Here is a 55,263-nt window from a genome sequence, read left to right on the forward strand (position 1 = left end):
GAGCCAAAAATACCGTTGCACGCGCAACGGAATCGCCAGTGGGCGGTGAGGGCCCGGAGAAAACCTCACAGGACGGCTATGGAAAACATTCTTCCTTTGTTACGATCGACCTCTCTTTTCACCGGCATCGAAGACGACGCGCTCCGCGTTCTGCTGAGCGAGCTGGGTGCAGTGATTCGCAGCTACGGCAAGGGCGAAACCCTGGTGCAGGCGGGGATGCCCAACCGCCGGGTGGGCATCGTGCTCACCGGCAGCATCGAAGCCTACCGCCCTGCGCCGGGCGGGGCCCGTGTACCCATCACCCGGATGGGGCCGGGCGGCGTCTTCGGTGATGTGCTGGGCGGCTCCAGTCTGGACAGCCCCGTCACCGTGGTGGCAGCTTCCAGCTGCGAGGTGCTGCTCTTCCCCTATGAGCGGCTGCTCCTCTCGGACGGCAGCGCCGCCCACCAGCAGGCGCTGCAGAACCTTGTGCGCACCATCAGCGACAAGTATTTCCTGCTCTCCCGCCGGGTGGACCTGCTGGTGCTGAAAAGCCTGCGGGCCAAGGTCTGCGCCTACCTGCTCAGTGAGGCTGAGCAGCAGGGCAGCCTGACCTTTTCCATCCCCTTCTCCCGCATCCAGCTGGCCGACTACCTCAACTGCGACCGCAGCGCCCTCTCGCGGGAGCTGAGCCTGATGCAGCGCGACGGCCTGCTGGACACCTACCGTTCCAGCTTCAAGCTGCTGCAGCCGGATGCGCTGCGGCAGATGGTGCTCTGACGGCCCGTTCCTGCGTACAATCCATAAAACGAGGTAACATTTCATGTCCAAACCCATTCTCTGGATCGTCATCCCCTGTTACAACGAGGAAAAGGTCCTGCCCATCACGGCCCCGATGTTTTTGCAGAAGCTCCAGTCGCTGGCCGAAAAGGGCCTTGTCAGCGACAAGAGCCGGGTGCTCTTCGTCAACGACGGCTCCCGCGATTCCACCTGGGAGCTCATCTGCCGGTTCGCAAAGGAAGATGAGCACTTCATTGGCATCTCCCAGAGCCGGAACCGCGGCCACCAGAACGCCGTGCTGGCCGGGCTGATGGAGGCCAAGGCCAGCGACTGCGACGTCACCATCTCCATCGACTGCGACGGGCAGGATGACATCAACGCCATGGACGAGATGGTGCAGAAGTATCTGGACGGTGCCGAGGTGGTCTACGGTGTGCGCAGCCGCCGCGACACCGACACCTTCTTCAAGCGGTTCACCGCCGAGGGGTTCTACCACCTGATGAACGCTCTGGGGGCCGACATCGTCTTCAACCATGCCGACTACCGGCTCATCAGCGCCCGCGTGCTGGAGAGCTTTGCGGACTATAAAGAGGTCAACATCTTCCTGCGCGGCATGGTGCCGCTGGTGGGCTTTCCCAGTGCGACCGTAAGCTACGAGCGCCACGAGCGTCTGGCCGGCGAGAGCCACTACCCCCTGCGCAAGATGCTGGCACTGGCCTTTGACGGCATCACCAGCCTGTCCAACAAGCCCATCCGGCTCATCACCGGCGCAGGCATCGTCGTCAGCCTCATCAGCTTCATCGGCGTCATCTGGGCCATCGTGCAGGCGGCGCTGGGCAGCGTGGTGGCAGGCTGGGCCTCCACCATCTGCATCGTCTGCTTCGTGGGCGGCGTCCAACTCATCTGCCTGGGCGTCATCGGCGAATACATCGGCAAGATCTACATGGAGACCAAGGCACGCCCCCGCTACATCATCAGCGAGCGCACCTGGGCCCCGTATGAAAGGAAGTATCACGGATGAGCAAACAGAGCTGGAAAGGCAGCACCCTGCTGAACCCGGAACCGCCGGTGCTGGTCTCCTGCGGCGGGCTGGAGACCCCCAACCTTATCACCATCGGCTGGACGGGCACCATCTGCACCCAGCCCAGCATGGTATCCATCAGCGTCCGACCGGAGCGGTTCAGTCACCACCTCATCCGGGAGAGTGGGCAGTTCGCCATCAACCTGCCCACGGAGGCACTGGTCCGCTCGGTGGACTGGTGCGGCGTCAAAAGCGGCCGGGATGTGGACAAATTCGCCGCCTGCGGGCTCCATGCAGCCCCCGGCACGGTCCTGACCGACTGCCCCATCCTCGAAGAAAGCCCGGTCAACCTCGAATGTCGGATCACGCAGATCATCCCGCTGGGCAGCCATGATCTCTTTCTGGCGGAGGTCGTGGCCTGCGATGTGGACGAGAGCCTGCTGGACGAGAACGGCAAGCTCTGCCTCGACAAGGCCCGGCTCATCGTCTACAGCCACGGCGAGTACCTGAGCCTCGGCAAAAAGCTGGGCACCTTCGGCTACAGTGTGCGGAAAAAGAAAACGCGGCGGAAATGACTCCCGCCGCACTTGACAAAAACGATAAAACGCACTATACTAAAACCAAAGAAGGCACTGCGACAAGCGGTTGACCTCTTGCTATCAGGTTAGTTCAAAAATTGAACCGTCGCCTTTGCCGAGGTGGCGGTTCAGCGTTTTTTCACGATAATGGTGATCGTAAATTCACCAATATGGAATGTAATACGCATTGCCTCACCCCCTTTCGGGAAGTGTAGGCCAACCGCCTGCCGTATGTGCAGTGCCTTGCTACCTAAGCAGCAGATTCAGTATAGCATAGATTTCGACAAGATGCAACAAAAGCGGGAAACACAGAAGCGTTTCCCGCTTTTGTTTATTGTTCCAGCAATTCCGTCAGGCAGCGCACCGTCCGGCCATGATTTCCGGTCACGGTCTCGGCGTGGAGCAGGCTGCTCAGAACGCTTTCCTCCACGCACTCCGCCACCGCACGGAAGAGCGGGTTGATGGCGTCATCGTGGAGGATGGCCATGGGCAGGATGGCCGTGTCGGCGTAATGCGGCATCCGGTTGGCCGTGGTAAAGGCGATCACGATCTCGCCGCTGCCGTTGCCGCAGTAGGAGCCGGTGCGGGACAGGCCCACCAGCGCCCGGTGGCAGAGCCGCCGCAGCTGGCGCTCGCTGAGCGGGATGTCCGTAGCCAGCACCGTGATGATGGAGCCTTTGTCCTCATGGGGCGGGATCTTCGCATCCAGCAGCGTCTGGATGGGCGTCCCCGCCACGACGAGGTCGTCGAAAACGGCATGGTTCGAGAGGACGAGCGCACCGATGGTGTAGGTCTTCCCGTCCAGCTCCACCTGCCGGGATGCCGACCCGATGCCGCCTTTCAGGCCGTGGCAGCGCATCCCGCGCCCGGCTCCGACGGCACCCTCGGCAAAATCGGCCCGGCAGTCGGCCAACGCGGCAAAGACATGCTCTTCGGTCACATGCAGGCCCCGGATGTCGTTCAGGCCGCTGTCGTTGCACTCGCAGACGACCGGGTTCACGCTGCCGGTAGTCTCGCAAATATCCGGATTACGCTGCAGCATATACTTCACCAGTGCCGTCTCCACGGTGCCCACACTGAGGGTATTGGTGAACAGGATCGGCGTTTCCAGCGTCCCCAGCTCGTCGATCTGGACCAGGCCGGTCGTCTTGCCGAAGCCGTTGATGACATGGCTGGCCGCCAGCACCTTATCGTGGAACACATCGCCCGGATGCGGCAGCAGAGCCGTCACGCCGGTCTGGACATTGCCGTCCGCCAGTGTGCAGTGCCCCACCGTCACGCCCGGCACATCGCTGATCTTGTTCCGGGGGCCGTGCGGCAGTCTGCCGACCCGGAAGCCCCATTTGTTCGTTTCGATTCCCATTGCAGCATCCTCCTTTGGACCAGTGCTCTTATTTTTCGTGTTTCACCCGCTCCATGGCCCCCAGGTCATACGGCGTGTTCTGGTAGACATAATAGTTCAGCCAGTTCTCATACAGCAGGTGCGCATGGGCGCGCCAGCGGAAGAGGGGCGGCTGCTCCGGATCATCGCCGGGGTAGTAGTTCTTCGGGATGGCGATGGGCAGGCCCTTTGCCACATCCCGCTTGTACTCCGCATCCAGCGTGTACTTATCATACTCCGGGTGGCCGGTCACGAAGATCTGCCGCCCGTTTTCGGTGCTCATGAGGAACGGCCCGGCCTCGTCGCTCTCGGCAAGGATGCGCAGTGCTTCGCAGCGGTCCACATCCGCACGGGAGATACCGGTGTGGCGGCTGTGGGGGGCGTAGAACACCTCATCAAAGCCGCGGACCAGCGGGTTCGACGGGCGGGTGACCCGGTGCTCGAACACGCCGAACATCTTCTGGGGCAGGATCTCCTTCCGGACGCCGTAGTGATAGTACAGGCCCGCCTGTGCGCCCCAGCAGACATGCAAAGTGGAGTAGACATTCGTCTCGCTGAAGTCCATGATCTCGCACAGCTCCGGCCAGTAATCCACCTGTTCAAACGCCATCGTCTCCACCGGTGCGCCGGTGATGATCATACCATCGTAGCGGTTGTTCTTCACTTCATCGAAGGTCTTGTAAAAGGCCTCCAGATGCGCCGTGGAGACATGGGTGGCCGCGTGGCTGGCCGTCTGGAGCAGCGTCATGTGGACCTGCAGCGGCGTGTTGGCCAGCAGCCGGGCGATCTGGGTCTCGGTGGCGATCTTGGTCGGCATCAGGTTCAGGATCAGGATCTCCAGCGGGCGGATGTGCTGGGAGGCCGCCCGCTCCCGGTGCATGACGAAGACATTCTCCTCATAGAGGGCGTCGTAGGCGGGGAGCGTTTTGGGGATGATCAGGGGCATGACGATTTCTCCTTCGGGATCAGATTTTGTCGAGTGCCTGTGCGATATCCGCGATCAGGTCCTCGCTGCTTTCCAGACCGCAGCTCATCCGGACCAGCTCGGCCGGCACACCGGCAGCCTTCAGCTGCTCGTCGGTCATCTGGCGATGGGTGCTGGAAGCCGGGTTCAGGCAGCAGGTGCGGGCGTCGGCCACATGGGTCTCGATGGCGGCCAAACGCAGGGACTTCATAAAGATGCTGGCGGCTTCGCGTCCGCCGGCCAGGCCGAAGGACACCACGCCGCAGCTGCCGTTGGGCAGGTACTTTTCGGCCAGCGCATGGTAGGGGCTGGACTCCAGACCGCAGTAGTTCACATACGCCACCTTGGGGTGTGCTTCCAGGAACTTTGCCACGGCCATGCCGTTGTCGCAGTGGCGCTGCATCCGGACATGCAGGCTTTCCAGACCGAGGTTCAGCATGTAGGCGTTCATGGGCGACTGCATGGAGCCGAAGTCGCGCATCAGCTGGGCCGTGGCCTTGGTGATGAAGGCCCCCTCTTTGCCGAAGCGCTCGGCGTAGGTGATGCCATGATAGCTGTCGTCCGGGGTGCACAGACCGGGGAACTTTTCGGCGTGGGCCATCCAGTCGAATCTGCCGCTGTCCACGATGGCACCGCCCAGAACCGCTCCGTGGCCGTCCATGTACTTGGTAGTGGAATGGGTCACGATGTCCGCGCCCCACTCGAACGGGCGGCAGTTGACCGGGGTCGGGAAGGTGTTGTCCACGATGAGCGGCACCCCATGCGCGTGTGCGGCGTTTGCAAACTTTTCAATGTCCAGCACGGTCAGGGCAGGGTTGGCGATGGTCTCGCCAAAGACGACTTTGGTGTTGGGCTGGAAAGCGGCGTCCAGCTCTTCCTCGCTGCACAGCGGGTCTACGAAGGTCGCGGTGATGCCCATCTTCTTCATGGTGACGGAGATGAGGTTGAAGGTGCCGCCGTAGATGGTGCTGGACGCCACGATGTGGTCGCCCGCCTCACAGAGATTGAACAGGGCGAAGAAGTTGGCGGCCTGACCGCTGCTGGTCAGCATCGCGGCCGTGCCGCCCTCCAGCTCGCAGATCTTCTTGGCCACCAGGTCGCAGGTGGGGTTCTGCAAACGGGAATAGAAATAGCCGTCGGCCTCCAGGTCGAACAGCTTGCCCATATCCTCGCTGGTGGCGTATTTGAAGGTGGTGGACTGGATGATGGGGATCTGGCGGGGCTCGCCGTTGCCGGGCGTATAACCGCCCTGCACACAGATGGTATCACGGTTCATTGTTACATACTCCTTTACTGGGTTGGTCGGAATAGCACAATTCCCCGCCGGAAGACAGACCTCCGGCGGGGAATTGAAACGTTAAATTTTTCCCTGCCGAAGGGCAGCTTTTTTTACTTGCGCAGCCGCTTATCGCTCCGGGTGGCCCACAGGGTGCCGACGGTCTGGAAGACCTGCACCAGCAGCACCAGCAGGATGACGCAGACGATCATGATGTTCGTCTGGTAGCGGTAGTAGCCGTAGGACAGTGCGATCTTGCCCAGACCGCCGCCGCCGATGACACCGGACATGGCCGAGTAGCCCAGAATGGTGGTCAGGGCCGTGGTCATGCTGGAAATGAGGCCCGGCAGACACTCCGGGATCATGACCTTGGTGATGATCTGGAACGGCGTTGCGCCCATGCTCTGGGCCGCTTCCACCACGCCCTCGTCCAGCTCGCGCAGACTGGTCTCCACCAGACGCGCCACGAACGGGAAGGCCGCGACCACCAGCGGCACGATGGTGGCTTTGGTGCCGACCGTCGTGCCCACGATGAGGCGGGTCAGCGGGAAGACGCAGATCATCAAAATCAGGAACGGGACGCTGCGCAGGATGTTGATGATGATATTCAGCAGGTGCATCAGCCAGCCGGGCAGGGGCAGAACGCCGTCCTTATCCCCGGCCACGAGCAGGACGCCCAGCGGCAGACCGATGACCAGCGAAAAGGCCGTGGAGAGCACCGTCACATAGAACGTCTCCCAGATGGCAAACCCATAATCTGCAATGCTCATTCGCCGGTCACCTCCTCCACCGTCACACCGGGCTGGCTGCGCATGTAGGCAGCCGCCTGTTTTGCTTCTTCTGTGTCTTTGGGCAGCTTGAGCAGCATGCTGCCGTAGCACTGGCCGCTCAGGTCGCGGGTATCGGCGCTGAGCACACTGACCAGAATGCCCTTTTCTGCCGCGAGGCTCGCCACCAGCGGCTTTGCGGCGGACGAGCCGTTGAAGGTCACGCGGACCACATGGTCGTCCGGCGCAAAGCTCGACAAGTCACGGGCCGCACTGCCGCCGTTGGGTGCCACCAGACGCCGGGCCGCAGCGGTCCTGGGGTTGGCGAAGATCTCCTTCACCTCGCCCAGCTCGACCACCACGCCGCCGTCCAGAATGGCAACGTGATCGCAGATCTCTTCCACAACGCTCATCTGGTGGGTAATGACCACCACCGTGATGCCCAGCTTCCGGTTGATGTCCTTGATAAGGGTCAGGATGGAGTGGGTGGTGTTGGGGTCCAGCGCACTGGTGGCCTCGTCGCAGAGCAGGACTTTGGGATTCGTCGCCAGTGCACGGGCAATGGCGATGCGCTGCTTCTGGCCGCCGGACAGCTGGGCCGGGTAGGCGTTGGCCTTGTCGGGCAGGCCCACCATCTCCAGAAGTTCATGGGCGCGCTTTTCGGCGTCGGCCTTCTTCACCCCGGCCAGCTCCATGGGGAAGCAGATGTTCTTCAGGCAGCTGCGCTGCATCAGCAGGTTGAACTGCTGGAAGATCATCGTGATCTCCCGGCGGCGGGCGCGCAGCTCGGCGGGCGAAAGCGTTTCCATCTCCACGCCGTCAATGACGACGCTGCCCTCGGTGGGGCGTTCCAGCAGGTTGATGCAGCGCACCAGCGTGGATTTGCCCGCACCGGACATGCCGATGATGCCGTAGATGGAACCATCCGGAATGGTCAGGTTGATATCGCTCAGCGCGTTGACCGCGCCGTCCTTCATCTGGAAGGTCTTGGAAAGATGTTTGATCTCGATCACGGAAATGCTCCTTTGAATCAGATGGAGAGCTTAGCCCTCGATGGGAGACAGGTCGCTCTGCTTGCCGCCGTAGATGCCCATGGGCTCGACGTGGATGCCGGCCACGGTGACCAGATGGGTGCCGTGCTCCTGGTTGAAGTCGTCCAGGTAAGGCTGATGCTGGAAGTAGTTGGTGTCGATCTGGCCGTCCTCGACGACATTGTTGGGCTGGATGTAGTCATCGAACTCCTGAACATCCAGGGTGATGCCCTTCTGGGCCAGGATGTCCTTGCAGATCTCCAGGATCTCGCAGTGGGGAGCCGGCGTTGCGGCGCAGCTGACGGTCTCGCCGTTCAGTGCATCGTAGTCCACGGTGGAGTCGTAGCCGTCGGTGGGGTTCTCCACGACGAAGACGACGGAGCCTGCATACTTCTCATCGATGAAGTCCTTGACCTGCTGGCTCTCCAGAGCAGCGGCCAGAGCCTTGATCTTGGGGGACTCCTGATTGCCGTCCTTGCAGACCAGAACGTTGACGTAAGCAGAAGAGCCGTCCTCGATGGCCAGTGCATCCTCCACGGGGTTCAGACCGGCAGAGATGGCGTAGTTGGAGTTGATGACGGCGTAGTCCTCATCCTGCAGAACGCTGGGCACCTGTGCAGCCTCGACCTCGTCGATGTTGACGTTGAACGGGTTCTCCTCGATGTCGTTCTTGGTGGCGGTCAGGCCGGCATCCGCCTTGACCTTGAAGAAGCCGTTCTTCTCCAGCAGAGCCAGAGCGCGGGCCTCGTTGGTGGTGTCGTTGGGCACGGCCACGCTGATCTTATCCAGCTTCTTGACCACCTCGGAAGAGGCGGCAGCGGAGCTTGCGGTGGAAGAAGAACCGCCGCAGGCGGTCAGGGCAGCTGCAGCGGCAGCGATGCCGGTCACTTTCAGAAAATCACGACGCGAAATCTTAGACATAATGTTTTCCCTCTCTTGTTGTTCCATAATTTTTTTGCACTGCGCAGCACATTTTTCTGCGCCTTGTGCAGCCGGAAGTACGAAAAAAGCGCCTCCGTCCTCAGCGGGCAACTGCCCACAAGGACGAAAGCGCATAAAACTTCCGTGGTACCACCTTGGTTCACCGCGCCCTCACGGGCCCGGCCTCGATGCTGCGGCAGCGGCTTTCTCCTCCCACTGCTTACAGCCGGACGCTGTAACGGGCGCTCCCGTCGCGGGCTTAGCACTCTTGCGCTTCGCCCCCGCAGCTCCGAGACCATTTTCGGTTCCCTGTTTCCTGCCCTTTTCCACCGACCGGGCTCTCTGGAAGGATCAATGCGAAAACCTACTCTTCTCTTCACAGCCATTTTTGTGATATTGGTTTTATTCTAATCCCCTTTTCGGCATTTGTCAACCCTTTCAACGAAGTTTTTTGGTAGGGAATACCCTCTCAGGCCGCTTTGCGGCCAGCTCTCCCAAAGGGAGAGCCCTTGGCAGGCCGGGCAGACCTGCGCACTGCCGCCTGCGGCTCCTGAACGGCCGGGACCTGTCCTCATTGCCAGCAGCCGTTTGCCTGAGCAGCAAGGCCCATCGCCTTCCGGCAGCATGGACCTGTGCAGTCAGCACGGCCAAGACCGGTTCGCCAGTGGCTCGCCCTGCGGGAGAGCTGGCAACGCCAAAGGCGTTGACTGAGAGGGCAAGACATGCTATCTTATAAATCAAGAACGTATGCCCTTTGCGGCACAGTAAGGAGAGACGCAATGAACGGCAGGGAATTGTATCCCGACGCAGAAGAGCGCCGCCGCATCATGGATTTCATTATGGCGGCCGGGCAGACGCTGCTGGAAAACGGCGCGGAGGTCTTCCGCGTGGAGCAGACCATGGAGATCATGGCGCGCAGCTTCCATCTGCGGGAATTTCATGTATATGTATTGACCAACGGCATTTTTGCCAGTGCCGGCACGGCCGAGATCAGCGAGGTGCGCAACGTACCCACCCGCACGACCCATCTGGGCCGGGTGGCTGCGGTGAACCAGCTGTCCCGTCAGATCGCAGAGGGCAGCGTGACCACCATCGACGAAGCCGAGAGCCGCCTGGTGCAGGCGCGGAACATTCCCTTCCCGAAGGGCCGGGTGCAGCTTCTGGCCGGGCTTTCGGGCGCGTTCTGCTTCGCGCTCATCTTCGGCGGCACCCTTCAGGCCGCGCTGGTCGCTGCGGTGGCGGGCTGTGCGGCCAACGCCTATCTGCTGTTCTGCGGGCGGCACCCCATAGGCGGCGGGTTCCGCACCATCTCCACCGCTTCGCTCATCACCATCCTCTGCATTCTGGGCTGCCACCTGCTCCACACCGAGGCCAGCCATGCCATCATCGGCACCCTGATGATCCTCACGCCCGGCATCGCGTTCACCATGGGCATCCGGGATTTTGTGCAGGGCGATTATCTTTCCGGCACCATCCGGATGATCGACGCGCTGCTCATCGCAGCCAGCATCGCCATCGGCACCGGTCTGGTGCTGGGGGCCTATGCCGCATGGACGGGGGTGGTGGCCGCATGACGGAACTTCTGTTGACGAGTGAGCAGATCGGCCAGCTGGTGGCCCAGTTCTTCATCGCCGGGGCGGGCACCCTGAGCTTTGCCGTTCTCTTCGCTTCCCCTAAGCGCACCCTGCCCTACTGCGGCCTTGTCGGCGCGATGGGCTGGTTCATTTACGAGCTGGCCGTCCTCTTCGGGCTGGAAAGTTTTGCCGCCTCGCTGCTGGCCGTCATCCCTTTGACGCTGCTGGCCCGCATCTTCGCCATCGTGCTCAAAACGCCGGTCACCATCTTCCTGCTGGCCGGCATCTTCCCGCTGGTGCCCGGTGCCGGCATCTACTACACCGCCTACTACTTCATCCAGGGCAACAACGCTCTGGCTCTGGCCAACGGCATCTCGACGTTCAAGATCGCCGTGGCCCTTGCCATCGGCATCGCGCTGGTGCTGGGGCTTCCGCTGCCCCGCCTCAAGACCCGCCCCAGGAAATGAACAAAAACGCTCCGGCTCAATGCCGGAGCGTTTTGTTCATCAGGAGAGCAGCAGCAGCTGTGCGCCGCCTGCCATGTTCAGCTGGAAGAACGCCTTCTGACCGTTCTCACTGTAACTGACCTGCACGGGGGTCTTGCTTCCATCGGCATGGACCTGCTGCAGGGTGTACCCCTGCACCGCAGAAGCCGGAAGCTCGATGTTCGCCGTGACGTCCGAGTCCATCACACGGGCATCGGTGACGACCGTGTTGCTCTTGACCTTGCCGCACTTGGTGCAGACGACCTTGTTCATGCAGGTCTGGTAATAGAAGGCCACCGTCATGACCTTCGGGCCGTCCTGCAGGCTGCCCTCATAGATTTCGAGGTTGGAGAAGTTCGAGAAGGTGTTCTTCACCTTGGTCAGGCGCTGTACGGGGTCTTTTCTGCCCTCCTTGCCGCAGTGCGGGCAGAGGGTGAAGGTCTTTCCCTCCAGCGTGAAGTCGGTAGGCACACAGTCCTCACGATACTCCACGAAGGTCTTCCACTTGTGCTCGTTCTCCTTGCACTCCTTCCGGGCCGGTTCCTCTGCAACGCCGGATACGGCCCCGCCCACCAGGATGCAGACAGAAAGCCCCAGCATTGCGAGCGTTTTCATGATTCGTTTTCTCATAGCAGTTCCTTTCTCCCTGCCGGTCTGGCAGAGCTGCACGGTGAAATGCGGTCTGTTTTTCGCTTTCACGCTGTTTTTCGTGCCTTCATTATACCATTTGGTGGAAAACACTGTCAATTGTTCCTTTTTAACCGGTGCTTGCGCAGGCAGGCCGTTCGCGCTATACTGTTCTCAGAACGATCGAAAGGAGACGCTCTCATGTCTGTTATGGAAAAACTTCTCACCCGCCGCACCTACCGCCGCTTTGCACAGAAAGCCATCCCACAGGATGTGGTGGAGGACATCATCGAAGCCGTCCGCCTCTCCTCCTGCGGAGCCAACCGTCAGGCCGTGCGTCTGGTGGTCGTGAACAAACCCGAAGATGTAGCCGAAGTCCAGCCGCTGGTCAAGTGGGCCGCCTATCTGCCCCCGGAGCAGGGCACCCCAAAAGCTGACGAGATGCCCACTTTATATATAGCCGTCGTGCAGGACACTGCCATCCCCGGCGACCTGAACACCGACACCGGGATCGCGCTGGCCAACATGACGCTGGCCGCGTGGGACAAGGGCGTGGGCAGCTGCATCATGGGTGCCATCAACAAGCTCGCCCTCACCGAGCTGCTCCACATCAAGGAGCCGGAAAAGCTGGCCTTTATGGTGGCGTTCGGCTACCCCACCCACGAAGCCCACATCGTCCCCCTGACCGGGGAGACCGGCATGAAGTATTATCTGGACGGCCAGAAGGACTACTGTGTGCCGAAGCGGAGTGCTGAGGAGATCGCACGGTATTTGTAAGGTCTCTCTTCGTACAACCTCTCCGTTGAGCCTGCCGGCTCGGAGCCATGACAGAGAGGTTTTTGCATATATTCATTCATTTTCCCGGTATGATTGCATAAGTGTTCTCAAAACGGTTTCATTTTTATCGAATTTTTGCACAACACTTGACTTTTTTATTTGTGCAATCTATACTAGACCCGTTCTCTGATGTTTCGATGAATCGCATCGCCGCAGAGAGATGAAAGATTATACAATCGATCGAGGAGTGTTTGAATATGAAAAAGATTACCCGTCGCAGCTTCCTGGCTGCCGCTGGTCTGACCGCTGCCGCTCTGGCTCTGACCGCCTGCGGTGGTTCCTCTTCCAGCACCGCTTCTTCCACTGCAAGCTCTGCCGCTGCTTCCTCCGAGGCAGCTTCTTCCAGCGCTGCTGCTGAGCTGACCACCGTTGAGGCCGGCAAGCTGACCATGGCCACCAACGCTGCCTTCCCTCCGTATGAGATGACCACCGACACCGGTGCGTTCGAGGGCATCGACGTGGACACCGCACAGGCCATTGCTGAGAAGCTGGGTCTGGAGCTTCAGATCGACGACATGGACTTCGACGCTGCGCTGCTGAGCGTCCAGCAGGGCAAGGCCGACATCGTCATGGCTGGCGTCACCGTCACCGACGAGCGCAAGGCCGTCATGGACTTCTCCGACAGCTATGCTACCGGCATCCAGTCCATCATCGTTCCCGAAGGCTCTGACATCGCTACCCCCGATGATCTGGCCGGCAAGAAGATCGGCACCCAGCGCGGCACCACCGGCTACATCTACTGCTCCGATGATTTCGGCGATGAGAACGTCGTGGCTTACGACGACGGCCTGACCGCTGTGCAGGCTCTGAACAACGGCCAGGTGGATGCTGTCGTCATCGACAACGCTCCCGCCAAGGAGTTCGTTGCTGCCAACCCCGGTCTGGTCATTCTGGACACCAGCTATGCTGAGGAAGACTACGCCATCGGCATGGCAAAGGGTTCTGCTCTGGAAGATGCCATCAACGCTACTCTGGAAGAGCTGAAGGCTGACGGCACCCTGCAGTCCATCGTGGACAAGTACATCACCGCTGAGTGATCAGCGCGACCGTGCACCACGGGGAGGAAGCTCCAAGAGAGCCCCTCCCCTTTTTTGGAAAAAGAAGGTTACAAAAATCTGACAAAACAGGAAAGTGAGGATGCGAATGGCCGCACAATATGAACTGCTGAAAGAGCTGCTCAACAGCGGCACGAAGCTCAGCTTCGGGCAGGAATTCTTCTACAAATTTTATCAGGCGTTCATCCTGAAGGACCGCTGGATGCAGTACGTTCAGGGCGTGGGCACCACGCTTCTGGTCACGGCCATCGCACTGGCGCTGGGTGTGGTGCTGGGCAGCGTGGTCGCACTGGTCCGTGTGGCCCACGACCAGCAGCGCTCCGGCCGCAGGAACCCGGTGCTGGGCTTCTTCAACGCCATCTGCCAGGTGTACACCACCATCATCCGCGGCACCCCCATGATGGTCCAGCTGCTCATCATGAGCATGGTCATCTTTGCCAACAGCCGCAACTTCACCATGGTCGGTGCGCTGGCGCTGGGCATCAACTCCGGCGCTTATGTATCCGAGATCATCCGCGGCGGCCTGATGGCTGTGGACCCCGGCCAGATGGAAGCCGGCCGCAGCCTGGGCCTGAACTACATAACCACCATGGTGGTCATCATCATCCCGCAGGCCATCCGCGCCGTGCTGCCGGCTCTGGGCAATGAGTTCATCGTCCTGCTCAAGGATACCTCGCTCATCACCGTCATCGGCGGCAAGGAGGTGCTGTATGCGGCCCAGGGCATCATGAACCGCACCTACGAGGCCATGTTCCCGCTGTGCGGCGTTGCACTTGTTTATTTGTTCCTCGTCATGCTGTTTACCTGGCTGCTGACGAAGTTTGAGAGGAGGATGGCTCAAGGTGACCGATAAGATTCTGGAAGTCCGCGGTCTGACCAAGACCTACGGCGGCGACAAGAAGAAGGGCGCAAAGCAGCCCACCCCCACCCTCGATGTCCTGAAGGGCATCGACATCGACATCTACCGCGGCGACGTGGTCTGCCTGATCGGCCCTTCCGGCTGCGGCAAGTCCACCTTCCTGCGCTGCCTGAACCGGCTGGAGATCCCCACCGGCGGCTCCATCAAGTTTGAGGGCGTCGAGATCGATGACAGCCACATTGATGCCGTCCGCCAGAAGATGGGGATGGTGTTCCAGCACTTCAACCTCTTCCCGCACCTGACGGTCAAGCAGAACCTCTGCCTGGCCCCCACCCTGCTGAAGCTGAAGAACCAGCAGGAAGCGGACAAGCGCGCCGAAGAGCTGCTGGCCCGCGTCGGCCTGTCCGACAAGGCCGACGCCTACCCCAAGAGCCTGTCCGGCGGCCAGCAGCAGCGCATCGCCATTGCCCGTGCCCTGGCCATGGACCCGGACGTCATCCTCTTCGATGAGCCCACCTCCGCGCTGGACCCCGAAATGGTCGGCGAGGTCCTGGAGCTGATGAAGGAGCTGGCCCACACCGGCATCACCATGCTGGTCGTCACCCATGAGATGGGCTTTGCGCGCGAGGTCTCCAACCGCGTCATCTTCATCGACGACGGCAAAGTCCAGGAGGACGAGCCCCCGCAGGAGCTGTTTGCCAACCCCAAGCATCCCCGCCTGAAGGCGTTCCTGTCCAAGATGCTGTAACATTGCTTTCAACAAAAAAATCTCCGCGCAGCTGCGCGGAGATTTTTTTGTTTCCTGCTGCCTGCTCAGGCATTCAGCACCGATTTTCCCGTCAGGGGGTCCGGGATGCCCAGCAGGGCCAGGATGATGGCCATGCGGATATACACACCGTTGTGCACCTGGTCAAAGTAGGCGGCGCGGGGGTCGTTGTCCACATCGAGCTTGATCTCGTCGATGCGGGGCAACGGGTGGAGCACCGGCATATCAGCCGGAGCCTGCTCCAGCAGCTTTGCATTCAGGGAGTAGCAGCCTTTCAGCCGGAGGTAATCTTCCTCGTTGAAGAAGCGCTCCTGCTGGATGCGGGTCATGTAGAGGACATCGAGGGTGGGCAGCTCGGCTTCGAGGTCGGCGGTCTCCTTGTAGGTCTGGTGGAGCGGCGTCAGCGTCTCGTCCTTGACGTACTGCGGGATGCGCAGTTCCTCCGGCGAGATGAAGACGAACCGGTTCCCCTCAAACTGGCTCAGCGCAGCGGTCAGGGAGTGGACCGTCCGGCCGAATTTGAGGTCGCCGCAGAAGCCGATGGTCAGATGGTCCAGCCGCCCTTTGCGCTGGCGGATGGTCATCAGGTCGATCATGGTCTGAGAGGGGTGGGCGTGCCCGCCGTCGCCTGCATTGATGACGGGCACCCGCGCATACAGGGATGCGCGCAGGGGTGCGCCCTCTTTGGGGTGGCGCATCGCAATGATGTCGGCATAGTTGCTCACGACACGGGCCGTATCGGCCACCGTCTCGCCCTTGCTGGCGCTGGACAGCTGCGCCCCGGCAAAGCCCAGCGTCTTGCCGCCCAGCCGCAGCATGGCCGACTCAAACGAGAGCCGGGTGCGGGTGGACGGCTCATAGAACAGCGTTGCCAGAATGCGCCCGTCGCAGAGATGGGCATAGGGTGCGGGGTCTGCCTCCATCCGGTCGGCAAGGTCGAGGAGGGCCAGCTGCTCGTCCAGAGAAAAGCTGTTCGGCTCAATGAAATGTCTCACAGCCATTCTCCTTTCAGCACGAACTTCTCACGCTCGGCACCGGTGGAGATAAACTGGATCTCGTGGTCCAGCTGCTTTTCGAGGAACGCCACATAGCCTTTTGCCTCTTTGGGCAGCTCGTCCCAGCTCTTGCAGCCGGAGAGGTCGGTGTTCCAGCCAGGCAGCATCGTGACGACCGGCTCCATCCGGTCCAGGTCAGACAGCGTGTCGAAGCGGGGGACTTCTACACCGTCCAGCTTGTAACCGGTGATGACCGGGATCTCGTTCATGCTGCTCAGGACGTCCAGCTTGGTCAGGGCGATCTTGTCCGCTCCCTGGCAGGCCAGACCGTAGCGGCTGGCCACGCAGTCAAAGGGGCCGACACGGCGGGGACGGCCGGTGGCCGCACCGTATTCGCCGCCTGCCTTCCGCAGCTGCTCGTTCCAGTCCTCATCCATGGCATGTTCTGCGGCGAAGGGGCCTGCGCCGACACAGGTGGAGTAGGCTTTCAGCACACCGACCACATGGTCGAGCCGACAATTCGGGATGCCGGCCCCCAGCGGCGCATAGGCGGCCAGCGTATTGGAGCTGGACGTGAAGGGGAAGATGCCGTAGTCGATGTCCCGCATGGCACCCAGCTGAGCTTCCAGCACGATGCGCTTGCCGCTGTCGTGGGCCTGCTGCAAAAAGGCGCCCACGTCGCAGATGAACGGTGCGAATCGCTCGGCCTGGGTCCTGCACCAGTCCAGCAGCGCGTCATAGGACATCTTTTCCTGATGATAGCAGCCTGCCAGCTCCATGTTCTTGGAATCCAGGATCATGTGCAGGCGGTTTTGGGTGCGCTCTTCGTCCAGATGGAGCAGGTCGCCCAGACGCAGGGTCTTTTTGCGGTATTTGTCGCTGTAGGCGTAGGCGATGCCGCGCCGGGTGGAGCCGAAGGCGCTCCCCTTTTTGGCCAGGCGGTCTTCTTCCAGACCATCCTGCACCTTGTGCCAGGGCATCGAGATGGTGGCCTTGTCGGAGAGCTTCAGATTTTTGGGGCCGATCTCCACGCCGCGGGCCTCAATGGCCTGCATCTCGTTCGAGAGGTGGTCGAGGTCGATGACCATACCGGTGCCCAGCACACAGGTGACATCCGGGTGCAGGATGCCGGAGGGCAGAAGGTTCAGGATGAACTTGCCCTTTTCGGTGACGACGGTGTGCCCGGCATTGTTGCCGCCCTGATAGCGGGCAACGACATCGGCGTTTTCGGCCAGCAGGTCGATGACGCGGCCTTTGCCCTCATCGCCCCAATTGATTCCAGTAACAGCGGTCAGCATGATTTGTTATAACCTTCTTTTTGTTGTTCCCAATGGTCTGCGCTCTGGTGGGCAGACCGTAGTTTTTTCAGATTTCCTCTTGCAATTTTCGATTGCAGTGCTATTATACGAGCAGGAAAAGAATGTGTAAAACGTATCCTGCACATGGTTGCAATATGATTTTTACATGGAGGAGGGCAACATCTCATGTACGTGGACTGGGAATACTACAAGATCTTCTATTATGTTGCAAAATACCAGAATTTCACCAAGGCGGCGCGGGTGCTGGGCAACAACCAGCCCAACATCACCCACTCGATGAACCGGCTGGAAAGCCAGCTGAACTGCGTGCTGTTCATCCGCTCCAACCGGGGCGTGACCCTGACGCCGGAGGGCGAGATGCTCTATTCCCGCATTGCATCGGCGGCGGTGCAGATCCAGGACGCCGAGGAGGAGCTGAGCGCCAGCGCCACGCTGGAGCACGGTGCCATCAGCATCAGCGCCACCGAGACGGCCCTGAACATCTACCTCTCCGAAAAGCTGCGGGACTTCCACACCGAATACCCCGGCATCCGGCTGCGCATCTCGAACCACTCCACCCCGCAGGCGATGCAGGCCGTGAAAAACGGCGAAGTGGATTTTGCCATCGTCTCCACCCCGGCCGAGGTGGAACCGGGGCTGAAGCGGGTGGAGCTGAAACCGTTTTACGAAGTGCTGGTGGGCGGCAGGACCTTCACGGCCCTGGCCAGCCAGAACCTCTCCTTAAAGGAACTGGAAAATTACCCGCTCATCTCCCTGAGCGACGAGAGCACGACCCGCAGCTTCTACCGGCAGTTCTTCCTCGACCACGACGCGGTGCTCCGGCCCGACACCGAGGCCGCCACCACCGACCAGATGCTCACGCTGGTCAAAAGCGAGCTGGGCCTTGCCTTTGTGCCGGAATCCATGGCGGCCGAGCCGCTGGCGCGGGGCGAGATCGTCCAGCTCCATCTGCGGGAGATCATCCCCCAGCGCTCCATCTGCCTGGTCTACGACCACCACCGCCCGCTGAACACCGCTGCGCGCAAGTTCCAGAAGCTGCTGACCAGCCCGGAAGAGGCGCATTGAAAAAATGCACCCGCACTCTTTTGTTCCCGCGGAACGCAAAAAAGCCCCAGAAACACAAAAACCCGCCTGGCAGCGGGTTTTTGTGTATAGAGGGGTGGGAAAGTATATAAAGTTGGGAATCGCATTTTCAGTGGCAGGAGCACAGCATTCTTGCCGTTTGCTCCCTGCGATATGTATTATACCCATTTTTCTTTTCTTGTCAAACAAATTTTTTGCCGTTTGCTTTAATTTTGCACTTTACATTTTGGTCAAAACTTTATATAATTAACACAGTCAGATTTTTTCTGCTTCTTTTCGATGTTTGTGCTATTTTTACAACATTAAAACTTTACTTTCAAAAATTTTTATGGATTCCAACATATTTCAAAAAAGGAGACCTTCCCCATGGATGATTTAGACCGCAAGATTCTCTCCCTGCTCGCCAAAAATGCCCGGATGCCGGTCAAGGAGATCGCCGAGCAGGTCGCACTGACCAGCCCCGCCGTTTCCAGCCGCATCCACAAACTGGAGATCGACGGCATCATCAGCGGCTATACCGTAGTGCTCAACCGCCCGGCCGACCGGGTCTACGTGGACGCCCTCATCAGCCTGTCCGTGACGCCCAGCCACCGGGACGAGCTGGTGGAACTGATGCAGAACAGCAAGGAAGTGCTGCAATGCTACCACGTCACCGGTGCCTACACCTTCCTCATCAAAGTCAGCTGCGGCAGTATGCCCCAGCTGGAGCACCTCATTTTACAGTTCCAGAAGCTGGGCACCACCAGTACCCAGATCATCCTTTCCACCCCCGTCAACCACGGCGACCTGGAAGCAATGATGCTGTAAGACCACCCATCCCATAAAATATTTCATCTACCGCCGGGACCGAATGCAATTTTTTGCCCCGGCGGTTCGTATATCCGGTACAAGGCCCTTCCGCCGCCCGCATAGACCGGCGCGGAGCGGGCATCCTAACGATACGCGCGGGGACTCCCCGCACACTGTTTGCAACGAAAGGAATCCAGCCTATGAAGTCCATGACCAAACGCCTCCTCGCCGCCCTGCTGGCTGTGGCCGCTCTGTTCGCTCTGGCGGGCTGCAGCAAGTCCGACAAGGCCGACGCTGCCCCCAAAGACTACACGAAGATCCTCCACGACGCCCGCCCGGACGAAGACAACGAATATTATATGATCTTCTCCCCCGGCGAAGACGGCAAGTTCACCGCCCAGTACGGCTACAGCGACAGCTATGACGCCGCCCAGCTGGACGAAGAGATCCGCAACATGCTGCTCCCCCTGCTGAACCTCGAAGAGGACATGTACACCGACTTTGCCGCCTCCGTTTCCGGCATGATGGTGCAGAGCTACGGCATCGCCATCGTCAAGCCCGCCGAGGGCAAACAACAGGCCGTATTCGAAGCCCTGGATGCCTACGTCCAGAGCCAGATGCAGAGCATGGAGCATTATCTGGAAGACCAGTACCAGATTGCCGCGTCATCTCATATCTCCACTGCTCCCACCGGCGAGGTGATTCTCGTCTGCTGCGAGAACCCCGAAGCCGTGATGAACGCCATCAAAACGGCGCTGGCCGCATAAGCTCCTCCACCTTCCCGCTTTCACCGCGCTCTGTTTTGGGGGCGCGGTGTTTTATTTTCTTCCGCAAAATGGGTCAAATGGGCACTCTGTGCAAAAAGTTTTTTCAAAATCCCTCCAAATCACTTTCCAAAAGTGGTTTTTTGATGTATTCTATTCCTATCCGCTGTGTGTCTGCCACGCAGACGGAACGCTAAAAACGAAAGAGGGGTGCGCACAGATATGCTGAAATATCTGGCAAAACGCATCGGGCGCTCGATTTTGACCCTGTTCGTCATCGTGACGCTCGTTTTCTGCCTGCTGCGGCTGATGCCCGTGGAAGGCTACTTTGCAAACTACGAAAAAATGACCGAGGCTCAGATCCAGGCGGGCCTCCAGTCCATGGGCCTGCTGGACCCGCTGCCGGTGCAGATCGGGCGGTTCTGGTGGAATGCACTGCACGGCGACCTCGGCGTCAGCCATATCTATAAGGTCAATGCGCCTGTGACCGGCATCCTAGCCAAAAAGCTGCCCATCTCGGTGCAGATGGGTGTTTTCTCCATGCTGCTGAGTCTGGTCATCGGCATCCCGATGGGCCTGTTCATGGGCCGGTTCAAGAACCGCTGGCCGGATAAGATCGGCACGGCCATCATCGTGCTCATCCAGGCCGTGCCTGCCGCCGTGTACTATCTGTATATTCAGATGTATGGCACCACCGCGCTGGGCGTCGGCCTGCTGTTCGATGCCTCCAACTGGAAATACTGGGTGCTGCCCATCTGCTCCATGAGCCTGGGCAACGTGGCCTTCTACGGCATGTGGCTGCGCCGCTACATGGTGGATGAGAGCAACAAGGACTACGTCCGCCTGGCACTGGCCAAGGGCGTGAGCGAAAACAACATCGCACTGCACCACATCTTCCGCAACGCCATGGTCCCGCTGGTGCAGTACATCCCGTCGGCCTTCCTGAACACCGTCGTCGGCTCCATCTACATCGAGAGCCTGTACAGCATCCCCGGCATGGGCGGCCTGCTGGTGACCTGTGTGCAGCGGCACGACAACACCATGGTGCAGGGCATCGTGCTGCTCTACGCCTGCGTGGGCATCATCGGCCTCATCCTGGGCGATCTGCTCATGGTGCTCATCGATCCCCGCATCAGCTTTGGCAAGAAAGAAGGTGGCCGATAATGCTGTTCCACATGAAAGACCAGAAGGCAGCTGTGCTGGAAAACGACCTGAACAAGCTGCAAAAGGACGGCCCCGCTGTCTGGGCCAGCCTGCCGGAAGACGAGCTGTTCACCCCTGCCGGCTTCAGCGAAGAGCAGGCCGAGGCAACGGCCTACTCCAACTACAGCTACTGGGGCAGCACGTTCCGCGCCTTCTTCAAGAACAAGATGGCCGTGGCGCTCCTCATCGCGCTGGTGGCCGTGGTGGCTTTTGCCTTCATGCAGCCCCATCTGCCCGGCCAGGTGGACCCCAACCTCTGTGAGGTGGACCCCGCCACCGGCATCCAGTACCGCAACATCGCCCCCGGCCAGCAGGGTTTCATCTGGGGTTCCAACGCCATCGGCCAGGACCTGTGGGCCCGCATTTGGGCCGGTGCCCGCACCAGCCTGACCATCGCCTTCTTCGTGGCCATGATCGAGGCCGTGGTGGGCATCACCGTGGGTGTGCTGTGGGGCTATGTCCGCCAGCTCGACTTCTTCTTCACCGAGCTGTACAACATCTGCGACAACATCCCCTCCACCATCATCCTGATCCTGATCTCCTACGTGGCTTCCCCCAGCATCCAGACGCTGATTCTGGGCATGTCGCTCACGGGCTGGATCGCCATGGCGCGCTTCATCCGCAACCAGATCCTGATCATCCGCGACCGCGACTACAACGTTGCCTCCCGCTGCATCGGCACCCCCACCTCCCGCATCGTGCTGCGCAACCTGCTGCCCTATCTGGTGTCGGTCATCATGCTGCGCATGGCGCTGACCATCCCCGCCGCCATCGGCAGCGAGGTGTTCATCACCTACATCGGTCTGGGCCTGTCGGTGGAGACGCCCTCGCTGGGCAACCTCATCAACGACGGCCGCAAGGTCATGATGCAGGCGGGCCTGCGGTATCAGCTGCTCTACCCCACCATCATCCTGAGCTTTGTCACCATCGCGTTCTACCTCATCGGCAACGCCTTCTCGGACGCTGCCGACCCGAAGAACCACATGCAGTAAGGAGGGACAGAAGATGGAAAAGAATCAGCTGATCCTTTCGGTCAAGGATTTGAACATCCAATTCAACCTGCGTGGAAAAGCGCTCCACGCCATCCGCGGCATCGACCTGGACATCTACCACGGCGAGGTCCTCGCCATCGTGGGCGAGTCCGGTTCGGGCAAGAGCGTGTTCACCAAGAGCTTCATGGGCCTGCTGGACGCCAACGGCTCCATTTCCAGCGGCACCATCGACTACTTCGGTGCCGACGACGGAAAGCCCATCCGCCTGTCCGACCTGAAAAAGGAAAAGGACTGGCTCCGGGTGCGCGGCCACGAGATCGCCATGATCATGCAGGACCCCATGACCAGCCTGAACCCGCTGAAGACCATCGGCGACCAGATCATGGAAGCCGTGGAGCTGCATCAGGGCCTGCGCGGCAAGGCCGCCAAAGAGAAGACGCTGGAATACCTGCGGGATGTCGGCATCGCCGACCCGGAGGTCCGCTTCGGCCAGTACCCGCACGAGTTCTCCGGCGGTATGCGCCAGCGCGTCGTCATCGCCATTGCGGTGGCCTGCAACCCGCAGATCCTGATCTGCGATGAGCCCACCACCGCGCTGGACGTGACCATCCAGGCACAGATTTTACAGCTGCTCAAGGAGATGCAGGTCAAGTACAACCTGACCATCGTTCTCATCACCCACGACCTCGGTGTCGTGGCCAACATCGCCGACCGGGTAGCCGTCATGTATGCAGGCGACATCGTCGAGATCGGCACCTCGGACGAGATCTATTACGACCCCCGCCACCCCTACACCTGGGCACTGCTGTCCAGTATGCCCCAGATGGGCATCAAGGGCGAGGACCTGTTCAACATCCAGGGCACCCCGCCGAACCTGTTCACCGAGATCCACGGCGACGCCTTTGCGCCCCGCAACCCGCAGGCGCTCAAGATCGACTTCGTCAAGCGCCCGCCGTATTTTGAGGTCAGCCCCACCCACAAGGCCAAGACCTGGCTGCTGGACCCGCGGGCACCCAAGGTGGAGCCGCCGCTGGCGGTCCGCCTGCTGAAAGAGGAGGGGATGTAACATGGCAGAGGAACGTGAAACGCTTCTGGAGGTCAAAGACCTCGAAGTGACCTATGGTTCCGGCAAAAAAGCCTACCGCGCCGTGAACCGCGCCAATTTCAAGATCTACAAGGGCGAGACGTTCGGCCTGGTGGGCGAGTCCGGTTCCGGCAAGACCACCATCGGCCGTGCCATCATGCGCATCCTGCCCACTTCCGGCGGCGAGATCCTGTACAAGGGTCAGAAGATCAACGGCAAGATCTCCCACGCGCTGGACCAGCAGGTCATCAAGGAGATCCAGATGATCTTCCAGGACCCGCAGTCCTCCCTGAACGAGCGCGCCAAGGTGAGCTACATCGTCGGCGAGGGCCTGATGAACGTCCGGCCCGACCTGACCGCTGCCCAGCGGGAAGAAAAAGTCCGCCAGGCGCTGCTGGATGTCGGCCTGCTGCCCGAATTTGCCTCCCGCTTCCCGCACGAGTTCTCCGGCGGCCAGCGCCAGCGCATCGGCATCGCCCGCGCCCTCATCGTGGAGCCGGAGTTCATCATCGCCGATGAGCCCATCTCTGCACTGGATATGTCCATCCGCGCCCAGGTGCTCAACTTGCTGCGCCATCTGCAAAAGGATCGCGGCATCACCTACCTGTTCATCGCGCACGACCTGTCCGTCATGCGGTACATCTCGGACCGCATCGCCGTCATCCACAAGGGCGACATCGTGGAGCTGGCCGACGCCGAAGAGCTGGTGAATCACGCCATCCATCCCTATACACGCAGCCTGCTTTCGGCCATCCCCATGCCGAATCCCCGGCTGGAGCGGAAGAAAAAGCTGCTGGTCTACGACCCCGCCATGCACGATTACACCGCCGATCCCCCGCAGTGGCAGGAGCTGCGGCCCAATCACTTCGTGCTCTGCAATGCGGCCGAAGCCGCACAGTGGATCCGCGAATTGTAAACTCTCTCAAATCTTTTAGGCTGTTGGGGCATTGTTCACCCTTTGTTTCTTGACTTTTGCCGGTGTCTTTACTACAATAGCAACGAACGCATTGTACAATTTTTAACAAAAGGATAGGTTTTATGACAACGACCAGCAAGGTTCTCTATGCGTCACAGGCTCGCCCGTGGCTCAAATATTACGACCCCAATTACATCGACCAGCCGATGCCGGAATGTTCTGCTTTCGACTTTGTCCGGCAGCAGAACAAGAACCGCCTGTCGGAAACGGCCCTTGAATATTATGGCCGGAAGTTCACCTATGCAGACCTCATCGTGAACACCAAGAAGACCGCTGCTGCCTTCCGGGCGGCAGGCGTCCGAAAGGGTGATATCATCACCGTGGTCAGCGTGATGACCCCTGAGGTCATCTATGCGTTCTACGCCGCCGACCGCATCGGTGCGACCCTGAATCTGGTGGACCCCCGGTACAGCGCCGACGGCATCCATGAGTACATCGAGGAAGTGGATTCTCATCTGCTGATCTGCCTGAACGTGGTGTATGACCGCTGCCGTCAGGCCGCCCGGCGCACCCATGTGGAGCGGGTCATTGTGCTTTCCCCGGCCGACTCGCTGCCCCTGCCGCTGGCCATCGGCTACAAGGTCTCCAATCCCGACCGCAACAAGTACGACTCCAATACCCTGATGTGGAAGCAGTTCATCGCAAACGGGCAGGACGCCAGCACATCCGGCGAACCCTATGACCCCGACCATGCCTGTGTGGTGGTCCACACCGGCGGCACCACCGGCTCCCCCAAGGGCGTCATGCTGACGGACCGGAACTTCAACGCCATCGCGCAGCAGTTTGCCGCATGGCATGCCCTGTTCCGGAAGGGGCAGACGCTCCTAAACGTCATGCCCCCCTTCATCGCCTATGGCTACGCCTGCGGCGTCCACATGCCGCTGGCCCTGGGGCTGAAGGTCGTCATCGTCCCGAATCTGGACCCCGCCAAGCTCGGCAGCCTTCTGTTGAAGCACAAGCCCGAACACATGTTCGGTGTGCCTTCTCACTACCAGCAGATGGCCGCTGACCCCAAGCTGAAAAACAAGGATCTGTCCTTCATCCGCAACTACGCTGCCGGCGGCGACTCTATCTCCATCGGCGCAGAAAAGGCGGTGAACGACTTCCTTGCTGCCCACAACGTGGAGTACCCCCTTGCCAAGGGCTACGGCATGACGGAGGTCTCCTCCGCTGCCACCATCGCCGCCGGCACCATCACCAAGCCCGGCAGCGTGGGCATCCCCATGGTGAACACCCTTGTGTCGGTGTTTGAGCCAGGCACCACCAAGGAACTGCCCATCGGCGAGCGGGGCGAACTGTGCATCTGCAGCCCCTCCATGATGAAGGGCTACTACGGCAAGCCCGAAGAGACCGCGAACATCCTGCGCACCCACGAAGACGGCACGGTGTGGGCCCACACCGGCGACGTGGGCTACATGGATGCGGACGGCTTCGTCTACCTCGACAGCCGCATCAAACGCCTCATCATCCGCCACGACGGCTTCAAGGTCTTCCCCTCGATGATCGAAAACGTCATCAGCCAGCACCCCGCCGTCCACCAGTGTTCCGTGGTGGGCTGCACCGACAAGGACCATGTGCAGGGCCGCCTGCCCTTCGTCTTTGTGGTGCTGAAGCCGGAGGCCGCTGCTTCCGCCAAAAAGCGCCAGATCATCAAGGAGCTGCGCCAGATGTGCGCCGAGGAGCTGCCCGAATACGTCCAGCCCGTGGGCTACAAGTTCCTCGACGCCATGCCCATGACCCCTGTGGGCAAGTTCGATTACCGCAAGCTCGAAACGGAGATCACCTCCCGCGATTACTGATAGAAAGGAAGTCCCTGTCCCCATGAAGAAAAAACTCATCAGCCTTGCCCTTTCGGCGGCTATGCTCTTTGCCGGGTTCAGCATCTCTGCCTTTGCAGAAGAGCCGCTGACCGGGTCTGAACCCGAACCCGCTGCCGCAGAGGCTGTGGAAGAAGAGGAGAACTCCCTCTTCCGCAAGCCCGCCGCAGAACAGAAGCCTGAGACCACCGAGGGCGAAGCCGCCGACGAAACGGCGGAACCCGAAGAGGAAAAGCAGCCCCTGTATGTTGCACTGGGCGACAGCATCTGCGCCGGTGTCGGCCTGACCAACGTGCAGTACTCCCACAACCTGATGGGTGTGGACGTCTCCTACAACTTCAAGGGCTACCCGGATACCTGCTATGTGGGCCAGGTCGCTCAGACCCTCGGTCTGGACCGCGACCACGCCATCAACCTCGGCCTGCCCGGCCTGATGAGCGCCGACCTCGTCGAGCTGGTCAAGACCGGCAAGATGAGCGAGATGAACACGCTCTCCGGCTGCCAGTACGATTACCCGGAGATCGTGGAGTACCTCAAGGAGGCCGACATCATCTCCATCCAGATGGGCTCCAATGATGCCTTCGTGCCCACGGTCGTTGCCATTGGCAACGCCACCAACTGGAAGAGCGAAGACCTCGCCTCCATCGTGCTGAGCGGCAACCTGCGCAGCAAGGACCCGGAGACCAGGGCCGCCTTCCAGGCCAGCATGAAGAAGCTCAAGCTCACCAAAAGTGAGACGGACGCGGTGTGGAACCTCGTCACCTCCGGCATGAGCAAGATCTGCACCAACGCCTACCCCGTCAGCACTGCGAACATCCGCTCCGTTGTCGAGACCGTCCGCGCCCTGAACCCGGACGCACAGATCCTGCTCATCGGTGCCACCAACCCCGTTCCCCTGCTGCCCAGCTGGAGTAATTATTTCAACAAGCTCAACAAGTTCCAGAAGCAGCTCGCCGAGGTCTATGACATCGACTACGTGGCGGTGCCCTACGCTCAGACGGAGCTGGACGGCCACCCCACCGTCTCCGGCCACAAGTACATTGCCAAGAAGATCGTGAAGGCCATCCAGAACGGCTGATCCCGAACATAAAAACGCCCCGAACGTCACGGTTCGGGGCGTTTTTTCATGCTATTCTTCAGCTCAGCCGGCCGCTCTCGACCGAGAAGCTGACATCGGCCACGGCCATGGTGGACTTGCGGTGGGAGACCAGCAGAACGGTCTTTTCCCTGCACTCGTCCCGCACCGCCTTGAGGATGATGCCCTCATTCAGACTGTCGAGGTTGGAGGTCGGCTCGTCCAGCAGGAGGAAGGGTGCATCGTGGAGGAAGGCGCGGGCCACGCCGATGCGCTGGCGCTCGCCGCCGGAGAGGGCACCGCCCAGCTCGCCCACGGGGGTATCGTAGCCCTTGGGCAGCTTCCGGATGAAGCCGTCCAGCGCCGCCTTTTTGCAGGCCGCTTCTACCTCGGCACGGGTAGCATCGCGCCGGGCAATTTTGATATTGTTCTCGATGGTGTCGTCGAACAGTTCCGTCTCCTGCGTCACAAGGCTCTCCTGTGCCCGCAGTGCAGCGGTATTCACGCGGCGGATGTCCTCCGCACCAAAGCGGATGCTGCCGCTGGAAACATCCCAGAAGCGGAGCAACAGCCGCAGGAAGGTGGATTTTCCGCTGCCGGAGCGGCCCGTGATGCCCACGATCTTCCGTTCGGGGATGGTCAGGCTCAGGTCGTGCAGGACCTCCTCGTCCGCGTAAGCGAAGCGGACCTTCCGGGCCTCGGCACCGGCAAAGGCCGTGTCGGCCCCATCGGTCACGTCGGCCGTGACCGGTTCTTCGTCCAGCAGGTCCAGCACACGGTCGGCGCTGGCAAACACCTGGGTCAGGCTTGCGCCAAGGTTGGCCAGCGCCACCACCGGGCCGAAGGAGCTCAGTGCAGCCAGCGTGCAGACCAGCACCCCGCTGGCATCCAGCGCACCGCTCTGTTCCAGATGGAGGCTGACCCCCAGCACGGCCAGGACGGTCAGCAGGATGAGGGTGTTGGTGGCACCCACCGTCACGCCCTCACGGTACTTCAACGCCTTCTGCTTCTCCCCCAACGCCTCGCTGTGGGCCGCAATGCCCTCGGCGCGGTTGGCGGTGTCCTGATATTGCAGCGTATCCCGCAGGCCGCGCAGGTTTTCCAGCATATAGCTGTTGGTGTCGGCAAGGGTCTGGCGGTAGGCGCGGGCGGCTTTGTCACCGCGTCTGGCCGACCACACAGGCAGGGCCGCGCCCACCAGCAGGTAGCCCGCCAGCAGCACCAGTGCCGGCAGCAGATGATACCGGGCCGTGAAGCAGGTCATGCCGACGACACAGACCACCGCGATGCAGACCGGCGAGATGGTGTGGGCATAAAAAACTTCCAGCTGCTCGATGTCGGCGGTGATCAGGCTGATGAGGTCGCCGCGGTCGCGGCCCTCCAGCTTGGCGGGGCTCAGATGGCGGAGCGCTCCAAAGACCCGATCGCGGATGAGGGCCAGCAGCTTGAAGGCGATATAATGGTTGGATGCCTGCTCGGCATACCGCAGCACACCGCGCAGCAGCGCAAACACTAAGATGCAGACAAAGACGGTGCCCACCGAGGGGATGGGGCTTTCCAGCCCGGCGGCGGCCAGCAGGCCGAAGCCGCCGAAGATGGTGATGAAGGTGGCGCAGAAGTATCCCGCCACACCCATCGCGATGGCAGCCAGCATCACAGGCAGCATCGGCCGGACCAGCACGATGAGCCGCCGGACGATCGCAAACGGACTGCGTTTTTTCGGTGCGTTCATGCGCTCACCTCCCCAAGGTCTTCCAGCTGTTTCTGGGCGTTGTACAGGCAGCTGTAAACGCCGCCTTCGGCCAGCAGGGCCTCGTGTTTTCCCTGCTCGGCGATGCGGCCGCCGTCCATGACGTAGATGCAGTCGCTGTCCACCACATTGGCCAGGCGGTGGGAGATGAGGATGACCGTCTTCTTCCCCGCCAGCTTGCGGATGGCCGCCATGATGTCGTTTTCACTCTCGGCGTCCACATTGGAGGTGGCTTCGTCGAAGAGGTAGATGGGCGAGTCGTGCAGCAGCGCACGGGCCATGGCCAGACGCTGGCGCTGCCCGCCGGACAGGTTTGAGCCGCCCTCATGCAGCGGGGTGTCCAGCCCCTGCTGGCTGCGGCAGAATGCGGCGAGGTTCACCTCTTCCAGCGCGGCCCAGAGTGCGGCATCATCTGCAGCGGGCGCTGCCATCCGCAGGTTGGAACCGACCGTTCCCTTAAAGATTGCCGCATTGTGCGGCACGACCGTCAAGGTGCGCAGGCGGCTCTCTTCCCGGAGCGTCTGCACCGGCACACCGCCCAGCGTCACGCTGCCCGTGTATCCGGTGCGGGCACCGGATAGAATGGCCGCAATGGTGCTTTTGCCGCAGCCGGACTCGCCCACCAGCGAGACGAAGCTGCCCTGCGGGATGCACAGCGAGACATCGTGGAGGATCGTGCGGTCGTTCTCGTAGCCAAAGGTCACGTGGTCCAGCTTCAGGGTGGTATCCTCCCCTGCCTCCTGTGTGCCGTCGGCAGGCTCGTCCGCCGCCAGCAGACGGAAGATCTTCTCTGCCGAGGCTGCTCCGTTCATCGCGATGTGGAAGTAGCTGCCCAGCAGGCGGAGCGGCAGGAAGAAATCTGCCGCCAGCAGAAGGATGGTCAGCGCCGCCGTCAGGGTGATCTGCCCTTTGGCAAACGCCGCCACCGCGCTGATGATGCCCAGCCCCGCACCGCCGTAGGCCATCAGGTCCATGAGGGTGACGGAGTTCAGCTGCATGGTCAGCACTTTCATCGTGATCTTCCGGAAGCGCTCGGCCTGCCGGTTCATCTCCTCATGCTTCCAGCCGTCGGCCTGGTAGATCTTCAGGGTGGTCAGGCCCTGGATGTTTTCCAGAAAGCTGTCGCCGAGGGTGGTGTATTCGCCCCAGTATTTGTCCAGCAGCTTTTTGGCGAATTTCTGCACCGCCACAATGGACATGGGGATCAGCGGCACACAGCACAGCAGGATGATGGCCGACCGCGCATGGACGCCCACCAGCAGCACGAAGAGGGTGACCGGGGCCAGCAGGCTGTAGAACAGCTGGGGCAGATACTTTGCGAAGTAGGTGTCGATCTGCTCCACGCCCTCGCTGGCCAGCATGACGGCCTCACTGGTGGCGATGGTCTCGCTGTAGCCCGCACCCAGGCGTGTGAGTTTTTCATAAATTTTGCTGCGCAGGGTGCGCTTGACATCCTTGGAGGCGCAGTCGCTCATGCTGGATGCCAGCAGGGTGAAGACATACCGCAGCGGGATGGTGAACAGACAGAGCACAAAGTCCTGCCGCAGCATCTCGTGGGTCAGCTCGCCCGCAAAGACGGCTCCCACCAGTTGGGCAACGGCCCGCACAAAGATGATGTTGCAGAGCATCCCCAGCCACTGGAACGCCACATTTGCGCCCACAAAGCGCATGGCACCCCGGTCAAAGGCGATCAGTTTTTTGTTGATCACGATACCGCCTCCGTGTCTTCGCTGGCGTCCGGGCCGAACATGCGGTCGTATGCGCCGGTAAAGGCCCGCTCCGGCAGTGCCGAGGTCAGGGCCAGCGCGGCCGTGCAGCGCTCCTCCTCGGTCAGGTCGATCTTCACGGGCGGAAAGTTTGCCAGCACCGTTTCCAGCTGTTCCTTCACTGCTCTGGCCACAAAGATGCCGCGGTCGGTCAGGTAGATCTTGCCGTAGTGCTCCTTGACGATCATGCCGTGGTCCATCAGCAGGTTCATGATCCGCACCACCGAGGGCTTGGTCACATTCAGCTTTTCCGCAATGCTGCGGGAGCAGATGTCCAGATGGGTCTGCGACACCTCATAGATCGCCAGCAGATACCGCAGATGCGCCGGTGTCAGTTCCATGCTTATCACACTCTTTTCATCGGGATTTTCAACCTCTCCGGCACGGTAGCGCATTGCCGGAGAGGCCTGGAAATGTTATCCAAAGCTAACTTTTATTTTTCTAAAAAAGGGCGCGGGCCGATTTGCTTTTCGACCCGCGCCCTGCGGTTTCCTCAGTGACAGCCGCCGTTGCAGTGCCCGCAATCACCGGAGCACCCGCCGCAGCCGCCGCCGTGCTTGTGGGAGTGCCAGGTGATCCAGCCCACACAGCCGAACACGATCGCCGCTACGATAATGGTCGGCAGATTGAAGTTTGCTGCCAGAAATTCCATCATAACAATGCACTCCTTTCAAAACAGAACCAATTTACTTGTTTGCCGTGAGCTTCTTGGTGTCGATGCTGACCTCATTGATGCCCGTGTACTTGTTGGGGCGGACCAGCAGATAGATGAAGGCCACCAGGATGACGACTGCAACGATGGTGAAGAAGTTGAAGCCGACCTCACCGGAAATGATGCCGCCCAGCTGATACACGACCAGCGCAACGCAGTAAGCCAGAGCGCACATGTAGCCGATGGCGATGGCGGTCCATCTACCGTTGTTCATCTCACGCTTGATGGCACCCATTGCCGCGAAGCAGGGAGCACACAGCAGGTTGAAGATCATGAAGGCGTAAGCAGACAGTGCAGTGTAATCCTGTGCAACCGCAGCCCAGATCTCATCGCCGTTCTCAGACAGCTCACCGCCGAAGTGATACAGGACGCCGAAGGTACCAACGACGTTCTCCTTGGCGATCAGGCCGGACACGGAAGCGACGGTTGCTTTCCAGTTGCCAAAGCCCAGAGGTGCAAAGATCCAGGCGATCTTGGTGGCGATTGCCGCCAGAACGGAGTTGTCCTGATCCTCAACCATGCCGAACGCACCGTTCTCGAAGCCGAAGCCCTGCAGGAACCAGATGGCGACGGTTGCAATCAGAATGACGGAACCAGCACGCTTGATGAAGGACCAGCCGCGCTCCCACGTTGCCCGCAACACGTTGCCCCATGCAGGCACATGATAAGCGGGCAGCTCCATAACGAAGGGAGCGGGATCACCGGCAAACAGCTTCGTCTTTTTCAGGATGACACCGGAGCAGATGATGGCAGCCATACCAATGAAGTAAGCAGAAACAGCCACCAGAGAAGAGCCGCCGAACATAGCACCTGCGATCAGGCCGATGATGGGCATCTTTGCGCCACAGGGGATGAAGCAGGTGGTCATGATGGTCATGCGGCGGTCACGCTCGTTCTCGATGGTACGGGAAGCCATGACGCCCGGAACGCCGCAGCCGGTGCCGACCAGCACGGGGATGAAGCTCTTACCGGACAGGCCAAACTTGCGGAAGATGCGGTCCATGATGAAGGCGACACGGGACATATAGCCGACATCCTCCAGGATGGACAGCAGGAAGAACAGCACCAGCATCTGGGGAACGAAGCCCAGGACTGCGCCGACACCGGCGACGATGCCGTCCATGATCAGGCCGTACAGCCAGCCTGCCACGCCGATGCTCTCCAAAAAGCCGCCCAGTGCGTTGGGCACGATCTCACCGAACAGCACATCGTTGGTCCAGTCGGTCGCAAAGGTACCGATAGCCCAACCGCCATCCGCGATGGAGGTGCCCATGGACAGGGAGTACATCAGATACATGACCAGTGCGAAGATGGGCAGAGCCAGCACACGGTTGGTCACGATCTGGTCGATCTTATCGGAAACGGTCAGGTGCTCCACGCGGGCCTTCTTCTTGACGGCCTTTTCGACCACGGTGTTGATATAGGCATAACGCTGGTTGGTGATGATGCTCTCGGCGTCATCATCCATCTCGTTCTCGCAATCCTTGATGTGGTCATCAATGTGAGCCAGTAGGCTCTTGTCGAGCTTCAGCTCGTCCTGGACCTTGTCGTCGCGCTCAAACAGCTTGACAGCGTACCAGCGCAGGAAGCGGTCATCCACCTTGCCCTGAATGGACTCCTCGATGTGGGCAATGGCGTGCTCCACGCTGCCGGTGAAGACATGAGGCAGCTCCTCGGAGGCCTTGCCCGCCTTTGCAGCGGCGATGGCAACCTTGGCGGCCGCTTCGGTGCCCTCGCCCTTCAGCGCGCTGATCTCGACGGCCTGGCAGCCCAGCTCTTTGCTCAGCTTCTTCAGGTCGATCTTGTCACCGTTCTTGCGCACCAGGTCGATCATATTGACCGCCATGACCACCGGGATGCCCAGCTCGATCAGCTGGGTGGTCAGGTACAGGTTGCGCTCGATGTTGGTGCCGTCGATGATGTTCAGGATGGCGTCGGGCTTCTCCTTGACCAGATAGGTACGGGAGACGACCTCTTCCAGGGTGTAGGGAGACAGCGAATAGATACCGGGCAGGTCCTGAATGATGACGTCTTTCTCGCCCTTCAGCTTGCCTTCCTTCTTTTCGACAGTAACACCGGGCCAGTTGCCGACGTACTGGTTGGAGCCGGTCAGATTGTTGAACAGGGTCGTTTTGCCACAGTTCGGGTTGCCGGCCAATGCGATCTTAATGCTCATTGTGTTCCTTTCCTCTCTGTTCGGATCAAACCACTTCGATCATTTCAGCGTCGGCCTTGCGCACACTCAGTTCGTAGTTGCGCACGGTCAGTTCCATGGGGTCACCCAGAGGTGCCACCTTGCGGACATAGATCTCGACCCCCTTGGTGATGCCCATGTCCATGATGCGGCGCTTGACCGGGCCTTCGCCGTGCAGGCGTGCCACGGTGGCCGTTTCGCCGACCTTGACGTCTTTCAAAGTCTTCATGTAAATCCTCCTCTACTTGTCTTTTCTTCAGAGACCATTCCAGTGTCGGAGCAGGTCCCAAACAGCGCTGCCGCTGTTTAGCCGATCAGAATGCGGTTGGCCATCGTCTTATCGAGCGCCAGGCGGCTTTCCTTGACCTGCACGATCAGGTTGCCCGCGATCTCGTTGACCACAGTCACATCGCTGCCCACCACAAAGCCGAGTTCTGCCAGATGCAGACGCACCTCGTCCTTGCCGGTGATCTTTTGAATGGTGACGGTCTCGCCCGCCTTGGCCATCGTCAAAGGCATCATCTTTCGTCCACTCCCTTATGTCACAATGTTTCACATCCCGCACAGCGTTCTGTGAGGTTCCTCCGGTCGGGGGAAGTTTCGATGCCGGTTAGTCAGTCGTGACTATCAGCATGGATAGTTTACTCTTACTAACCTTTCTTGTCAATAATTTTTTCATAATTTACAGTTAGTTCGTAGGAACAAACAGATTGTTTCTTCCTGTTTTGTTCAATTTTTGCTATTTTTAACAAGAACGCTCGCGAACATTCCAGCCGTTCGTGTTTCTTCGGAGCGTCAGGTTCTCTCCGCAATCAACGTACCACCGCCCATCCGACGCACCTGTCCGGATATGACACAGCCGCCCGGTGCAGGGGTCAGACTGCAACGGGCGGCCGCGTGTCAAAAGGAGGATCTTTCCCGCCGGGGCGTGGTGTCTCCGGCAGGCGCCAGGATAAAAAGAGAGTATTGGTAGGAAATGTCAGTTTCAGGCCGCCACGGCAAGGCGGAAGATCGGGGTGCCGCTGTGGAACAGGCGCAGGTATACTCTGGTGCACTTGTTCAGCTGGGCAAACAGGCGCTCGGCGGCATCGCGGTCGCCATAGGCCTTCCAGCAGCCGCAGCAGGTAAAGTTGCGGCCCTGATTCTCGATGAAGCCCACCACATCGGTGAGCGGGTAGCCCAGAAATACGCCGATCTCATGCGGAAACTCTGCCTCGCAGCACAACCGCCGCGACAGCTGCCGCAGCAGCGGTTCGCAGTCGTCCGGCCCTTCGGGCAGACGGTAGCCTTCCTGCACCAGAAATGCACGGACATCCTCATCCGAAAGCACTTCGCGCAGGCGGCTCTCCCGGTAGACATAGACCAGATACCGGTGGGTGCGGGTGCAGCCCTTGAGAACCCGGACCCGGAGGCCCTTCTCACCCAGCCGCGCGTTCCAGCCGCGCACCCGCTCGGCAAGATCTTTGCAGTCCTGCGTCTCATAGCGGAAGAGTCCGGCGGCCTTCAGGCCTGCCAGCACCGGCGAGCACTGTTCGATCATCACGGTCTCAAAATTACGCTCCATGGCCGGTTTTCCTCCGTTGCTTGGTTTAAGAAAAGCATTCCCGCTGTGCATCCAGACTATGCAGAGCTTCACAGTTAGATTTATCTAACCTCAAGTTCAAAAAGAACGCGGTTCCTGATACGGACCGCTTTGTGGTTAGTTATTTCTAACGTGGCATTATCTTACCATAGCTTCGGAGAGGTGTCAAGGGTTTTTGAAAAGTTTTTCATTTTCTCTTTTTGCGCCGCCCCGCCCGCCGGAGCGCCGCGCTCGTTGAAAAGCGCCGAAATCCGTGTTATAATGATAGAATTCACTAGCAATAGTGGTGCGCTGTCTGCATTGCAGGTGGTCGGGCTTCTTTCCGGCGTCAAATCCGGAGGAGGTCTGCTTTTTATCTTCTCCGGGATGTTTGCATGTCAACCACACCCAACCTGAACGGAGGAGTCCAACATGGATGTTTTGAATACTGTTGTGAACATACTGCATTTGATTGCAGACGTTGTCATCGGCGTTACGCAGGTAACCTGGATGATCTCAAAGGATGTCTTTCGGGACAAGCCCAAGGCCAAACACTATTCCAAACGCAATAAAAAGTAACGACCGCCTCACAGTTCCCCAACTAGAGCGGTCGTTACTTTTTAACGCTTGCCGGTAAAGGAGCTGACCACTTTGCAGACAGCGCCTTTTCTATTTGTAGTATAGTCAATTTCTTACGATTTGTCAAGGAGAGCATTTCGGTATGCGTTTGATCCCTTCGGATTTTTCATCTCTCACCCAGACCATCGTCTCCCTGCTGGAGGCCCACCCGGAGCGGCCCGTGCTCATCGCGCTGGACGGTCGCTGCGGCAGCGGCAAAACGACGCTGGCGGCACAGCTGGCAGAACAGTTTCCGGGCAGCGCCATCTTCCATACCGACGACTACTATCTTCCCCCGGCACAGCGCATCCCGAACTGGGCCGAAACGCCCTGCGCCAATATGGATCTGACCCGCCTGCGGGAGGAAGTGCTCGTTCCGGCACAGGCCGGGGCCGCGGTACGCAGCCGGGCGTACGCCTGCCGGAAGGGTGCCTATCTGCCGGAACAGTGCGTGCCGCCCGCACTGCTCTATATACTGGAGGGCAGCTACAGCCACCACCCGATTCTTGCAGGCTTTTATGACCTCAAAGTGTTCGTCACCTGTTCCAAAGAAGAACAGGCCCGCCGTTTGCAGGCGCGGGAAGGCGAACGCTACGAAAACTTTGTCCTTCGGTGGATTCCTCTGGAAGAGGCCTACTTTGCGCAGTGCCGCATCGAAGCGCTGGCTGACCTCCTCTGGGATCCTACAAATTTATGAAGTTTTTGAAAATTTGCGGCGATTTTTCCCGCCAACCTGTGGGAATTATGGTATAGTTATATTGGAATAAACTTGATTTCCCAAGGCAAGGAGAAGCATTATGGAACACTTCGTGGAATTTGAAAATGTTTCCAAATACTACCAGACAGGCAGTGTCCGCATCGCCGCAGCGGACCGCCTGAATTTTTACGTGGATAAGGGCGAGTTCTGCATCATCGTCGGGCCGTCCGGTGCAGGCAAGACCACCCTGCTGAACATCCTCGGCGGCATGGACACCTGCGACGAGGGCCATGTCTGGCTCGACGGGCAGGATGTAAGTCGGTTCTCCGAGAAAGAGTTGACCCAATACCGGCGGTATGACGTCGGATTCGTCTTCCAGTTCTACAACCTCGTGCAGAATCTGACGGCGCTGGAAAACGTAGAACTGGCCAGCGAGATCTGCCGCGACCCGCTGGACCCCAAAGCCACGCTGGAAAGCGTCGGCCTCGGCGAGCGGCTGAACAACTTCCCGGCCCAGCTTTCTGGCGGTGAACAGCAGCGCGTCTCCATTGCGCGCGCCCTCGCCAAAAATCCGAAGCTCCTGCTCTGCGATGAGCCGACCGGTGCGCTGGACTACAAGACCGGCAAACAGGTGCTGGCTCTGCTGCAGCGCACCTGCCGCGAGACGGGCCGCACCGTCATCGTCATCACCCACAACACAGCCCTGACAGCCATGGCCGACCGCATCATTCAGGTGAAGAGCGGGCAGATCCTGTCCAACCAGGTCAACGAGCACCCTGTGCCCGTGGAACAGATCGAGTGGTGATTCTTGTGCAGAAAAGTTATCGAAAAAACATCCTCCGGGATCTCAGGGGCAACCTGAGCCGGTTTTTGTCCCTGTTCGGCATCGTGGCGCTGGGCGTGATGATCCTGACGGGCCTTGCCAGCTTTGCGCCCAGTATGCGGATCGCCGGGCAGAAATATTACGTACAGCAGAACGTATTCGACCTGCGCGTCCTCTCCACCCTCGGCCTTTCCGAGGACGACATCGACGCCATTGCTGCGACCGAGGGCGTCACAGTGGTCCAGCCGGTGAAGTATCTGGACGCCGAGGGCCGCTGGTCCAGCACCGACCAGCCCGCTGTCCTGCGCATCCAGCAGCTCCCGGCAGACCCCGATGCCGACACGGCCGAGAATATGAACCGCCCGCTGCTGCTGGCAGGACGGATGCCCGAAGCTGCCGACGAATGCGTCGTGCATGTCATGGGCCACGGGGAAGAGATCCCCATCGGCACCACGCTGACCCTGCCGGACGGCACCGACGGCCTCGCCCGCACCTCTTATACCGTGGTGGGGCAGGTGCAGGACCCGTTGCATTTTTCCTCCGACCAGGAGACTTCCACCGCCGGCGACGGCGTTCTGGACGCCATCGTCTACGTCTCGGACGGTCAGCTGACTGCCGATTATTACACCGTCTGTTATATCAAGGCCGAAAACGCCGATCAGTATGACAATTATTCCGATGAATACCAGGCAGCCGTGGACGCCGTCGCCGACCGGCTGACCGCCATCAGCGGCGCACAGTGCACCACCCGCCGGGAAGCCCTCATCGACGACGCCACTGCCAAACTGGCCGATGCCAAGCAGACCTACGACGAGCAGAAAGCAGAGGCCGAACGCCAGTTTGCACAGGCCGAGCAGAAGCTCGACGAGGCCGAAGCCCAGCTCACCGCCGCCAAAGCGCAGCTGGAGCAGGGCGAAGCAGAGTACACCTCCGGCAAAGCGCAGCTGGCCCAGCAGAAAGCCGCCCTGCCCGACACCATGCAGAGCGGTGCGGACAAGGTGCTGGACGGCGAGGAGCAGATCCTGGAATTTGAAGATCAGCTCCAGCAGATCGAACTTCTGGTCAACCTGAAGCAGGTGGCCGACCCGCTGCTGACCTATGCCGAGGCCGCACTCCACAACGCGCAGAAAGCGCTCGACGAGGCCGAACCCGCCGACGAAGAATACACTGAGCTACGGGATGCCCTCGCCAAGGCACAGGCCGCCTACGACAGCATCTACGCCCAGCTCAACGGCTACCAGCAGCAGCTGGACGAGGGCAAGCGGCAGATGTATGCCCAGGGGCTCCTCTCCTCGCCCAGCCTTTCCAATACGGAACTCGTCACCGAGGCCAAAGCCGCTCTGCGGAAGATGAAGCTGGAACTGATGCAGGGCCAGCTGGGGCTTTCCACCGGCACTGCCTCTGCCTATTCCGCCTTTGCTGCCGCCGAACAGCAGCTCGCCGATGCCCGCACCCGGCTGGATGACGGCTGGGCCGAATACGATACCGGCAAAGAGCAGCTGGACGCCTCCCGCACCGAATACGCAACGCAGAAAGCCGAGGCGGAGCAGAAGCTTGCGGACGGCCAGAAGCAGATCGACGATGCCGAAGAGCAGATCTCGGACATCCAGAACGGCGAGTGGTACGTCCTCAACCGGAACAGCACCATGAGCTTCGTCACCTTTGAGCAGTATGCCGACCGGATGGACGCCATCGCACGGGTCTTCCCCGTGTTCTTCTTCCTGGTGGCGGCACTGGTGGCCTCCACCACCATGACCCGCATGGTGGACGAGAACCGCCTGCAGATGGGCACCCTGAAAGCGCTGGGCTACTCCAACACCGCCATTGCGGGCAAGTACCTGTTCTACGGCCTGGCCTCCAGCATCCTGGGCAGCATCCTGGGCATGGCGGTGGGCTTCGTCGTCTTCCCCACCATCATCTGGCAGGCCTATCAGACCATGGTGTTCCGCCTGCCCACCTTCACCCTGCAATTCTACCCCGGCATGGCCGTGGGAAGCGTCCTGCTCAGTGCGGCCGTCATCGGCATCACCACCTGGGAGGCCTGCCGCGCCAGCCTGCGCGAGAAGACCGCCGCCCTGCTCCTGCCCCGCGCACCGGTGGCCGGCAAGCGCATCCTCCTCGAATACATCACCCCGCTGTGGAGGCACATGAGCTTTTCCCAGAAGACCACGGCTCGCAACCTGTTCCGGTATAAGAAGCGCTTCTTCATGACCGTGCTGGGCGTGGCGGGCTGCACGGCCCTGCTGCTCATCGGCTTTGGCATCCAGGATTCCATCCTGCCCATGCTCAACCGCCAGACCACCGAGCTGAACCACAGCGACCTGACCATCTCGTACAGCGACGTCCGAGCCTTTTCCGTGGAACACGGTCTGGGCGATGTGCTGGATTCCAGCGCCGATGTAACCAGCTGGGGCCGTTTCTACAATAAGAGCGTGACCATCTACAATGCCAGCGGCGACAAGCAGACCGTAAGCATCGTGACGGCAGAAGACGAGAGCCAGATGACCGCATATTTCACCTTCCGCACCCGGCAGGGGCACAAGGCCATCCCCTTTGACGACAGCAGTGCCATCCTGACCGAGAAGACCGCCGAGAGCCTGGACCTTGCGGTGGGCGACACCTTTGAGGTAGAGACCAGCGACGGCAGCCGCAAAACGTTGACCCTGACCGGCATCACCGAGAACTACGTCTTCACCCGGCTGTACCTCTCGCAGGCGCAGCTCCGGACGCTGACGGGCGGCACCCTGCCGGAGTGGAACACCGTTTACGGCCAGACCGACTGCCCCACCTCGGACGACCGCAACACCCTGCGCACCGACCTGCTGGCCTGCAATTACGTCAGCGGCGTCTCCTTCATGGAGGACACGACCGAAATGTTCGACAACCTCATCGGCTGCCTGAACTATGTGGTCATCCTGATCATCGTCTGTGCCGCTGCGCTGGCCGCCGTGGTGCTCTACAACCTCATCAGCGTGAACCTTGGCGAGCGCAAAAAGGAGCTGGCCACCATCAAGGTGCTGGGCTTCTTCGACAACGAGGTCTACCGCTACATCTTCCGCGAGATCGACCTGCTGGCCCTCATCGGGTCGCTGGTGGGCCTTGCGCTGGGTGTGCCACTGCATCAGTTCATCGTCCGCACCGTGGAAATGGACCAGATGATGTTCATCCGCTCCATCGCGCCCCGCAGCTACCTGTTCAGCGTAGCCCTCACCCTCTTCTTCACCGTCGTCGTCTGCCGCCTCATGCGCCGCCATGTCCGGAACATCAGCATGGTCGAAAGCATGAAAGCACCAGAATGATCTTCCCACTTGCATCTCCTATTGAATCGGAGTATAATAGAATCAGAAAATGGAAAGGAGCAATCCCATGCAGCGTACCTTTATCATCCTTCCAGAATTTGACAAGAACTGGAAAAGCATGGGCCTTTCTGATGAAGATCTGCGCCGTTTGGAAAACCTGATCCTGCAAGACCCGGAAGCCGGTGCATTGATGCAGGGCACCGGCGGACTGCGCAAACTTCGCTTTGCTTTCGAAAATCGTGGAAAAAGCGGAAGTGCGCGGGTCTGCTACGTTGATTTCGTCCTTCGGGAAACGGTCTTTCTGATCACCGCCTATCCCAAAAACGAAAAAGAAAATCTCAGCAAAGCGGAACGAAACAACATCCGCAAAGTCATCGAATGCCTGGAACACACCGTAAGGAGTTGATTGGATGAACGTATACGAAAGCATTCTTCAGGGATTGAATGAAGCCGTCGCATATACAAAGGGGACCTGCAAAGAAGCGCGCGTCCACAAAATCAGCGTGGAGCCTGTGCCGCATTTCAATGCTTCGGATATCAGGAGCATCCGGATGGACCTCGGCATGACACAGGTCATTTTCGCCTCTGTGATGGGCGTTTCCCCCAAGACTGTGGAAGCATGGGAACAGGGCATCAACACCCCAAATGGTCCCTCCTGCCGTTTGCTTGGTCTCTACCGGGCAGATCCTTCCAGCGCAAGGCAGCTGGTTCTGGAATCTTAAATCTCTGAAACCAAAAGACGACCCGCCGGTCGATCGTTTTTACGATTCCGGCGGGTCGTCTTCTTGTTGCTTGTCAGGTTCTTGCCAGCACCGGCAGCGCGGCGATCTCATCCTGCAGCTCTCTGGCCTGGGTCTTTGTGAGCTTTTTGCAGGAGACCATCCGGTCCAGCACCACCTGCGAGCGCTTGAGCGCCAGCTCCGGGCTGGAATGGGGCGAGTAGGCGGACGGCGCATTGGGCAGGCCCGCCAGCAGGACGCATTCGGCGGAGGTCAGCTCCGCAGGCGTCTTGCCGAAGTAGCCTTCCGCCGCCTCGGCGATGCCGTAGCATCCGCTGCCGAAATAGATCGTATTCACGTACATCTCAAAGATCTGCTGCTTGGAGCAGTGCTTTTCGATGTCCAGCGCCGCGAAAAGTTCCGCCGCCTTGCGGGCAAAGCGCTTTTCCTGCGTGAAGTAGATATTCTTTGCCAGCTGCTGGGTCAGGGTGCTGCCGCCTTCGGCCAGCGAGCGGGTCCGCAGGTCTGTCCACAGCGCCCGGACGATGGCCACCGGGTCCACGCCGTGGTGCAGCTCGAACCGGCTGTCCTCCACGGCGATGACGGCGTCGATATAGGTCTGGGGGATGGCATCGCAGGTGGTGAATCCGGGGCGGGCCGAGAGGGTCTCGTACAGCTGCGCCGCCGGGAGTTCGGGCTGGGTGGCACGGTAGAGTTTCCAGCCCTGTACCCCCAGCACAGTCCCCGCCGCAGCCAGCACCAGCAGTGCCAGCAGCAGCGCCCAGCACAGCAGCCGTTTGAGGAGATCCTTCAGTGTCCGCATCGCGTTCGCTCCTTTCACCTTCTGAATGGTATTATCCTACCCGATTTCACCGTTCTTTTCAAGCAGATTTTGTGAACATTCCGCCGCAGAACGCTCAGGCCCGGACATCGCATCTGCGCAGCAGAAGATGTGCCAGCAGAAAGAACACCGCCAGCCACCCCAGACAGCTGGCTGCAAACAGCCCGTAGCTGCCAGCCAGAGCATCCGCACTTCTGTTGGAGTTCATACCGAGCTGCATCAGGGAATAGGGCCACAACAACCCATGACCCTTGGAGCTGATAAAGATGCCGGTAATGCCGCCCAGCAACCCCAGAAAAATGGGCACGGCAAAGCTGCGGATGATCATGGCCAGCACCAGCTGCGCGGCAATGACGGCCAGTGCGCCCAGCAACCCCCGCAGCAGAAAGAGCGGCAGCCGAACCGGCGGCCAGCCGGGCAGATGGGCAAATACCTTACCGCAGAACACGAACAGCGCGAACACAAAGCCGTGGGTCAGCAGCGCCAGCTTTATCACCACCGCAAACTTTGCGGCAAACAGGTCCAGCGGCGGTACAGGGCTTGCCATGATCAGGTTCCAGTTGTGCCCCAGATGTTCCAGCCGCCACAAGTAAGCAGCATAGGTGGCTACCATGGCAGGGAAGAAGAGCATGGAATAAAACAGGGTGTGCTGGGTCCAAAGGCTGTACCAGCCTTCGGTGAGGATCTCCAGATTTTGCAGATAATTGAACGTGCCATAGGTGGCGGAAAGAATGGGCAGCACAAAGAACATGGCCCAGATGGGAGATGCGTGGAGTTTGCGGTTCTCCGCAAGAATGCAGCGTTTCAGCATGGTTTTATACCTCCTCGTCCTGTACCTTGCGCCACGCAAGGGCAAACAGCACAGCGCCCAGCGCAAGGATGAAGGCCAGCAGTCCCCAGTTGAAGGGGCGGGTGCCGTAGGTGACGGTGTGGGTAGCCTTGTCCCAGTTCGCCACTTCGTAGGCGCTCAGAGGGATGTAGTACCCAAAGGGTACAAAGTAACTGACAAGCGGCGGCATAAAACCAGAGAACAGACCCACCAGCGCCCCGACAATGCCCACGCAGAGCGCCGGCAGGGGATTGCCTACCCACAGCATCAGCAGAAATTCTCCAAAGAAAAGCATTGCGTCCACCGCCAGCGTGCAGACGAACAGATAGCATAGCTGCCCGGTGGGAAAGGCTTCGGTATAACCGTGGACACGCCCCAGCACCGGAACACAGGCCAGCTCCAGCACCGTGACCAGCAAAACTTCCAGCACTCCAAAGACCGCCTTGCCTGCAAACAGGCTGCGGCGGCTCTGCAGGGTGTAGAGCAGCTTGGCGGTGTTGCCTTTGATCTCCATATCCCACAGCCGGGAGGCCAGCACTGCCATCATCACCGGCATCAAAATGGCCTCAATGACGGGCAGGCTGTAAAGCAGGGCGCTGTAACCGTTGGCAAGCTCCTCCGGGTCTGCCGGGGCAAGGCCGCCCACCCACAGCACGACGATGCCGGGGATGAGCAGGCAGAGAGCAAGGTCGTGCCGACGGTGGGCTTTTTGCAGTTCTGCACGGAAAGCTGCCATCTTACGCCACCTCCCCGCTGGTCTGGGTCAGGCTGAGGAAGATATCCTCAAGGCTCTTTGTCTGGGCCGTCAGCCCCACGACACCTACCCCGCGTTCGGCAAGCGCACAGACCAGTGCCGCCAGCGCGGCATCGTCCTGCGGCGGCAGCAGAACGACGTCCGGCTCCTCCGTCCGGGCTGCTGCCTGCATCCCCTGCTCGTTCATCACGGCAAGGGCCTTTGACACATCCAGCACCCGCAGCAGAATGCCGCCCCGGCTGTGTTTTTGCAGCTGCTGCAAGGAACCCTCGAACAGCAGCTTGCCGTGGTTCAGGATGCCCACTTGATCCACCATCTGCTCGATCTCGCCCAGCAGGTGGCTGGAGATCAGCACGGTGGCTCCGGTGGTCTGCGGCATGGCGGCGATGAGGCTGCGCATCTCCTGAATGCCCGCCGGGTCCAGACCGTTGGTGGGCTCGTCTAAAATCAGCAGTTTGGGGCTGCCCAGCAGCGCCATGGCGATGCCCAGCCGCTGCTTCATGCCAAGGGAATATTGCCCCACCTTCCGGTCAGCGTCTTTGGTCAGGTGTACGATGTCCAGCACCCGGTCGATGTCCCGGCGCTCCACCTTCTTCAGGTCGGCCACGATGGCCAGATTCTCCCGCGCCGTCAGGTGGAGATAGCCGGACGGTGATTCGATCAGGCTGCCGGTCTGCCGCAGCAGGGCAATGCGGTTTGCTTCGTTCAGGGTGTGCCCCAGCAGCTCCACGCTGCCGCCGGTGGGGTGCACAAGCCCCAGCAGCATCTTCATCGTGGTGGATTTGCCCGCACCGTTGGGGCCTAAAAAGCCGTAGACACACCCTTGCGGGACGATCAGGTTCAAATGGTCCACCACCGGGTGACCATGGTAGCTTTTGCAAAGGTCGTGCGTTTCGATCACAGATTTCATGCTATCCGCTCCTTTTCGTGTTCCCTGTTGTTGGGAACACGTTCAGGATACACCCGCTGCCTTAATCCACCCGGAAGCCGAGCTTAATTTGGCCTTAAATTTTCGGCAAAGCGCTGCTCTGCCGGGCCATTTGTGGTATAGTGAAGAAAAAACGCACAAAGGAACACGAACGCTATGACTTCCATCTATGATGCCGAACTTCTTCTGGTGGACGACAACCCGGACCTGCTCCGCCTGCTCTGCGAACAGCTGAGCGGGGCCGGGTATCACCACATCCGCACCGCAGCCACCTGTGCCGCTGCGCGGGCTGCCTTCGACGCCGCACCGCCCCACTTGATGGTGCTGGACATCAACCTGCCGGACGGCGACGGGTTTTCGCTGTTCCGGGCACTGCGGGCAAAAGCGGATGTCCCGGCATTGTTCCTCTCCGCACGGGATGCGGATGCAGACCGGCTGTTCGGGCTGGGCCTTGGCGCAGACGATTATCTAACCAAACCTTTCCTCATGCAGGAGCTTCTCTTGCGGGTACAGCACATTTTGCAGCGGGTCTACCGCACCGAGCTGGCGCGGGGCGCTTCGCAGCAGCTGACACTGGGGGACCGTATCGTCCAGCTCAACGATGCGCTGGTCCAGCTTCCGGACGGTTCCGCCCTGCCCCTGACCGCCACCGAACTGGCCCTGCTGCGCAAGCTGGCCGAGAATCGGGGCCACATCGTGACCTATGACGCCCTGTGCGAAGCCGTCTGGGGCGCGGATTACTACGGCTGTGAAAACAGTTTGAACGTCCACATCCGCCACCTGCGCGAAAAGCTGGAGCCCCTGCCCGGCAGGCCGCAGTTTCTGCGCACCGTGCGGGGCATCGGCTACAAACTGGCCGGGGAGGTACGCTCATGAAAATCTTTTCGCGCCTTCTCCGGCGGTATCTGCTGGCGGCGGTGGGCATTGTGCTGCTGATGTTCGTGCTGGGCACCAGCTTTTTGGGCTGGGTGCTCTGGCGGGAATGGCAGCGCCCCAAGCGGGAATACTCTTACAGCAACATTGCCGATTCCATGGTGCAGACTGCCGACGGCCTTGCCTTCGGCCCGCAGCACACCCCCGAAGAATGGATGGACGGCTACTCCTGGGCCATGGTGCTGGACGCCGACGGCCGGGTGATCTGGAGCTATGCACTGCCCCGGACGCTCGACCGCCGCTACACCTCCAGCGATGTGGCCCGGTTCTCGCGCTGGTATCTGGACGACTACCCGGTCTTCTGCTGGACGGAGGACTACGGGCTGTTCGTGGCCGGTACGGAGCCGGGCAGCATGTGGAAGTACACGGTCTACACCTCGCCGGGGATGCTGACCGACATTGCCGGGTTCCTCCTCCCCTGCCTGCTTGGGATGCTGGCGGCCGGGCTGGCTGTCTGCTTTCTGCTCAGCTGGCGGGGTGCCAGAGAACTGCTGGCCCTTGCCCGGCGGGACAATGCCCGCACCCAGTGGATCGCGGGCGTCAGCCACGATGTGCGCACCCCGCTGGCGCTGATCTTAGGCTGGGCCGAACAGCTGGAGCAGGATGCAGCCCTGCCCGCCCCGGCACGGCAGAAAGCCGGCGGCATCCGCACCCAGAGCGAGCGGCTGCGCACCCTCATCGACGATCTGAACCTGACCAGCAAGCTCCAATATGGAGCCCAGCCCCTCCGGCGGGAGCTGCTGACCGTCGGCCCGCTGCTGCGGCAGCTGGTGGCCCAGTTCTGCGACAGCCCCCTGGCCGACCAGTGCGACCTCTCGCTGACCCAGACCCTCGATGCCGAACAGGCCCAAATCTCTGCAGACCCCGCCCTTCTGGGGCGGCTGGTGGAAAACCTGCTCAGCAACAGCGTCCGGCACAACCAGCAGCCGGTGACCGTCTGCCTGTGTGCCGAGGTCCGCAGCCGTCAGCTCTGCCTGACCTTCACCGACGACGGCGTCGGCTACCCGCCCGCCGTGCTGGCCGAGCTCAAAGAGCCGGAATCCTCTGAGGATGCTCCCCACATCCTCGGCCTGCATGTCGTGGAGCAGATCGCCGCCGCCCACGGCGGAACTGCCGTGTTCGAACAGAACCACCCCCATGGAGCCAGAGCGATCATCCGCCTCCCGCTGGGGGAGCTGACGCGAAGCGCCTGAGAGGGCCATACCTCACCGTTTCAGCTTCTCTTCGATTTTCTCCTTCTCCAGCCCCTCGCCAATGACGATGAGCACCTCCTGCCCATTGGGAATGCCCGCAGCGGTCAGGCCGTCGGCGGTAGCGTTCAGCTCCACCCAGCCGCCTGCATCCTGCACGAAGCCCTTCACCCGCAGCACATGGCCGCAGGCGGGGTCGGTGAACAGCGACGGGATGTTCCGTTCCAGCTGCTCCCGCGGCAGGCCCAATTCCAGAAAATAGGCCGAACCAAAGGCCCGGTGCTCGTCAAAATGCAGCTTTTCGCAGCTGGCCTGCCGATAGCCGCAGCAGTCGAGGGCCGCGAAGTCGGCATCCGTCAGGTCGGCCCAGTCTTTGGTCAGGAACTCGCCGGGCTGGAAGCTCCGACTGCACTTGCAGGCGGTCAATGCACGGCGCAGATGTTCCTGTGCGGCCTGCATGTCCGCAGCGTCGGCCAGCTGGCTCCGGCTGAACACCACCCTCCCTGCGTTGGCCGCCTCGGACGCCAGGATATAATCGGCCTGTGCCGAGAGGGTCTCCGGCAGCAGCGCATCCACGATGGCGATGACATTGCCCAGCTGATACCACCGGTCCAGCGGGTCGTCCCGCAGGACATCGAAGAACTCGTCCACGTCAAAAATGCCGCTCGGCTCCACGAGCACCCGGTCAAAGCCGCGCATCGCCATGGAGATGAGCTTGGTGCGCATCCGGCGCTGGTGGGTGTCGCAGTCGCACCCGCCGCTGATCGTCTCGATCTCGCAGTGGTCGCCCAGAAGGTCCTGCACCAGCATGGCGTCCACGTTCACGGCGCCGAAGTCGTTTTCCAGAATGCAGACATTATGCCCCTGTGCCACCAGATATGCCGCGTACCGGCGCAGAAATGTGGTCTTTCCGGCTCCCAGAAAGCCGGTGATGAGATCTACCTGTACCATCGTTGTCCCCTCCGCTGTTTTGATTTCAGGGTCAGTATACTATAACCAGCAAAAACAAGCAAGGGGAAGGCGCATGGCCCTCCCCTTGTCTGGTCCTTATAGAAACTCTACGCTTCCATCCTCGATGTGGTACATACCGATTCAGCGGCCCACCGGATCGCGGCCAAAAAAAGACGCCGGTGCAGCGCACTGCATCAGCGTCCGGAGGATCATGTTCTCTTATGCGTGGTTGAAGCCCTTGCCGAAGACCTCGGTGGTGCTCAGCATGGACATGAAGGCGTTCAGATGCTCTTTGTGGATGAAGTCCTGCAGCTGGTCGGCCTCGTGGCGGGTGAGGGTGGTGTAGATGATGTAGTGGGGCTTATCGGTGTAGGCACCGAAGCAGGGCGTATAGGTCGCGCCGCGCATCAGCTTGCGCATGACGAAATCGCAGATGGGTTTCTTTTCATCACAGACGATGAGGATGGCCTTGCACATCTTGATCTTTTCCAGCACAGCGTCGATGACCAGCGATTTGACCGTCAGACCTACGAAGGAATAGAGTGCCGTGTACAGGTCGAAGACGAAGCAGGCCGCGATGACCATGAACAGGTCTGTGATGAACAGCGCGACCGCGATGCTGTGGATGTGGGTGTATTTCTCCACGATGAGGGCGATGATGTCGGTGCCGCCGGACGACGCGCCCACATTGAACAGCAGTGCCGAGGCGATGGCCGGCAGCGCAATGGCGAAGAGCAGGTCCAGCATGGGCTGGTCGGACAGCGGGCCGCTGAGGGGGCAAAGCTTTTCAAGAACCATCAGCTCCGCCGACATCACAAAGGTCGCATAGCCCGTGGTCATGGCGAACTCTTTGCCCAGAAAGATGAGGCCCACCACCAGCAGCACGAGGTTCGCCGCCGAGGAGAAGGCCGAGGCCGACATCGGGGTCAGTTTGGCCACCAGAGCCGCCGTACCGGTCACGCCGCCAAAGACGAAGTTGTTGGGGAACTTGAAGAAGTACACGCCCACCGACATGATGGAGATGCTCAGTGTGATGAGGACGTACTGCTTGACGTACTTCATCCCCTTTTCCCGCAGGGTCATTTCCGCAGATGTTTCCATAAACTCTCTTTTCCTTTTTCCTGATCAACCAAACAGTTTTTTCGTATTGTGGATATAGACCGACAGCACCAGCCCGACGCAGATATACAGCATCATCACCGAGCTGCCGCCCGCCGAATAGAACGGCAGGGTGACGCCGATGACGGGCAGGACGCGCAGGTTCATCCCCACATTGACCGCGATCTGGGCCATGAGCGCCCCGCCGATGCCGGCGCAGATGAAGGTGCCCAGCAGATCTTCGCTGCGGGCACCGGTCAGAAAGGTCTTGATGACGATGGCGAACAGCACCCCCAGCACCACGCAGCAGCCCACAAAGCCCGTCACGTTGCCGATCCAGCTGAAGATGAAGTCGTTGTGGGCGTTGGGCACACTGTAATAACCGCCGCCAAAGAGCCCGTTGCCGAAGATGCCGCCGCTGCCCAGCGCGATCTCGCCGCGCTGCTGCTGGTAGATGATGTTCTTCCAGACGGCCTCGCTGGGGGCCCAGCCGGTCTTGTTCTCCGGGTCCAGCACAGCCAGGATGCGGTACCACTGGTAGCCCTTGCCGATCTTATCGCTGAAAAAGGCAAAGGCCGCCGCCATTGCCATGCCCGCTGCCGCCAGCGCCCCGATGATATACTTCCAGCTCAGGCCCGCCGCAAACATCATGCTGCACCCGATGATGGCATAGATGATGGCCGTGCCGTCGTCGCCCTGCACATGGATGATGAGGATGGGGACGGCCAGATGCAGCAGCAGCTTGCCCAGCTCCTTCGGCTCGTTGATGCGCCCCCGCACATTGTTCAGGTGCATCGCAAAGGTCAGGATGAAGCTGATCTTGGCCAGCTCGGTGGGCTGCAGGGTGAAGCCGCCCAGCTTGTACCAGGAGTAGTTGTCGGTGTCGCCTGCATTGTAGCCGATGGTCAGCGGGCCAACGGTCACGTTCCGGATGAACAGCGTCGGCAGCACCAGGCCCCAGGTCAGGGCCACATGCACCGGCCACACTTTGACGAGGCTGCGGTAGTCAACATTGGACAGCAGCAGCGCCACCGCGATGCCAACGAGGGCCGAAACGCCCTGCACCAGTGCGCGGCGGTAGTCGCCGATACCGGTGATCTGGCCCGTGATCTCATCCACGGCAAATCCATTGCCCTGCTTCGCCGCCCAGGACGACAGCGCCACACAGGCCATTACGCTGCTGAAAATGCACAGCAGCAGGTACACTTTATCCGTTCGTTTGAAATATCGTTGAATGCTCTCCAAAGAAGCACCGCCCTTTCGTGTTCCAGCAGGGGGAGCTTTTTTCCGCTGCTCCCCCATTTTAGTGTATTATACAGCAATGCGTGATTCTGCGCAAGACGGGGTGTATTTTTCACAGATTTTTCGTACGGCTGTGACAGCTTTGCAAAATCCTGCCGACCAGCCTTGACAAAGCGGAACAGACCCTCTACAATGGACGTGGAAGTCCTGCCGACCGGCAGGCCCTCTGGAGGACTTTTTGCATGAAAGCACCCGTTCAACGATTTTTATCTGCGCTCTGCGCATTGAGCTTTTTGCTCGCTGCTCTCTTCCCCACCACCGCACTGGCAGCCGGGGCGGACGATTTGGCCGTTTCCAACACCCTGACCCGCGAGGATGCGGCCCAGATGCAGGAGGCGGACAGCGCCGTTGCGGCCCTGACGGACAGCGGCGATTTTGCCGTGCTCTCCCGCGCCGAGCGCTTTGCCGCTGCACAGGCCCAGCTCCGGCAGCTGGCGGAACAGGGCCTTGTTTCGGTGCGCTCGATCTACATAGACGAAGCGAACGGCATGGTCAGCTTCTCCTACAGCTGCGGTGTGCAGGGCGGCATCCTCGTGGATGACCCGGAGGAGGAAAACGCCGCCATGACCCTCTCCCAGATGCCCTCGGTCGATCTGCAGGAGATGTCCAATGCCCCCCGCGGAAATCTTGGTTCGGCCATGATCTACTATGCCTTTGACAACACGGTCAACAGCTCCCGCTATCCTTATTATTCCTATATGAAGGGCTTCTGGACGGCCATGGGGCTGAACACCCGCATCGACACGATGGTCACAGTGGCAGACCTGCGCCGGATGGACCGGTACGACCTGTGCATCCTGAGCGCCCATGGTGCCTACTACACCTACGCGCGCGGCCTGTTCCGGCAGCTGCGCACCGAACCGGTCATCCTGCTGACGGAGGAATCCAGCATGACGCGGGATCTCTTCTACGGCTTTGACCTGCTGACCCACCGGGTCATCAAGATCAACGGTCGGTACTGCGTCACGGCGGGCTTCTTCAAGAATGCCTACCGCTTCGGCCAGCTGAAGGACACCCTCGTCTACTCCGAGACCTGCGAGTTCCTGGGTGTGGACGACAGCATCGACCTCTCGATGGCAAACGCCCTGCTGGCAGGCGGAGCCTCCGCTGTGGTGGGCTATGTCAACAACGTCTACACCGTTTACTCCCGCAGCATGCTGTGGGACACGGTCAACTACCTCATCCTGGGGCAGAGCATCGGGCAGGCCGTAGCACACGCGCAGGCGACCTATGGCACAGACGACCTCGTCTGGTACACCGCGCAGGGCGGCAAGCGCCCCCATGCGGCGGCGGCCTACACCATGCTGCTGGGCGATGCCGATGCGGCTCTGCCCATCATCGAAGAGCCTGCCGACGAGACGCCCGTGCAGCAGGCCGCGTAAGCGTTGCACTTTGAGGCGATTTATAGTATACTGGGGGATGGCAGAAATCTGCCATCCTCTTTTTCAAACCCTCAGTCCCGCCTTCGGTCCGCCGGGGCGGATTGAGCCTCCAGATGGGAGTGCATCTTATGTCTCAATTTATCACGACTTCGCGGGAGGAGACCGTGGCACTGGGCAGGCGGCTGGCCGCTGCCCTGCCGGACGGCTCCCTCATCGCGTTTACCGGCGGTCTCGGCGCAGGCAAGACCGCCTTCTGCGAGGGCCTGGCCGAGGGCCTTGGCTGCACCGACCCGGTCAGCAGCCCCACCTTTGCCATCGTGAACTATTACCGCGGCCCGCGCCCGTTCGCGCATTTTGACCTCTACCGCATCTCCACCGAGAACGACCTGTGCGCGGCCGGGTTCTACGATTATCTGGATCAGGGGGCCATCGTCGCCGCCGAGTGGAGTGAGAACTTCGCCGACCTGCTGGCGCTGGAAGACCCGATCCGCATCCACATCGAGCGGCTGGACGATACCACCCGCCGCATCACCATCGAGGGGGTCGAACTATGAATATTTTAGCCGTGGACACCGCCGGAAAGACCGTCGGCGTGGCCCTGATGCAGGGCGACCGCCTGCTGTATGAGTGCTATCTGGATGCCGGGATGACCCACAGCGAGACGCTGATGCCCCTCATCGACGGCTGTCTCCGGCTCTGCGGCCTGACCTGCAAGGACATCGACCTGTTCGGCGTCAATGCCGGCCCCGGCAGCTTCACCGGCCTGCGCATCGGGCTGGCTGCGGTCAAGGGCCTTGCCTTCCCGCGCGAAACGCTCTGCGCCCCGGTCTCGACGCTGGAAGCGCTGGCCGCAGCCCACACCGGCGAGGGCACCGTGCTCTGCGCACTGGATGCCCGCCGCGCACAGGTATACAGCGCTGCGTTCGACCTGGCCACCCACGCACGGCTTCTGGACGACGACGCCCGCGCCGTGGCTGACCTTGCCCAATTTGTAGAAAATTGCAAAAAGCCCCTGTTTTTTGTTGGTGATGGCGCATCTCTGTGCTATAATAAATACAGCAATGTTCCGGGTGTGCTCTGTGTGCCGCCTGCCCTGCGGGGCGGGCGGGCCGCAGCCGTTGCGCTGGTGGCAAAGCAGATGGCCGAGCGGGGCGAAGCCGTCCTGCCCGAAGCCCTTCTGCCGGATTACCACCGGCTGAGCCAGGCCGAGCGGGAACGCGCCGAGCGCCTTGCCGCCGAAGCCGCCCAGAACGTCAAAACGGATAATGGAAAGGACTAAGACCATGGCAAAACCCATTGCTCTCGCCGCTGACCACGGCGGATTTGAACTGAAAGAAGCCGTCAAGGCTCATCTGGACGAGCTGGGGCTGGAGTACATCGACTTCGGCACCCACAGCACCGCCAGCGTGGATTATCCCGATATGGCCCTGCCCGCCTGCGACGCCGTTGTGAGCGGCCAGTGCAGCAAGGCCCTGCTGTTCTGCGGCACCGGTGTCGGCATCAGCATGGCCGCCAACAAGGTCAAGGGCATCCGCGCCTGCTGCTGCTCCGACAGCTTCAGCTGTGAGTACACCCGCCGCCACAACGATGCCAATGCCCTGTGCATGGGCGGCCGCGTCGTCGGCCCCGGCCTGGCCTGCCAGCTGGTGGACCTGTTCCTGAACACCCCGTTCGAGGGCGGCCGCCACGCCAACCGCATCGCCAAGCTGATGGCGATCGAGAACCGGTAAACCTGTCCGTTCGACCTCTCCGTCATCGCTGGCGAGCCAAAGGCGAGACGGAGAGGTTTTATCCAATAAAAAAGGAGCGTTTATTATGACCCCTATGATCGTTGAGCATCCCCTGCTGCAGCACAAGATCAGCCTGCTTCGCAACAAGCAGACCGGCACCAAGGAGTTCCGTGACCTCGTTGGCGAGATCGCGACCCTGCTGTGCTACGAAGCCACCCGTGACCTGCCTCTGGAAGAGGTCGAGATCGAGACGCCCATCACCATGGCAAAGACCAAGGTCCTGGCTGGCCGCAAGCTGGCTCTGGTGCCCATCCTGCGCGCAGGCATGGGTATGCTGGACGGTATGCTGACCCTGCTGCCCGCCGCAAAGGTCGGCTTCATCGGCCTGTACCGCGACGAGACCACCCTGCAGCCCGTGGAGTACTTCTGCAAGCTGCCCCAGGATATCGCTGAGCGCGACGTCCTGGTCCTGGACCCGATGCTGGCCACCGGTGGCAGCGCCATCGACGCCATCAGCCAGATCAAGAAGCACGGCGCAAAGCGGATCAAGTTCATCGGCCTGATCGCTGCTCCGGAAGGCATTGAGGCCCTGCACAAGGCACACCCCGATGTCGATATCTATCTGGGTGCCAAGGACGACCATCTGAACGAGAACGGTTACATCGTGCCCGGCCTGGGTGACGCAGGCGACCGTATCTACGGCACCAAGTAATCTCAACCGAACGAAAAATGGCTGTGCAGCCCGGCTGCACAGCCATTTTTTTGCTTATCTGCCGCGGCCACCGCCGCCGCCATGGAACGAGCCGCCGCCCGCGTGGAAGCTCCCGCCGCCGCCAAAACTGCCGCCGGAGCGTCCGCCGCCCATGCCGCCGCCAAAGGAACCTCCGCCGAAGCCGCCGCCCCCACGGGGAGGACGCGGCCCGCCGCCGCGCGGCGGACGGGGCGGGCGGGGGCCTCTGGGGCCGCCGGGACCCCAGTCGTCATACGGAGGTCTGCGGCGGCGCCGGCTGCCTAGGCCGTAGCCCAGACCAAAGCCGAAGAAGGGGCCGAAACCGCCACCGCCCATGCCATGCCGGATGCCGCTGAAGATCACCTTCAGGGCAAACAGGATGACCAGAACGGACAGAAGCGTCACGAAGGGCGATTGATAGGATGCCGCCGGGGCATCGTAATAGGAATCATTGTAACTGCCCGTATTGCCATTGCCCACCGTGCCGGTGCTGCCGGTCGTACCACTCAGGGTCACGCCGTAGATGTCGGCAATGGTGCTGGCCACATTCTGGGCACAGGTGGTCACGGCGGCGTCATAGTCGCCCGCCGCAAAGCTGTCCTCCATGGTCTGCGCAATGGCGCTGGCCTGCTTTTCCAGCGTGGTGTTGCGGAAGCCGTCGCCTGTCGCCAGATAATAGTCGCCGTCTGCATACTGCTGGGACTGCATCACCAGAAGGATGAGCACACCGTTGTTGTTGCTGGAGCTGCCCAGCCCCCAGGCGTTGGCGGCCTGCACAGCGTAGTCCTCGGTGGAGACGCTGCCCGTGTACTCCACGGTCAGCACACCGATCTGTGCCCCGCTGCACTGTTCGGTCAGCTGGGCGTTGAGGTTCTCGATCGTCGTGGTGGTGCTGTCGCTCAGGACATTGGCATCGTCCACGACGCACTGGTCGCTGGGCAGGCTGGGCAGCTGGGCCTTGGCCGCAAAGGCAGCAGGCACCAGCGCCGTGACGCCGACCGTCAGGACCAGCAGCACGGCACACAGCCGGGAAGCAAATCGTTTCATTGTTTTCATGCGAAAGGTTCCACCTCCTTGACGCCGAACAGGCCCTTCAGCACACTGGCCGGGAAGCCGCCGGTGTCCTTCTGATACGCGTAGATCGTTTCGTTATAGGTCAGGTTGCCGATGATGGTGGCCGCGCTGTTGAACTGGCCGTACTGGCCCTGCACCGCGCCCATCTTCATGGGGTCGGCGGCCTGCTCCTGCAATTTTGCATAGAGCTGGTCAATGGCCGCGCCCAGGGCGGCATCGGCCTGATAGAGTGCCTGCATCGTGCTGCCCTGATAATAGGGCAGCGCCGTCAGGGACTGTTTTTTGCCGCCGTTCTGCACGGCTTCCAGGCAGGCATTGAAATCGCTCAGCGCATCCTGCGCGGCCAGCACCTCGGCGTTGTCGCCCCCCAGCGTATTGACACCG

At 60.7% G+C, this 55,263-nt stretch carries 57 protein-coding genes and 1 other annotated feature (1 of these 58 cut by a window edge); of the genes, 31 read left to right on the forward strand and 26 right to left on the reverse strand.

The window, feature by feature from the left end; translation table 11 throughout:
- Positions 1 to 78 precede the first annotated feature (78 nt).
- Genes DWY95_RS11440 through DWY95_RS11450 form a run of 3 tightly spaced genes read left to right on the forward strand, consistent with a single transcriptional unit; the run spans position 79 to position 2,355 of the window.
- The gene (locus DWY95_RS11440) at positions 79 to 759 is read left to right on the forward strand and encodes a Crp/Fnr family transcriptional regulator (RefSeq protein WP_118553592.1); all 681 of its coding nucleotides are present in this window, start codon (positions 79 to 81) and stop codon (positions 757 to 759) included.
- 43 nt (positions 760 to 802) lie between these two features.
- Positions 803 to 1,780: a glycosyltransferase family 2 protein gene (locus DWY95_RS11445; RefSeq protein WP_118553593.1), complete on the forward strand. Its 978-nt coding sequence runs from the start codon at positions 803 to 805 to the stop codon at positions 1,778 to 1,780.
- On the forward strand, positions 1,777 to 2,355 hold the full coding sequence (locus DWY95_RS11450; protein ID WP_118553594.1) for a flavin reductase family protein: 579 nt from the start codon (positions 1,777 to 1,779) through the stop codon (positions 2,353 to 2,355). Before DWY95_RS11445 ends, DWY95_RS11450 begins: the two co-directional genes overlap by 4 nt.
- A gap of 334 nt (positions 2,356 to 2,689) precedes the next feature.
- Here the strand turns inward: DWY95_RS11450 and DWY95_RS11455 are convergent, their stop codons facing one another.
- From DWY95_RS11455 to DWY95_RS11480, 6 genes are all read right to left on the reverse strand, one after another.
- On the reverse strand, positions 2,690 to 3,721 hold the full coding sequence (locus tag DWY95_RS11455; RefSeq protein WP_097791939.1) for a P1 family peptidase: 1,032 nt from the start codon (positions 3,719 to 3,721) through the stop codon (positions 2,690 to 2,692).
- Between the two features lie 28 nt (positions 3,722 to 3,749).
- Positions 3,750 to 4,685, reverse strand: a complete 936-nt coding sequence (gene metA / locus DWY95_RS11460; protein ID WP_097791940.1) for a homoserine O-succinyltransferase — start codon at positions 4,683 to 4,685, stop codon at positions 3,750 to 3,752.
- 19 nt (positions 4,686 to 4,704) lie between these two features.
- Positions 4,705 to 5,979 carry an O-acetylhomoserine aminocarboxypropyltransferase/cysteine synthase family protein gene (locus DWY95_RS11465; protein ID WP_097791941.1) on the reverse strand — a complete coding sequence of 425 codons (1,275 nt, stop codon included), beginning with the start codon at positions 5,977 to 5,979 and terminating at the stop codon, positions 4,705 to 4,707.
- Between the two features lie 113 nt (positions 5,980 to 6,092).
- Positions 6,093 to 6,749 (reverse strand): methionine ABC transporter permease, encoded by a 657-nt coding sequence (locus DWY95_RS11470; RefSeq protein ID WP_118553595.1) that lies wholly within the window; start codon positions 6,747 to 6,749, stop codon positions 6,093 to 6,095.
- Entirely contained in the window at positions 6,746 to 7,759 is a 1,014-nt protein-coding gene (locus DWY95_RS11475) for an ATP-binding cassette domain-containing protein (RefSeq protein WP_118553596.1), read from the reverse strand. Before DWY95_RS11475 ends, DWY95_RS11470 begins: the two co-directional genes overlap by 4 nt.
- Before the next feature lie 30 nt (positions 7,760 to 7,789).
- Positions 7,790 to 8,698: a MetQ/NlpA family ABC transporter substrate-binding protein gene (locus DWY95_RS11480; protein WP_118553597.1), complete on the reverse strand. Its 909-nt coding sequence runs from the start codon at positions 8,696 to 8,698 to the stop codon at positions 7,790 to 7,792.
- Between the two features lie 116 nt (positions 8,699 to 8,814).
- Positions 8,815 to 9,087 (reverse strand) — a binding site (T-box leader).
- 390 nt (positions 9,088 to 9,477) lie between these two features.
- On the opposite strand from DWY95_RS11480, the gene DWY95_RS11485 reads away from it, so the two are divergent.
- Positions 9,478 to 10,272 (forward strand): threonine/serine exporter family protein, encoded by a 795-nt coding sequence (locus DWY95_RS11485; protein WP_118553598.1) that lies wholly within the window; start codon positions 9,478 to 9,480, stop codon positions 10,270 to 10,272.
- Positions 10,269 to 10,739, forward strand: a complete 471-nt coding sequence (locus DWY95_RS11490) for a threonine/serine exporter family protein (protein WP_118553599.1) — start codon at positions 10,269 to 10,271, stop codon at positions 10,737 to 10,739. Before DWY95_RS11485 ends, DWY95_RS11490 begins: the two co-directional genes overlap by 4 nt.
- A gap of 39 nt (positions 10,740 to 10,778) precedes the next feature.
- Here the strand turns inward: DWY95_RS11490 and DWY95_RS11495 are convergent, their stop codons facing one another.
- Complete coding sequence (locus DWY95_RS11495) at positions 10,779 to 11,372, reverse strand: hypothetical protein (protein WP_147365970.1); 594 nt, start codon at positions 11,370 to 11,372, stop codon at positions 10,779 to 10,781.
- Positions 11,373 to 11,585: 213 nt separating this feature from the next.
- Here DWY95_RS11495 and DWY95_RS11500 point away from each other — a divergent pair, with 213 nt between their 5' ends.
- From DWY95_RS11500 to DWY95_RS11515, 4 genes are all read left to right on the forward strand, one after another.
- Positions 11,586 to 12,161, forward strand: coding sequence for a nitroreductase family protein (locus DWY95_RS11500; protein ID WP_118553601.1), 576 nt, complete (start codon positions 11,586 to 11,588; stop codon positions 12,159 to 12,161).
- Positions 12,162 to 12,418: 257 nt separating this feature from the next.
- Positions 12,419 to 13,258, forward strand: coding sequence for an ABC transporter substrate-binding protein (locus DWY95_RS11505; protein ID WP_097791949.1), 840 nt, complete (start codon positions 12,419 to 12,421; stop codon positions 13,256 to 13,258).
- Between the two features lie 106 nt (positions 13,259 to 13,364).
- Positions 13,365 to 14,129 (forward strand): amino acid ABC transporter permease, encoded by a 765-nt coding sequence (locus DWY95_RS11510; RefSeq protein WP_118553602.1) that lies wholly within the window; start codon positions 13,365 to 13,367, stop codon positions 14,127 to 14,129.
- Positions 14,119 to 14,883 carry an amino acid ABC transporter ATP-binding protein gene (locus DWY95_RS11515; RefSeq protein ID WP_097791951.1) on the forward strand — a complete coding sequence of 255 codons (765 nt, stop codon included), beginning with the start codon at positions 14,119 to 14,121 and terminating at the stop codon, positions 14,881 to 14,883. Before DWY95_RS11510 ends, DWY95_RS11515 begins: the two co-directional genes overlap by 11 nt.
- A 65-nt stretch (positions 14,884 to 14,948) precedes the next feature.
- Here DWY95_RS11515 and pyrB read toward each other — a convergent pair whose 3' ends face one another.
- Together pyrB and DWY95_RS11525 are read right to left on the reverse strand one after the other, a co-directional pair.
- The gene (gene pyrB / locus DWY95_RS11520) at positions 14,949 to 15,902 is read right to left on the reverse strand and encodes an aspartate carbamoyltransferase (protein WP_118553603.1); all 954 of its coding nucleotides are present in this window, start codon (positions 15,900 to 15,902) and stop codon (positions 14,949 to 14,951) included.
- Positions 15,893 to 17,194, reverse strand: a complete 1,302-nt coding sequence (locus DWY95_RS11525) for an adenylosuccinate synthase (RefSeq protein WP_118553604.1) — start codon at positions 17,192 to 17,194, stop codon at positions 15,893 to 15,895. Before DWY95_RS11525 ends, pyrB begins: the two co-directional genes overlap by 10 nt.
- Before the next feature lie 186 nt (positions 17,195 to 17,380).
- Here DWY95_RS11525 and DWY95_RS11530 point away from each other — a divergent pair, with 186 nt between their 5' ends.
- The 9 genes from DWY95_RS11530 to DWY95_RS11570 all read left to right on the forward strand — a co-directional run bounded on the left by DWY95_RS11530 (position 17,381) and on the right by DWY95_RS11570 (position 27,001).
- The gene (locus tag DWY95_RS11530; protein ID WP_118553605.1) at positions 17,381 to 18,280 is read left to right on the forward strand and encodes a LysR family transcriptional regulator; all 900 of its coding nucleotides are present in this window, start codon (positions 17,381 to 17,383) and stop codon (positions 18,278 to 18,280) included.
- A 384-nt stretch (positions 18,281 to 18,664) separates the two neighbouring features.
- Positions 18,665 to 19,105, forward strand: coding sequence for an Lrp/AsnC family transcriptional regulator (locus DWY95_RS11535; protein WP_118553606.1), 441 nt, complete (start codon positions 18,665 to 18,667; stop codon positions 19,103 to 19,105).
- A gap of 182 nt (positions 19,106 to 19,287) precedes the next feature.
- Complete coding sequence (locus DWY95_RS11540) at positions 19,288 to 19,854, forward strand: DUF4358 domain-containing protein (RefSeq protein ID WP_243082732.1); 567 nt, start codon at positions 19,288 to 19,290, stop codon at positions 19,852 to 19,854.
- Between the two features lie 219 nt (positions 19,855 to 20,073).
- On the forward strand, positions 20,074 to 21,015 hold the full coding sequence (locus DWY95_RS11545; RefSeq protein ID WP_118553607.1) for an ABC transporter permease: 942 nt from the start codon (positions 20,074 to 20,076) through the stop codon (positions 21,013 to 21,015).
- Positions 21,015 to 22,046 carry an ABC transporter permease gene (locus DWY95_RS11550; RefSeq protein WP_118553608.1) on the forward strand — a complete coding sequence of 344 codons (1,032 nt, stop codon included), beginning with the start codon at positions 21,015 to 21,017 and terminating at the stop codon, positions 22,044 to 22,046. The genes DWY95_RS11545 and DWY95_RS11550 overlap by 1 nt, the downstream gene beginning before the upstream one ends.
- A gap of 13 nt (positions 22,047 to 22,059) precedes the next feature.
- On the forward strand, positions 22,060 to 23,112 hold the full coding sequence (locus DWY95_RS11555; RefSeq protein ID WP_118553609.1) for an ABC transporter ATP-binding protein: 1,053 nt from the start codon (positions 22,060 to 22,062) through the stop codon (positions 23,110 to 23,112).
- Position 23,113: 1 nt separating this feature from the next.
- Complete coding sequence (locus DWY95_RS11560) at positions 23,114 to 24,046, forward strand: ATP-binding cassette domain-containing protein (RefSeq protein WP_118553610.1); 933 nt, start codon at positions 23,114 to 23,116, stop codon at positions 24,044 to 24,046.
- Positions 24,047 to 24,168: 122 nt separating this feature from the next.
- Positions 24,169 to 25,905 carry a class I adenylate-forming enzyme family protein gene (locus DWY95_RS11565; protein ID WP_118553611.1) on the forward strand — a complete coding sequence of 579 codons (1,737 nt, stop codon included), beginning with the start codon at positions 24,169 to 24,171 and terminating at the stop codon, positions 25,903 to 25,905.
- 22 nt (positions 25,906 to 25,927) lie between these two features.
- Positions 25,928 to 27,001 (forward strand): GDSL-type esterase/lipase family protein, encoded by a 1,074-nt coding sequence (locus DWY95_RS11570; protein WP_118553612.1) that lies wholly within the window; start codon positions 25,928 to 25,930, stop codon positions 26,999 to 27,001.
- Positions 27,002 to 27,059: 58 nt separating this feature from the next.
- Here the strand turns inward: DWY95_RS11570 and DWY95_RS11575 are convergent, their stop codons facing one another.
- The 8 genes from DWY95_RS11575 to DWY95_RS11610 form a co-directional block, all read right to left on the reverse strand.
- Positions 27,060 to 28,730: an ABC transporter ATP-binding protein gene (locus DWY95_RS11575; protein WP_118553613.1), complete on the reverse strand. Its 1,671-nt coding sequence runs from the start codon at positions 28,728 to 28,730 to the stop codon at positions 27,060 to 27,062.
- On the reverse strand, positions 28,727 to 30,457 hold the full coding sequence (locus DWY95_RS11580) for an ATP-binding cassette domain-containing protein (RefSeq protein ID WP_118553614.1): 1,731 nt from the start codon (positions 30,455 to 30,457) through the stop codon (positions 28,727 to 28,729). Before DWY95_RS11580 ends, DWY95_RS11575 begins: the two co-directional genes overlap by 4 nt.
- The gene (locus DWY95_RS11585) at positions 30,454 to 30,855 is read right to left on the reverse strand and encodes a MarR family transcriptional regulator (protein ID WP_118553615.1); all 402 of its coding nucleotides are present in this window, start codon (positions 30,853 to 30,855) and stop codon (positions 30,454 to 30,456) included. The genes DWY95_RS11580 and DWY95_RS11585 overlap by 4 nt, the downstream gene beginning before the upstream one ends.
- A gap of 152 nt (positions 30,856 to 31,007) precedes the next feature.
- Positions 31,008 to 31,169: a FeoB-associated Cys-rich membrane protein gene (locus DWY95_RS11590; RefSeq protein WP_097791964.1), complete on the reverse strand. Its 162-nt coding sequence runs from the start codon at positions 31,167 to 31,169 to the stop codon at positions 31,008 to 31,010.
- 31 nt (positions 31,170 to 31,200) lie between these two features.
- Complete coding sequence (gene feoB, locus DWY95_RS11595) at positions 31,201 to 33,402, reverse strand: ferrous iron transport protein B (RefSeq protein WP_118553616.1); 2,202 nt, start codon at positions 33,400 to 33,402, stop codon at positions 31,201 to 31,203.
- Between the two features lie 25 nt (positions 33,403 to 33,427).
- Positions 33,428 to 33,649 (reverse strand): FeoA family protein, encoded by a 222-nt coding sequence (locus DWY95_RS11600; RefSeq protein ID WP_015565615.1) that lies wholly within the window; start codon positions 33,647 to 33,649, stop codon positions 33,428 to 33,430.
- Between the two features lie 77 nt (positions 33,650 to 33,726).
- Positions 33,727 to 33,942: a FeoA family protein gene (locus DWY95_RS11605; RefSeq protein WP_097791966.1), complete on the reverse strand. Its 216-nt coding sequence runs from the start codon at positions 33,940 to 33,942 to the stop codon at positions 33,727 to 33,729.
- A 463-nt stretch (positions 33,943 to 34,405) separates the two neighbouring features.
- Positions 34,406 to 34,984 carry a DUF3793 family protein gene (locus DWY95_RS11610; RefSeq protein ID WP_118553617.1) on the reverse strand — a complete coding sequence of 193 codons (579 nt, stop codon included), beginning with the start codon at positions 34,982 to 34,984 and terminating at the stop codon, positions 34,406 to 34,408.
- 429 nt (positions 34,985 to 35,413) lie between these two features.
- Here DWY95_RS11610 and DWY95_RS17235 point away from each other — a divergent pair, with 429 nt between their 5' ends.
- The 6 genes from DWY95_RS17235 to DWY95_RS11635 all read left to right on the forward strand — a co-directional run bounded on the left by DWY95_RS17235 (position 35,414) and on the right by DWY95_RS11635 (position 41,140).
- Complete coding sequence (locus tag DWY95_RS17235) at positions 35,414 to 35,560, forward strand: hypothetical protein (protein WP_187116981.1); 147 nt, start codon at positions 35,414 to 35,416, stop codon at positions 35,558 to 35,560.
- Between the two features lie 142 nt (positions 35,561 to 35,702).
- On the forward strand, positions 35,703 to 36,296 hold the full coding sequence (locus tag DWY95_RS11615) for a uridine kinase (RefSeq protein WP_187116982.1): 594 nt from the start codon (positions 35,703 to 35,705) through the stop codon (positions 36,294 to 36,296).
- Between the two features lie 100 nt (positions 36,297 to 36,396).
- The gene (locus DWY95_RS11620; protein WP_097791970.1) at positions 36,397 to 37,101 is read left to right on the forward strand and encodes an ABC transporter ATP-binding protein; all 705 of its coding nucleotides are present in this window, start codon (positions 36,397 to 36,399) and stop codon (positions 37,099 to 37,101) included.
- A gap of 5 nt (positions 37,102 to 37,106) precedes the next feature.
- On the forward strand, positions 37,107 to 40,418 hold the full coding sequence (locus DWY95_RS11625) for an FtsX-like permease family protein (protein ID WP_243082735.1): 3,312 nt from the start codon (positions 37,107 to 37,109) through the stop codon (positions 40,416 to 40,418).
- A gap of 67 nt (positions 40,419 to 40,485) precedes the next feature.
- Positions 40,486 to 40,824, forward strand: a complete 339-nt coding sequence (locus tag DWY95_RS11630) for a type II toxin-antitoxin system RelE/ParE family toxin (protein WP_097791972.1) — start codon at positions 40,486 to 40,488, stop codon at positions 40,822 to 40,824.
- Positions 40,825 to 40,828: 4 nt separating this feature from the next.
- Complete coding sequence (locus tag DWY95_RS11635; protein ID WP_097791973.1) at positions 40,829 to 41,140, forward strand: helix-turn-helix domain-containing protein; 312 nt, start codon at positions 40,829 to 40,831, stop codon at positions 41,138 to 41,140.
- A 73-nt stretch (positions 41,141 to 41,213) separates the two neighbouring features.
- Here DWY95_RS11635 and DWY95_RS11640 read toward each other — a convergent pair whose 3' ends face one another.
- The 4 genes from DWY95_RS11640 to DWY95_RS11655 all read right to left on the reverse strand — a co-directional run bounded on the left by DWY95_RS11640 (position 41,214) and on the right by DWY95_RS11655 (position 44,471).
- Positions 41,214 to 41,960, reverse strand: a complete 747-nt coding sequence (locus DWY95_RS11640; protein ID WP_118553619.1) for a biosynthetic peptidoglycan transglycosylase — start codon at positions 41,958 to 41,960, stop codon at positions 41,214 to 41,216.
- 94 nt (positions 41,961 to 42,054) lie between these two features.
- Positions 42,055 to 42,789, reverse strand: a complete 735-nt coding sequence (locus DWY95_RS11645; RefSeq protein ID WP_118553620.1) for an ABC transporter permease — start codon at positions 42,787 to 42,789, stop codon at positions 42,055 to 42,057.
- Between the two features lie 4 nt (positions 42,790 to 42,793).
- Complete coding sequence (locus DWY95_RS11650) at positions 42,794 to 43,543, reverse strand: ABC transporter permease (RefSeq protein ID WP_118553621.1); 750 nt, start codon at positions 43,541 to 43,543, stop codon at positions 42,794 to 42,796.
- Position 43,544: 1 nt separating this feature from the next.
- Positions 43,545 to 44,471, reverse strand: coding sequence for an ABC transporter ATP-binding protein (locus DWY95_RS11655; protein WP_118553622.1), 927 nt, complete (start codon positions 44,469 to 44,471; stop codon positions 43,545 to 43,547).
- Between the two features lie 174 nt (positions 44,472 to 44,645).
- Between DWY95_RS11655 and DWY95_RS11660 the strand changes: the two genes are divergently transcribed.
- Both DWY95_RS11660 and DWY95_RS11665 read left to right on the forward strand, forming a co-directional pair.
- Positions 44,646 to 45,365, forward strand: a complete 720-nt coding sequence (locus DWY95_RS11660) for a response regulator transcription factor (protein WP_118553623.1) — start codon at positions 44,646 to 44,648, stop codon at positions 45,363 to 45,365.
- Positions 45,362 to 46,615, forward strand: coding sequence for a HAMP domain-containing sensor histidine kinase (locus tag DWY95_RS11665; protein WP_118553624.1), 1,254 nt, complete (start codon positions 45,362 to 45,364; stop codon positions 46,613 to 46,615). The genes DWY95_RS11660 and DWY95_RS11665 overlap by 4 nt, the downstream gene beginning before the upstream one ends.
- Before the next feature lie 12 nt (positions 46,616 to 46,627).
- Here the strand turns inward: DWY95_RS11665 and DWY95_RS11670 are convergent, their stop codons facing one another.
- From DWY95_RS11670 to DWY95_RS11680, 3 genes are all read right to left on the reverse strand, one after another.
- A complete protein-coding gene (locus DWY95_RS11670) occupies positions 46,628 to 47,563 on the reverse strand; it encodes a GTP-binding protein (protein WP_118553625.1) in 936 nt (311 codons plus the stop codon).
- 219 nt (positions 47,564 to 47,782) lie between these two features.
- Positions 47,783 to 48,664, reverse strand: coding sequence for a YitT family protein (locus DWY95_RS11675; RefSeq protein WP_118553626.1), 882 nt, complete (start codon positions 48,662 to 48,664; stop codon positions 47,783 to 47,785).
- A 24-nt stretch (positions 48,665 to 48,688) separates the two neighbouring features.
- The gene (locus DWY95_RS11680; protein WP_243082737.1) at positions 48,689 to 49,906 is read right to left on the reverse strand and encodes an FtsW/RodA/SpoVE family cell cycle protein; all 1,218 of its coding nucleotides are present in this window, start codon (positions 49,904 to 49,906) and stop codon (positions 48,689 to 48,691) included.
- Positions 49,907 to 50,145: 239 nt separating this feature from the next.
- On the opposite strand from DWY95_RS11680, the gene DWY95_RS11685 reads away from it, so the two are divergent.
- The 5 genes from DWY95_RS11685 to upp all read left to right on the forward strand — a co-directional run bounded on the left by DWY95_RS11685 (position 50,146) and on the right by upp (position 53,787).
- Positions 50,146 to 51,345: a C25 family cysteine peptidase gene (locus tag DWY95_RS11685; RefSeq protein WP_118553628.1), complete on the forward strand. Its 1,200-nt coding sequence runs from the start codon at positions 50,146 to 50,148 to the stop codon at positions 51,343 to 51,345.
- A gap of 128 nt (positions 51,346 to 51,473) precedes the next feature.
- Complete coding sequence (tsaE, locus tag DWY95_RS11690; protein WP_097791987.1) at positions 51,474 to 51,899, forward strand: tRNA (adenosine(37)-N6)-threonylcarbamoyltransferase complex ATPase subunit type 1 TsaE; 426 nt, start codon at positions 51,474 to 51,476, stop codon at positions 51,897 to 51,899.
- Positions 51,896 to 52,624, forward strand: coding sequence for a tRNA (adenosine(37)-N6)-threonylcarbamoyltransferase complex dimerization subunit type 1 TsaB (gene tsaB, locus DWY95_RS11695; RefSeq protein WP_097791988.1), 729 nt, complete (start codon positions 51,896 to 51,898; stop codon positions 52,622 to 52,624). Before tsaE ends, tsaB begins: the two co-directional genes overlap by 4 nt.
- Positions 52,625 to 52,628: 4 nt before the next feature.
- A complete protein-coding gene (gene rpiB / locus DWY95_RS11700; protein WP_097791989.1) occupies positions 52,629 to 53,075 on the forward strand; it encodes a ribose 5-phosphate isomerase B in 447 nt (148 codons plus the stop codon).
- 85 nt (positions 53,076 to 53,160) lie between these two features.
- On the forward strand, positions 53,161 to 53,787 hold the full coding sequence (upp, locus tag DWY95_RS11705) for a uracil phosphoribosyltransferase (protein ID WP_097791990.1): 627 nt from the start codon (positions 53,161 to 53,163) through the stop codon (positions 53,785 to 53,787).
- 54 nt (positions 53,788 to 53,841) lie between these two features.
- Here the strand turns inward: upp and DWY95_RS11710 are convergent, their stop codons facing one another.
- Together DWY95_RS11710 and DWY95_RS11715 are read right to left on the reverse strand one after the other, a co-directional pair.
- Complete coding sequence (locus DWY95_RS11710; RefSeq protein WP_118553629.1) at positions 53,842 to 54,861, reverse strand: TPM domain-containing protein; 1,020 nt, start codon at positions 54,859 to 54,861, stop codon at positions 53,842 to 53,844.
- A protein-coding gene (locus DWY95_RS11715; RefSeq protein WP_118553630.1) for a LemA crosses the window boundary here: on the reverse strand, positions 54,858 to 55,263 show its 3' portion. It continues 353 nt past the right edge of the window; only the last 406 of its 759 coding nucleotides appear in the window; its start codon lies beyond the right edge, outside the window — the gene reads right to left on this strand; it ends in the stop codon at positions 54,858 to 54,860. The genes DWY95_RS11710 and DWY95_RS11715 overlap by 4 nt, the downstream gene beginning before the upstream one ends.

This window comes from Faecalibacterium sp. AF28-13AC, assembly GCF_003478405.1.
GTDB lineage: Bacteria > Bacillota > Clostridia > Oscillospirales > Ruminococcaceae > Faecalibacterium > Faecalibacterium prausnitzii_E.

Bases quoted from the DNA above. Each gene is read 5' to 3' on its own strand.
- DWY95_RS11440 (WP_118553592.1), top strand. From the start codon at position 79: ATGGAAAACATTCTTCCTTTGTTACGATCGACCTCTCTTTTCACCGGC.
- DWY95_RS11445 (WP_118553593.1), top strand. From the start codon at position 803: ATGTCCAAACCCATTCTCTGGATCGTCATCCCCTGTTACAACGAGGAA.
- DWY95_RS11450 (WP_118553594.1), top strand. From the start codon at position 1,777: ATGAGCAAACAGAGCTGGAAAGGCAGCACCCTGCTGAACCCGGAACCG.
- DWY95_RS11455 (WP_097791939.1), bottom strand. From the start codon at position 3,721: ATGGGAATCGAAACGAACAAATGGGGCTTCCGGGTCGGCAGACTGCCG.
- metA (WP_097791940.1), bottom strand. From the start codon at position 4,685: ATGCCCCTGATCATCCCCAAAACGCTCCCCGCCTACGACGCCCTCTAT.
- DWY95_RS11465 (WP_097791941.1), bottom strand. From the start codon at position 5,979: ATGAACCGTGATACCATCTGTGTGCAGGGCGGTTATACGCCCGGCAAC.
- DWY95_RS11470 (WP_118553595.1), bottom strand. From the start codon at position 6,749: ATGAGCATTGCAGATTATGGGTTTGCCATCTGGGAGACGTTCTATGTG.
- DWY95_RS11480 (WP_118553597.1), bottom strand. From the start codon at position 8,698: ATGTCTAAGATTTCGCGTCGTGATTTTCTGAAAGTGACCGGCATCGCT.
- DWY95_RS11485 (WP_118553598.1), top strand. From the start codon at position 9,478: ATGAACGGCAGGGAATTGTATCCCGACGCAGAAGAGCGCCGCCGCATC.
- DWY95_RS11490 (WP_118553599.1), top strand. From the start codon at position 10,269: ATGACGGAACTTCTGTTGACGAGTGAGCAGATCGGCCAGCTGGTGGCC.
- DWY95_RS11495 (WP_147365970.1), bottom strand. From the start codon at position 11,372: ATGAAAACGCTCGCAATGCTGGGGCTTTCTGTCTGCATCCTGGTGGGC.
- DWY95_RS11500 (WP_118553601.1), top strand. From the start codon at position 11,586: ATGTCTGTTATGGAAAAACTTCTCACCCGCCGCACCTACCGCCGCTTT.
- DWY95_RS11505 (WP_097791949.1), top strand. From the start codon at position 12,419: ATGAAAAAGATTACCCGTCGCAGCTTCCTGGCTGCCGCTGGTCTGACC.
- DWY95_RS11510 (WP_118553602.1), top strand. From the start codon at position 13,365: ATGGCCGCACAATATGAACTGCTGAAAGAGCTGCTCAACAGCGGCACG.
- pyrB (WP_118553603.1), bottom strand. From the start codon at position 15,902: ATGGCTGTGAGACATTTCATTGAGCCGAACAGCTTTTCTCTGGACGAG.
- DWY95_RS11525 (WP_118553604.1), bottom strand. From the start codon at position 17,194: ATGCTGACCGCTGTTACTGGAATCAATTGGGGCGATGAGGGCAAAGGC.
- DWY95_RS11530 (WP_118553605.1), top strand. From the start codon at position 17,381: ATGTACGTGGACTGGGAATACTACAAGATCTTCTATTATGTTGCAAAA.
- DWY95_RS11535 (WP_118553606.1), top strand. From the start codon at position 18,665: ATGGATGATTTAGACCGCAAGATTCTCTCCCTGCTCGCCAAAAATGCC.
- DWY95_RS11540 (WP_243082732.1), top strand. From the start codon at position 19,288: ATGAAGTCCATGACCAAACGCCTCCTCGCCGCCCTGCTGGCTGTGGCC.
- DWY95_RS11545 (WP_118553607.1), top strand. From the start codon at position 20,074: ATGCTGAAATATCTGGCAAAACGCATCGGGCGCTCGATTTTGACCCTG.
- DWY95_RS11550 (WP_118553608.1), top strand. From the start codon at position 21,015: ATGCTGTTCCACATGAAAGACCAGAAGGCAGCTGTGCTGGAAAACGAC.
- DWY95_RS11555 (WP_118553609.1), top strand. From the start codon at position 22,060: ATGGAAAAGAATCAGCTGATCCTTTCGGTCAAGGATTTGAACATCCAA.
- DWY95_RS11560 (WP_118553610.1), top strand. From the start codon at position 23,114: ATGGCAGAGGAACGTGAAACGCTTCTGGAGGTCAAAGACCTCGAAGTG.
- DWY95_RS11565 (WP_118553611.1), top strand. From the start codon at position 24,169: ATGACAACGACCAGCAAGGTTCTCTATGCGTCACAGGCTCGCCCGTGG.
- DWY95_RS11570 (WP_118553612.1), top strand. From the start codon at position 25,928: ATGAAGAAAAAACTCATCAGCCTTGCCCTTTCGGCGGCTATGCTCTTT.
- DWY95_RS11575 (WP_118553613.1), bottom strand. From the start codon at position 28,730: ATGAACGCACCGAAAAAACGCAGTCCGTTTGCGATCGTCCGGCGGCTC.
- DWY95_RS11585 (WP_118553615.1), bottom strand. From the start codon at position 30,855: ATGGAACTGACACCGGCGCATCTGCGGTATCTGCTGGCGATCTATGAG.
- DWY95_RS11590 (WP_097791964.1), bottom strand. From the start codon at position 31,169: ATGATGGAATTTCTGGCAGCAAACTTCAATCTGCCGACCATTATCGTA.
- feoB (WP_118553616.1), bottom strand. From the start codon at position 33,402: ATGAGCATTAAGATCGCATTGGCCGGCAACCCGAACTGTGGCAAAACG.
- DWY95_RS11600 (WP_015565615.1), bottom strand. From the start codon at position 33,649: ATGAAGACTTTGAAAGACGTCAAGGTCGGCGAAACGGCCACCGTGGCA.
- DWY95_RS11605 (WP_097791966.1), bottom strand. From the start codon at position 33,942: ATGATGCCTTTGACGATGGCCAAGGCGGGCGAGACCGTCACCATTCAA.
- DWY95_RS11610 (WP_118553617.1), bottom strand. From the start codon at position 34,984: ATGGAGCGTAATTTTGAGACCGTGATGATCGAACAGTGCTCGCCGGTG.
- DWY95_RS17235 (WP_187116981.1), top strand. From the start codon at position 35,414: ATGGATGTTTTGAATACTGTTGTGAACATACTGCATTTGATTGCAGAC.
- DWY95_RS11615 (WP_187116982.1), top strand. From the start codon at position 35,703: ATGCGTTTGATCCCTTCGGATTTTTCATCTCTCACCCAGACCATCGTC.
- DWY95_RS11620 (WP_097791970.1), top strand. From the start codon at position 36,397: ATGGAACACTTCGTGGAATTTGAAAATGTTTCCAAATACTACCAGACA.
- DWY95_RS11630 (WP_097791972.1), top strand. From the start codon at position 40,486: ATGCAGCGTACCTTTATCATCCTTCCAGAATTTGACAAGAACTGGAAA.
- DWY95_RS11635 (WP_097791973.1), top strand. From the start codon at position 40,829: ATGAACGTATACGAAAGCATTCTTCAGGGATTGAATGAAGCCGTCGCA.
- DWY95_RS11640 (WP_118553619.1), bottom strand. From the start codon at position 41,960: ATGCGGACACTGAAGGATCTCCTCAAACGGCTGCTGTGCTGGGCGCTG.
- DWY95_RS11645 (WP_118553620.1), bottom strand. From the start codon at position 42,789: ATGCTGAAACGCTGCATTCTTGCGGAGAACCGCAAACTCCACGCATCT.
- DWY95_RS11650 (WP_118553621.1), bottom strand. From the start codon at position 43,543: ATGGCAGCTTTCCGTGCAGAACTGCAAAAAGCCCACCGTCGGCACGAC.
- DWY95_RS11655 (WP_118553622.1), bottom strand. From the start codon at position 44,471: ATGAAATCTGTGATCGAAACGCACGACCTTTGCAAAAGCTACCATGGT.
- DWY95_RS11660 (WP_118553623.1), top strand. From the start codon at position 44,646: ATGACTTCCATCTATGATGCCGAACTTCTTCTGGTGGACGACAACCCG.
- DWY95_RS11665 (WP_118553624.1), top strand. From the start codon at position 45,362: ATGAAAATCTTTTCGCGCCTTCTCCGGCGGTATCTGCTGGCGGCGGTG.
- DWY95_RS11670 (WP_118553625.1), bottom strand. From the start codon at position 47,563: ATGGTACAGGTAGATCTCATCACCGGCTTTCTGGGAGCCGGAAAGACC.
- DWY95_RS11675 (WP_118553626.1), bottom strand. From the start codon at position 48,664: ATGGAAACATCTGCGGAAATGACCCTGCGGGAAAAGGGGATGAAGTAC.
- DWY95_RS11685 (WP_118553628.1), top strand. From the start codon at position 50,146: ATGAAAGCACCCGTTCAACGATTTTTATCTGCGCTCTGCGCATTGAGC.
- tsaE (WP_097791987.1), top strand. From the start codon at position 51,474: ATGTCTCAATTTATCACGACTTCGCGGGAGGAGACCGTGGCACTGGGC.
- tsaB (WP_097791988.1), top strand. From the start codon at position 51,896: ATGAATATTTTAGCCGTGGACACCGCCGGAAAGACCGTCGGCGTGGCC.
- rpiB (WP_097791989.1), top strand. From the start codon at position 52,629: ATGGCAAAACCCATTGCTCTCGCCGCTGACCACGGCGGATTTGAACTG.
- upp (WP_097791990.1), top strand. From the start codon at position 53,161: ATGACCCCTATGATCGTTGAGCATCCCCTGCTGCAGCACAAGATCAGC.
- DWY95_RS11710 (WP_118553629.1), bottom strand. From the start codon at position 54,861: ATGAAAACAATGAAACGATTTGCTTCCCGGCTGTGTGCCGTGCTGCTG.